At 73.8% G+C, this 55019-nt stretch carries 57 protein-coding genes, 1 tRNA gene and 1 other RNA gene (2 of these 59 running past the window's edge); 31 read left to right on the forward strand and 28 right to left on the reverse strand.

Features of this window, described 5'->3' with window-relative positions; all coding sequences use genetic code 11:
• The 3 genes in view from BCAV_RS09050 to BCAV_RS09060 are tightly spaced (at most 4 nt apart) and all read right to left on the reverse strand, a layout consistent with a single transcriptional unit that may run on beyond the window.
• Positions 1 to 519: the 5' portion of an ABC transporter permease gene (locus BCAV_RS09050; RefSeq protein WP_015882291.1), read on the reverse strand. It extends 396 nt beyond the left edge of the window; only the first 519 of its 915 coding nucleotides appear in the window; the start codon lies at positions 517 to 519; its stop codon lies beyond the left edge, outside the window.
• Positions 516 to 1514, reverse strand: a complete 999-nt coding sequence (locus BCAV_RS09055; RefSeq protein WP_015882292.1) for an ABC transporter permease — start codon at positions 1512 to 1514, stop codon at positions 516 to 518. Before BCAV_RS09055 ends, BCAV_RS09050 begins: the two co-directional genes overlap by 4 nt.
• A gap of 4 nt (positions 1515 to 1518) precedes the next feature.
• Positions 1519 to 3174 (reverse strand): ABC transporter substrate-binding protein, encoded by a 1656-nt coding sequence (locus tag BCAV_RS09060; protein WP_015882293.1) that lies wholly within the window; start codon positions 3172 to 3174, stop codon positions 1519 to 1521.
• A 374-nt stretch (positions 3175 to 3548) separates the two neighbouring features.
• Here BCAV_RS09060 and BCAV_RS09065 point away from each other — a divergent pair, with 374 nt between their 5' ends.
• The 4 genes from BCAV_RS09065 (at position 3549) to BCAV_RS09080 (ending at position 6686) form a co-directional block, all read left to right on the forward strand.
• Positions 3549 to 4613: a hypothetical protein gene (locus tag BCAV_RS09065; protein ID WP_015882294.1), complete on the forward strand. Its 1065-nt coding sequence runs from the start codon at positions 3549 to 3551 to the stop codon at positions 4611 to 4613.
• A 48-nt stretch (positions 4614 to 4661) separates the two neighbouring features.
• Positions 4662 to 5150, forward strand: a complete 489-nt coding sequence (gene def / locus BCAV_RS09070; RefSeq protein ID WP_015882295.1) for a peptide deformylase — start codon at positions 4662 to 4664, stop codon at positions 5148 to 5150.
• A 151-nt stretch (positions 5151 to 5301) separates the two neighbouring features.
• Positions 5302 to 5802 (forward strand): DUF3145 domain-containing protein, encoded by a 501-nt coding sequence (locus BCAV_RS09075; RefSeq protein WP_015882296.1) that lies wholly within the window; start codon positions 5302 to 5304, stop codon positions 5800 to 5802.
• Positions 5803 to 6023: 221 nt separating this feature from the next.
• Positions 6024 to 6686 carry a phosphotransferase gene (locus BCAV_RS09080; protein ID WP_015882297.1) on the forward strand — a complete coding sequence of 221 codons (663 nt, stop codon included), beginning with the start codon at positions 6024 to 6026 and terminating at the stop codon, positions 6684 to 6686.
• On the opposite strand, the gene BCAV_RS09085 is transcribed toward BCAV_RS09080, so the two are convergent.
• Positions 6653 to 7438 carry a VOC family protein gene (locus BCAV_RS09085; protein WP_015882298.1) on the reverse strand — a complete coding sequence of 262 codons (786 nt, stop codon included), beginning with the start codon at positions 7436 to 7438 and terminating at the stop codon, positions 6653 to 6655. The two genes, BCAV_RS09080 and BCAV_RS09085, sit on opposite strands and share 34 nt — an antisense overlap.
• 69 nt (positions 7439 to 7507) lie before the next feature.
• On the opposite strand from BCAV_RS09085, the gene BCAV_RS09090 reads away from it, so the two are divergent.
• A complete protein-coding gene (locus BCAV_RS09090) occupies positions 7508 to 8044 on the forward strand; it encodes a GNAT family N-acetyltransferase (RefSeq protein WP_015882299.1) in 537 nt (178 codons plus the stop codon).
• 3 nt (positions 8045 to 8047) lie between these two features.
• On the opposite strand, the gene BCAV_RS09095 is transcribed toward BCAV_RS09090, so the two are convergent.
• The 5 genes from BCAV_RS09095 to BCAV_RS09115 all read right to left on the reverse strand — a co-directional run bounded on the left by BCAV_RS09095 (position 8048) and on the right by BCAV_RS09115 (position 13023).
• A complete protein-coding gene (locus BCAV_RS09095) occupies positions 8048 to 9283 on the reverse strand; it encodes a beta-ketoacyl-[acyl-carrier-protein] synthase family protein (RefSeq protein ID WP_015882300.1) in 1236 nt (411 codons plus the stop codon).
• A gap of 94 nt (positions 9284 to 9377) precedes the next feature.
• Positions 9378 to 9626, reverse strand: a complete 249-nt coding sequence (locus tag BCAV_RS09100; RefSeq protein ID WP_015882301.1) for an acyl carrier protein — start codon at positions 9624 to 9626, stop codon at positions 9378 to 9380.
• Between the two features lie 77 nt (positions 9627 to 9703).
• Positions 9704 to 10735, reverse strand: coding sequence for a beta-ketoacyl-ACP synthase III (locus BCAV_RS09105; protein WP_015882302.1), 1032 nt, complete (start codon positions 10733 to 10735; stop codon positions 9704 to 9706).
• Positions 10732 to 11730: an ACP S-malonyltransferase gene (locus BCAV_RS09110; RefSeq protein WP_015882303.1), complete on the reverse strand. Its 999-nt coding sequence runs from the start codon at positions 11728 to 11730 to the stop codon at positions 10732 to 10734. Before BCAV_RS09110 ends, BCAV_RS09105 begins: the two co-directional genes overlap by 4 nt.
• A gap of 99 nt (positions 11731 to 11829) precedes the next feature.
• Complete coding sequence (locus tag BCAV_RS09115; RefSeq protein ID WP_015882304.1) at positions 11830 to 13023, reverse strand: PucR family transcriptional regulator; 1194 nt, start codon at positions 13021 to 13023, stop codon at positions 11830 to 11832.
• Positions 13024 to 13132: 109 nt separating this feature from the next.
• On the opposite strand from BCAV_RS09115, the gene BCAV_RS09120 reads away from it, so the two are divergent.
• Positions 13133 to 13810, forward strand: coding sequence for a hypothetical protein (locus BCAV_RS09120; protein ID WP_043346918.1), 678 nt, complete (start codon positions 13133 to 13135; stop codon positions 13808 to 13810).
• A 30-nt stretch (positions 13811 to 13840) separates the two neighbouring features.
• Here the strand turns inward: BCAV_RS09120 and aceE are convergent, their stop codons facing one another.
• Complete coding sequence (gene aceE / locus BCAV_RS09125; protein WP_015882306.1) at positions 13841 to 16564, reverse strand: pyruvate dehydrogenase (acetyl-transferring), homodimeric type; 2724 nt, start codon at positions 16562 to 16564, stop codon at positions 13841 to 13843.
• 299 nt (positions 16565 to 16863) lie between these two features.
• Here aceE and BCAV_RS09130 point away from each other — a divergent pair, with 299 nt between their 5' ends.
• The 5 genes from BCAV_RS09130 (at position 16864) to BCAV_RS09150 (ending at position 19769) form a co-directional block, all read left to right on the forward strand.
• Positions 16864 to 17298, forward strand: coding sequence for a DUF3052 domain-containing protein (locus tag BCAV_RS09130; protein WP_015882307.1), 435 nt, complete (start codon positions 16864 to 16866; stop codon positions 17296 to 17298).
• Positions 17299 to 17305: 7 nt separating this feature from the next.
• On the forward strand, positions 17306 to 17797 hold the full coding sequence (locus BCAV_RS09135) for a redoxin domain-containing protein (RefSeq protein ID WP_015882308.1): 492 nt from the start codon (positions 17306 to 17308) through the stop codon (positions 17795 to 17797).
• 61 nt (positions 17798 to 17858) lie between these two features.
• Positions 17859 to 18944 carry a CPBP family intramembrane glutamic endopeptidase gene (locus BCAV_RS09140; RefSeq protein WP_144016752.1) on the forward strand — a complete coding sequence of 362 codons (1086 nt, stop codon included), beginning with the start codon at positions 17859 to 17861 and terminating at the stop codon, positions 18942 to 18944.
• Positions 18941 to 19636 (forward strand): hypothetical protein, encoded by a 696-nt coding sequence (locus tag BCAV_RS09145; RefSeq protein WP_015882310.1) that lies wholly within the window; start codon positions 18941 to 18943, stop codon positions 19634 to 19636. Before BCAV_RS09140 ends, BCAV_RS09145 begins: the two co-directional genes overlap by 4 nt.
• 56 nt (positions 19637 to 19692) lie before the next feature.
• A tRNA-Val gene (locus BCAV_RS09150) sits at positions 19693 to 19769 on the forward strand.
• Between the two features lie 88 nt (positions 19770 to 19857).
• On the opposite strand, the gene BCAV_RS22945 is transcribed toward BCAV_RS09150, so the two are convergent.
• A complete protein-coding gene (locus BCAV_RS22945) occupies positions 19858 to 20343 on the reverse strand; it encodes an anthrone oxygenase family protein (RefSeq protein ID WP_043346922.1) in 486 nt (161 codons plus the stop codon).
• A gap of 238 nt (positions 20344 to 20581) precedes the next feature.
• Here BCAV_RS22945 and BCAV_RS09160 point away from each other — a divergent pair, with 238 nt between their 5' ends.
• The 3 genes from BCAV_RS09160 (at position 20582) to BCAV_RS09170 (ending at position 23150) form a co-directional block, all read left to right on the forward strand.
• Positions 20582 to 21583 (forward strand): AraC family transcriptional regulator, encoded by a 1002-nt coding sequence (locus BCAV_RS09160; RefSeq protein WP_015882312.1) that lies wholly within the window; start codon positions 20582 to 20584, stop codon positions 21581 to 21583.
• 290 nt (positions 21584 to 21873) lie between these two features.
• On the forward strand, positions 21874 to 22467 hold the full coding sequence (locus BCAV_RS09165; RefSeq protein ID WP_015882313.1) for a dihydrofolate reductase family protein: 594 nt from the start codon (positions 21874 to 21876) through the stop codon (positions 22465 to 22467).
• Between the two features lie 47 nt (positions 22468 to 22514).
• Positions 22515 to 23150 (forward strand): dihydrofolate reductase family protein, encoded by a 636-nt coding sequence (locus BCAV_RS09170; protein WP_015882314.1) that lies wholly within the window; start codon positions 22515 to 22517, stop codon positions 23148 to 23150.
• Between the two features lie 81 nt (positions 23151 to 23231).
• Here the strand turns inward: BCAV_RS09170 and BCAV_RS09175 are convergent, their stop codons facing one another.
• The 5 genes from BCAV_RS09175 to BCAV_RS09195 form a co-directional block, all read right to left on the reverse strand.
• Positions 23232 to 24260, reverse strand: a complete 1029-nt coding sequence (locus BCAV_RS09175) for a hypothetical protein (protein ID WP_015882315.1) — start codon at positions 24258 to 24260, stop codon at positions 23232 to 23234.
• A gap of 74 nt (positions 24261 to 24334) precedes the next feature.
• Entirely contained in the window at positions 24335 to 24985 is a 651-nt protein-coding gene (locus BCAV_RS09180) for a response regulator (RefSeq protein ID WP_015882316.1), read from the reverse strand.
• A complete protein-coding gene (locus BCAV_RS21595) occupies positions 24967 to 26097 on the reverse strand; it encodes a sensor histidine kinase (RefSeq protein WP_050761709.1) in 1131 nt (376 codons plus the stop codon). Before BCAV_RS21595 ends, BCAV_RS09180 begins: the two co-directional genes overlap by 19 nt.
• Positions 26098 to 26189: 92 nt before the next feature.
• Positions 26190 to 27146 carry an NAD(P)-dependent alcohol dehydrogenase gene (locus BCAV_RS09190; protein ID WP_015882318.1) on the reverse strand — a complete coding sequence of 319 codons (957 nt, stop codon included), beginning with the start codon at positions 27144 to 27146 and terminating at the stop codon, positions 26190 to 26192.
• Positions 27147 to 27172: 26 nt separating this feature from the next.
• Positions 27173 to 27637 (reverse strand): nitroreductase/quinone reductase family protein, encoded by a 465-nt coding sequence (locus tag BCAV_RS09195; protein ID WP_015882319.1) that lies wholly within the window; start codon positions 27635 to 27637, stop codon positions 27173 to 27175.
• 124 nt (positions 27638 to 27761) lie between these two features.
• Between BCAV_RS09195 and BCAV_RS09200 the strand changes: the two genes are divergently transcribed.
• Positions 27762 to 28340, forward strand: a complete 579-nt coding sequence (locus BCAV_RS09200) for a putative glycolipid-binding domain-containing protein (RefSeq protein WP_015882320.1) — start codon at positions 27762 to 27764, stop codon at positions 28338 to 28340.
• A 3-nt stretch (positions 28341 to 28343) separates the two neighbouring features.
• Positions 28344 to 28715: a VOC family protein gene (locus tag BCAV_RS09205; RefSeq protein ID WP_015882321.1), complete on the forward strand. Its 372-nt coding sequence runs from the start codon at positions 28344 to 28346 to the stop codon at positions 28713 to 28715.
• Positions 28716 to 28739: 24 nt separating this feature from the next.
• On the opposite strand, the gene BCAV_RS09210 is transcribed toward BCAV_RS09205, so the two are convergent.
• Positions 28740 to 29345 carry a class I SAM-dependent methyltransferase gene (locus BCAV_RS09210; RefSeq protein WP_015882322.1) on the reverse strand — a complete coding sequence of 202 codons (606 nt, stop codon included), beginning with the start codon at positions 29343 to 29345 and terminating at the stop codon, positions 28740 to 28742.
• A gap of 10 nt (positions 29346 to 29355) precedes the next feature.
• Positions 29356 to 30684: an acyltransferase family protein gene (locus BCAV_RS09215; protein WP_015882323.1), complete on the reverse strand. Its 1329-nt coding sequence runs from the start codon at positions 30682 to 30684 to the stop codon at positions 29356 to 29358.
• Between the two features lie 204 nt (positions 30685 to 30888).
• Between BCAV_RS09215 and BCAV_RS09220 the strand changes: the two genes are divergently transcribed.
• Genes BCAV_RS09220 through pyrE form a run of 3 tightly spaced genes read left to right on the forward strand, consistent with a single transcriptional unit; the run spans position 30889 to position 33395 of the window.
• Entirely contained in the window at positions 30889 to 32043 is a 1155-nt protein-coding gene (locus BCAV_RS09220) for a Nif3-like dinuclear metal center hexameric protein (protein ID WP_015882324.1), read from the forward strand.
• A gap of 50 nt (positions 32044 to 32093) precedes the next feature.
• Positions 32094 to 32834 carry a zinc ribbon domain-containing protein gene (locus tag BCAV_RS09225; protein ID WP_015882325.1) on the forward strand — a complete coding sequence of 247 codons (741 nt, stop codon included), beginning with the start codon at positions 32094 to 32096 and terminating at the stop codon, positions 32832 to 32834.
• A 3-nt stretch (positions 32835 to 32837) separates the two neighbouring features.
• Entirely contained in the window at positions 32838 to 33395 is a 558-nt protein-coding gene (gene pyrE, locus BCAV_RS09230; protein WP_015882326.1) for an orotate phosphoribosyltransferase, read from the forward strand.
• Positions 33396 to 33401: 6 nt separating this feature from the next.
• Here pyrE and BCAV_RS09235 read toward each other — a convergent pair whose 3' ends face one another.
• Together BCAV_RS09235 and BCAV_RS09240 are read right to left on the reverse strand one after the other, a co-directional pair.
• Positions 33402 to 34028 carry a hypothetical protein gene (locus tag BCAV_RS09235; protein ID WP_015882327.1) on the reverse strand — a complete coding sequence of 209 codons (627 nt, stop codon included), beginning with the start codon at positions 34026 to 34028 and terminating at the stop codon, positions 33402 to 33404.
• Positions 34025 to 34438: a hypothetical protein gene (locus BCAV_RS09240; protein ID WP_015882328.1), complete on the reverse strand. Its 414-nt coding sequence runs from the start codon at positions 34436 to 34438 to the stop codon at positions 34025 to 34027. The genes BCAV_RS09235 and BCAV_RS09240 overlap by 4 nt, the downstream gene beginning before the upstream one ends.
• A gap of 131 nt (positions 34439 to 34569) precedes the next feature.
• On the opposite strand from BCAV_RS09240, the gene BCAV_RS09245 reads away from it, so the two are divergent.
• Positions 34570 to 35367 (forward strand): helix-turn-helix domain-containing protein, encoded by a 798-nt coding sequence (locus BCAV_RS09245; RefSeq protein WP_015882329.1) that lies wholly within the window; start codon positions 34570 to 34572, stop codon positions 35365 to 35367.
• Here the strand turns inward: BCAV_RS09245 and BCAV_RS09250 are convergent.
• Positions 35364 to 36164: a YaaA family protein gene (locus tag BCAV_RS09250; RefSeq protein ID WP_015882330.1), complete on the reverse strand. Its 801-nt coding sequence runs from the start codon at positions 36162 to 36164 to the stop codon at positions 35364 to 35366. The two genes, BCAV_RS09245 and BCAV_RS09250, sit on opposite strands and share 4 nt — an antisense overlap.
• A gap of 32 nt (positions 36165 to 36196) precedes the next feature.
• Between BCAV_RS09250 and BCAV_RS09255 the strand changes: the two genes are divergently transcribed.
• Positions 36197 to 37159, forward strand: a complete 963-nt coding sequence (locus BCAV_RS09255; protein WP_015882331.1) for an arginase family protein — start codon at positions 36197 to 36199, stop codon at positions 37157 to 37159.
• 126 nt (positions 37160 to 37285) lie between these two features.
• On the opposite strand, the gene BCAV_RS09260 is transcribed toward BCAV_RS09255, so the two are convergent.
• On the reverse strand, positions 37286 to 38110 hold the full coding sequence (locus tag BCAV_RS09260; RefSeq protein WP_015882332.1) for an IclR family transcriptional regulator: 825 nt from the start codon (positions 38108 to 38110) through the stop codon (positions 37286 to 37288).
• 173 nt (positions 38111 to 38283) lie between these two features.
• Between BCAV_RS09260 and hutH the strand changes: the two genes are divergently transcribed.
• Genes hutH through hutI form a run of 3 tightly spaced genes read left to right on the forward strand, consistent with a single transcriptional unit; the run spans position 38284 to position 42759 of the window.
• The gene (gene hutH, locus BCAV_RS09265; RefSeq protein ID WP_015882333.1) at positions 38284 to 39864 is read left to right on the forward strand and encodes a histidine ammonia-lyase; all 1581 of its coding nucleotides are present in this window, start codon (positions 38284 to 38286) and stop codon (positions 39862 to 39864) included.
• Positions 39865 to 39877: 13 nt separating this feature from the next.
• Positions 39878 to 41551: a urocanate hydratase gene (gene hutU / locus BCAV_RS09270; RefSeq protein ID WP_015882334.1), complete on the forward strand. Its 1674-nt coding sequence runs from the start codon at positions 39878 to 39880 to the stop codon at positions 41549 to 41551.
• Entirely contained in the window at positions 41551 to 42759 is a 1209-nt protein-coding gene (hutI, locus tag BCAV_RS09275; protein WP_015882335.1) for an imidazolonepropionase, read from the forward strand. The genes hutU and hutI overlap by 1 nt, the downstream gene beginning before the upstream one ends.
• Before the next feature lie 124 nt (positions 42760 to 42883).
• Here hutI and BCAV_RS09280 read toward each other — a convergent pair whose 3' ends face one another.
• The gene (locus BCAV_RS09280) at positions 42884 to 43357 is read right to left on the reverse strand and encodes an SgcJ/EcaC family oxidoreductase (RefSeq protein WP_015882336.1); all 474 of its coding nucleotides are present in this window, start codon (positions 43355 to 43357) and stop codon (positions 42884 to 42886) included.
• A 79-nt stretch (positions 43358 to 43436) separates the two neighbouring features.
• Here BCAV_RS09280 and BCAV_RS09285 point away from each other — a divergent pair, with 79 nt between their 5' ends.
• A complete protein-coding gene (locus BCAV_RS09285) occupies positions 43437 to 43883 on the forward strand; it encodes a MarR family winged helix-turn-helix transcriptional regulator (RefSeq protein WP_015882337.1) in 447 nt (148 codons plus the stop codon).
• 7 nt (positions 43884 to 43890) lie between these two features.
• On the opposite strand, the gene BCAV_RS09290 is transcribed toward BCAV_RS09285, so the two are convergent.
• The gene (locus BCAV_RS09290; protein ID WP_083770000.1) at positions 43891 to 44469 is read right to left on the reverse strand and encodes a TOPRIM nucleotidyl transferase/hydrolase domain-containing protein; all 579 of its coding nucleotides are present in this window, start codon (positions 44467 to 44469) and stop codon (positions 43891 to 43893) included.
• A gap of 39 nt (positions 44470 to 44508) precedes the next feature.
• Here BCAV_RS09290 and rnpB point away from each other — a divergent pair.
• Positions 44509 to 44884, forward strand: an RNA gene (rnpB, locus tag BCAV_RS21950) — RNase P RNA component class A.
• A gap of 18 nt (positions 44885 to 44902) precedes the next feature.
• Entirely contained in the window at positions 44903 to 45619 is a 717-nt protein-coding gene (locus BCAV_RS09295) for a DNA alkylation repair protein (protein WP_015882339.1), read from the forward strand.
• A 17-nt stretch (positions 45620 to 45636) separates the two neighbouring features.
• On the opposite strand, the gene BCAV_RS09300 is transcribed toward BCAV_RS09295, so the two are convergent.
• A complete protein-coding gene (locus BCAV_RS09300; protein WP_015882340.1) occupies positions 45637 to 46443 on the reverse strand; it encodes an MBL fold metallo-hydrolase in 807 nt (268 codons plus the stop codon).
• Positions 46440 to 47207: a polyphosphate--glucose phosphotransferase gene (ppgK, locus tag BCAV_RS09305; protein WP_015882341.1), complete on the reverse strand. Its 768-nt coding sequence runs from the start codon at positions 47205 to 47207 to the stop codon at positions 46440 to 46442. Before ppgK ends, BCAV_RS09300 begins: the two co-directional genes overlap by 4 nt.
• Positions 47208 to 47260: 53 nt before the next feature.
• On the opposite strand from ppgK, the gene BCAV_RS09310 reads away from it, so the two are divergent.
• Positions 47261 to 47491 (forward strand): hypothetical protein, encoded by a 231-nt coding sequence (locus BCAV_RS09310; RefSeq protein ID WP_015882342.1) that lies wholly within the window; start codon positions 47261 to 47263, stop codon positions 47489 to 47491.
• Here BCAV_RS09310 and panB read toward each other — a convergent pair.
• Positions 47479 to 48312 carry a 3-methyl-2-oxobutanoate hydroxymethyltransferase gene (gene panB / locus BCAV_RS09315; RefSeq protein WP_015882343.1) on the reverse strand — a complete coding sequence of 278 codons (834 nt, stop codon included), beginning with the start codon at positions 48310 to 48312 and terminating at the stop codon, positions 47479 to 47481. The genes BCAV_RS09310 and panB overlap by 13 nt on opposite strands.
• An 82-nt stretch (positions 48313 to 48394) precedes the next feature.
• Positions 48395 to 50038 (reverse strand): NAD+ synthase, encoded by a 1644-nt coding sequence (locus tag BCAV_RS09320; protein ID WP_015882344.1) that lies wholly within the window; start codon positions 50036 to 50038, stop codon positions 48395 to 48397.
• A 158-nt stretch (positions 50039 to 50196) separates the two neighbouring features.
• Between BCAV_RS09320 and glnA the strand changes: the two genes are divergently transcribed.
• From glnA to BCAV_RS09335, 3 genes are all read left to right on the forward strand, one after another.
• On the forward strand, positions 50197 to 51534 hold the full coding sequence (gene glnA / locus BCAV_RS09325; RefSeq protein ID WP_015882345.1) for a type I glutamate--ammonia ligase: 1338 nt from the start codon (positions 50197 to 50199) through the stop codon (positions 51532 to 51534).
• Complete coding sequence (locus tag BCAV_RS09330) at positions 51531 to 54575, forward strand: bifunctional [glutamine synthetase] adenylyltransferase/[glutamine synthetase]-adenylyl-L-tyrosine phosphorylase (RefSeq protein ID WP_015882346.1); 3045 nt, start codon at positions 51531 to 51533, stop codon at positions 54573 to 54575. The genes glnA and BCAV_RS09330 overlap by 4 nt, the downstream gene beginning before the upstream one ends.
• Before the next feature lie 92 nt (positions 54576 to 54667).
• Positions 54668 to 55019 carry the 5' portion of an AAA family ATPase gene (locus BCAV_RS09335; RefSeq protein WP_083770001.1) on the forward strand. 2450 nt of this gene lie beyond the right edge of the window, so 352 of the gene's 2802 nt are visible here — the first part of the coding sequence; the start codon lies at positions 54668 to 54670; its stop codon lies off the right edge, out of view.

Genomic DNA, 55019 nt, shown 5'->3' on the forward strand with positions numbered 1-55019 from the left:
GATCGCGAGCACGGTGTTGCGCAGGCCACCGCCGAACAAGGAGATCACGACGAGCGCCAGCAGCAGCTCCGGGAAGGCGAGCCCGACGTCGGTGAGGCGCATCAGCGCCTGGTCGACCCGTCGGTTGCCGAGGCCCGCGAAGATGCCGATCGCGATCCCGCCGGCGAGACCGATCGCCACCGCGCCGAGTCCCAGGAAGAACGCGTGACGTGCGCCGTGCACGACGCGGCTGTACAGGTCGCGGCCGTTCTCGTCGGTCCCGAACCAGTGCGCCGCCGCCGGCGGCTGGAGCGCCCCCGTCGTGTCGATGGCGAGCGGGTCCTGGGTCGCGAGCCACTCGGGCCGCAGTGCCGCCAGGGCGATCACCGCGAGGACGGCGACGGCGACCCAGAAGCCGATCGGGTGCCGCGCGGCCGTGCGCAGCCGACGGCGCGGCGCGGCGCCCGGAGTCGTGTCCGGATGCGGGGCGGCCGGTAGGACGTCGGCGACGGCGGGCGGCGGGCTGACGGAGACGCTCATGTCGCTCCTCTGAGGCGCGGGTCGATCAGCGGGTAGGCGAGGTCGACGACGAAGTTGACGACGACGTAGGCGAGGGCTGACAGCAGGACCAGACCGAGCACCATCGGCATGTCCTTGGAGTTGACGGCGGTCAGCAGCATGCGTCCGACGCCCTGCCGGCCGAAGAGCGACTCGGCGATGACGGCGCCGCCGAGCAGGCCGCCCACCACGAACCCGGACATGGTGGCGAGCGGCAGCAGGGCGTGCCGGAGCGCGTGGCCGAGGCGCACCCCGGTCTCGCCGAGCCCACGGGCGCGGGCGCTGGTGATGAACGGCTCGTCCAGCGCCTGCTCGAGCGCCTCGCGCAGCACCTGGGTGAGCACCGCCGCGGAGCCGATCGCGATCGTGACGGCCGGCAGGACGAGCGAGGGCCACCCCTCGCTCCCGATGGACGGCAACCAGCCGAGGCCGAAGGAGAAGATCGTGAGCAGCACGATCCCGATCCAGAACCCTGGGGCGGCGATGAGGAACAGCTCCGCCGCCGACGACGTGCCGCGGACCCAGCGTCCCCGCTTCGCCGTCACGAGCGCCGCGACGACGGCGATCGTGACGGCGAGCGCCGCGGCCGTCAGCCCCAGCGTGACCGTCGCCCCGAGCTGCTCCCCGATCGCGTCGGCCACCGGCCGCCGAAGGCGGTACGACTCGCCGAGGTCACCCTGGAGCAGGCGCACGAGGTATGCGCCGTACTGCTCGTACCACGGCCGGTCGAGGCCGTGCTCGAGCCGGACCTGCGCGAGCACCTCGGGAGACGGGCTCGCCTCCGGGCCGCCCACGATCGCGTACGCGGTGTCACCGGGCACGAGGCGCAGCGTGAGGAAGCCGAGCGTGGCGGCGCTCCAGAGGACGCCGACCCCGAGAACGGCCCGGAGGGCCGCGTACCGCAGGAACGCCCCGAAAGCCCGGCCACTCGCACGAGGCCCGGCCGGGGCCTCGCCGCTCGTCAGTCGCGTCGACACGGCCTCAGGACTCCTTCCATGTGTCGTAGAACCACAGCGCCCCGTAGGCGTAGTCGAAGCCGATGCCGTGGACCGACGACGAGGAGGACACGAGGCTCGGGCGGGTGTAGAGCGGCAGCGACGGCGCCAGCTCGACCAGCCGAGCCTGCGCCTCGGAGTAGAGCTCCTGACGGGTGGCGTCGTCCGTTGCTTCGCGGGCGCGCTGCGTGAGGTCGTCGATCTGCTCGTCGCGCAGACGCGTCGAGTTGTTGCCGCGGCGCTCGGGCGTGGTGATGTTGTGGGAGTTGTACTGGATGTACAGGACGTCGGCGGTGTTCGTCGTCCAGATCCCGGCGCTGAGGTCGAAGTCACCGGCGCTGGAGCGTTCCGACTGCTCCTGCTCGGACACGGTCTGGATCACCACCTCCACACCGACCTCCTTGAGGTGGGCCTGGGCCAGCTCGAGGATCTGCTGCGTCTGCGCGATCGTGCCGGCCGTGGGGTAGAACAGGGAGAGCCGCTCGCCGTCGCGCGTGCGGTACCCCTCGGCGTCGCGTTCGGTCCAGCCCGCCTCGTCGAGCAGCTCGTTCGCCCGCTCGACGTCGTAGGTGATCGACGCGTCGGAGTTCGGCGCGAAGTCCGGCGTCGGCGACGTGAGGTACCCGTCGGCGAGCTGCCACTGGCCGAAGGAGACGGTGTCGACGATCGACTGCCGGTCGACGGCGGCCACCACGGCCTGTCGCACCCGGACGTCGTCGAGCGGCGCACGCGAGGTGTTGAACCAGATCGAGAACGGGTGGCCCGGCCTGTCGACCCGGGCGAAGTCCAGGTCCGCGCTGGCCTCGACCGCCTCGACGTTCTGCGGCGGCGTCCAGTCGATGACGTCGACGTCCCCGGCGGCGAGCGCGTTGTACCGCACGCCCTCCTCCGGGATGAAGAGGATCTCGAGCTCGTCGACGTAGGCGGGTCCCTCGTGCTGCGCCGCAGCCTCCGGCGCCCAGTCGTAGTCCGGGTTCTGGCGGTAGGAGATGCTCTCGCCCTGCGTCCAGTGGTCGAAGATGAACGGGCCGGTGCCCACCGGGTGCTCCCGGATGCCGGCGGGGTCCTCGGCGATCTGCTGCGGCGACACGATCGACAGGTAGCTCTGCGACAGCACGTTGATGAACGCGGAGTACGGGGTCGAGAGCGTCACCTCCAGGGTGAGCTCGTCCACGACGCGGGCGCTGGAGTAAGGAGCGATGTACGCGGCGGCGAGCGGCGACTGCGTCTCCGGGTCGAGGATGTGCTCGAAGTTCGCGAGCAGTGCCTCCGCGTCCCAGGCGGCGCCGTCGTGGAAGGTCACGCCCTCCCGGAGGGCGAACGTGTAGACGAGACCGTCGTCAGAGACCTCCCACGAGTCGGCGAGCCAGGGGTGGAACGTCCCGTCCTCGGCCTGCCAGAACAGCGACTCGAGGACCGGGCGCAGCAGGACGGTGGTGTTGGTGGCCGAAAGTCCGTGCGGGTCGAGGTTGTCCGGCTCGTCGCCGTTGAGCGCGACGGTGAGGCGTCCCCCGGGCTCGGGTTCGGCTTCCGTCCCGGACTGCTCGCCACCCCCGGGGTCGCCGCCTGCGCAGGCGGCGAGCAGGAGGGCCGAGAGGAGGATCGTGGCGTGACGGGCGACGCGGGAGCGCGAGGAGACCACGAGGGCCGCCTTTCATGGGTTCGGTCAGGCGTGAGGTGAGAGAGGAGGCGCGGATCGTGCCGCGCGGCTGCGAGGCCGTCGTCGGCCCCAGCGCAGACGGGGGAGAGGCGTCGTCAGCGCGGACAGCAGGTGCGGGCGTCGGCGTGAGTGCTCCCGCTGAGTGGGGCCCCGCACTGAGACGTCTGCATGGCGGGGACGGTAGTGACGCACCCGTGACCGCGGCATGCCCCGTTCCAGGAGTCCGGATCTTGAGACGAGTTGATCGCCTGCTGGCGCGAGCGACGGGCGGGTCGAGAGACGACGGGCGCCGGAGGGCCTGAGCCTCGGGATCTGGGAGGATGGCGGCGTTCCGTCGACCCTCCCAGGGGGCTCCCATGGCTTACCGCTTCAACTCGCCGCCCGGTTGGCCGGTCCCGCCCGAGGGCTGGGTGCCCCCGGAGGGCTGGACGCCGGACCCCTCCTGGCCGCCGGCGCCCGACGGCTGGCAGTACTGGGTCGAGATTCCCGCTGCCGCGCCGCCGCCGTCCTACGGGTCGCAGGACGACCCCACGCAGGCGTTCGGCGTGGGTGGGGTGAGCGCCTCCACGGACCCCTACGGGCAGCCCACTCAGGCGTACGCCCCGGTGCCGCCTCCGCAGTCCTACGCACCGGCACCGGCGCCGTACTCCTACGACGCCTCCGCGGCGCCGGGCGGCCAGGCTCCCGGCGGCCCGTACGCTGCGGCGCCCTACGGCGGGCCGGGCGGCCCCGGCGGCCCCGGTGGCGGTTCCAGGACCGGCCTGTGGATCGGACTGGGCGTCGGCGTGCTCGTGGTGATCCTCGTCGTCGCGTCGGTGCTGCTCCTCAACCGGGGGAACGGCACCCCTGAGGCGGACCCGACGACCCCGCTCACGCAGCCCACGGACACGCCCTCGAGCGCCGAGCCGACCGACGCACCCACCACCGACGAGCCCACCGATCCGTCGACGACGGCGGCGGCCCCGTCCGGTGACGCCCCCGCGGGGAGCCGCGAGGTGCAGGTCGGGGAGCAGATCGAGGTCGTGAACCCGAGCGGCACCACGGACGCGCTCGTCACGCTGACCGAGGTCTCATGGGATCGCACCTGCGAGACCGATCTCGGCTCGGGCGACACCTTCGTCTGGCTCCACTTCGACGTCGCGGTGGCCGACGACTACGACGACAGCATCGTCGGCTTCATGCTCAACCCCCTCGAGTTCTCCGCGTTCGACGGCGCGGGCACCGAGGACTCCTCGGCCGGCATCAACGGGCTCTTCTGCGGCGACGCCGACCCGTTGCCCTCGGAGATGTCACCGGGCGACCAAGCCTCGGGTTGGCTCGCTCTCTCGGTGCCCGACGACGTGCAGTGGATCGTCTACGAGTCGATCACGATGTCGTTCACCGACGAGCTCTCGTTCGCCTGGGCCATCAGCGCTCCCTGACCTTCCGCGGCGGCCGGAGGAGCCCGGTCGCCGTGGAAGGATGACGCCATGGCGTTCCGAGACATCCGCGTCGTGGGCGATCCGGTCCTGCGCACACCGTGCGAGGAGATCACGGTGATCGACGACCGAGTCCGCACCCTCGTCGACGATCTCGTCGAGACGGTCGACCACGAGGGCCGTGCAGGGCTGGCCGCGAACCAGATCGGCGTCAGCCTGCGTGCGTTCTCCTGGAACATCGACGACGAGGTGGGCTACGTGCTCAACCCGCGCATCGTCGAGCTGAGCGAGGACACCTATCAGGACGGCGACGAGGGGTGCCTGTCCGTCCCCGGTCTGTGGTTCCCCACCAATCGCGCGTGGTACGCGAAGGTCGTCGGCACGGATCTCGACGGCGCGGAGGTCGTCGTCGAGGGGACCGAGCTCATGGCCCGGTGCCTCCAGCACGAGGTCGACCACCTGGACGGGATGCTCTACATCGACCGCCTCGAGCGGTCGGTCCGCAAGAAGGCCATGCGCGCGATCCGCGACCAGCTCTGACGAACCCGGATCGAGACACGGGGCGCCCAAGGGTGCGCCGGCGGCCGTTCGTCGGGCATGATGGCCCCAACGCCGTTGCTGCATGTCCCAGCCTGGAACCGCGTCGAGAACGTTGGGGAAGACGTAACTCGACGAGGTCAGGAGGGTCGACATGACGGGTGCCACAACCCGCGGCGTCCTTTTCGTGCACTCTGCGCCCCGTGCGCTCTGCCCCCACGTGGAGTGGGCGGCGGGGTCCGTGCTGGGGAAGCAGGTCGCGCTCGACTGGACGGCGCAGCCCGCCGCTGCCGGGCTGTTCCGTGCCGAGCTCTCGTGGGCCGCGGCCGTCGGTGCCGGTGCACGCCTCACCTCCGCGCTCCGCGGCTGGAACCATCTCCGCTACGAGGTCACGGAGGAGGCGACGGGCACCAGCGACGGCGCCCGGTGGTCGCACACCCCCGAGCTCGGCATCTTCCACGCTCAGACGGACCGCCACGGCAACGTCGTCGTCCCCGAGGACCGGGTCCGCTCGGCGCTCACGCAGGCCGACGACCCGGCGCGTCTGCGCGCAGCGCTCGACCTTGCGCTCGGCCAGGCCTGGGACGACGAGCTCGAACCGTTCCGCTACGCCGGGGCGGGCGCCCCGGTGCGATGGCTGCACCGCGTGGGGTGACCGCCACCGCCCGGGGGAGTCGAGCGCTCGCGTGGGCCGTGAGGGCGTGGCCAGACGTCGACTGGCACGGTGCTCGCGCGACGCACGGCGCGTTCCACGACGTCGTCGTGGCGCCTGGCCGCGTCGCGGCACGGATCGGTCGCGGGCAGGGACACCGGGCTCGCGTGCTCCGCGAAGCTGCCGCGGCGACGGCGGTCGCTCGTCTCCACCTTCCCTGGGCAGTGCCTGACGTGCTCGAGGGCCCGGTCGAGGACGACGGCGCGAGCGGCGTCCTGACCGCGTACGTGCCCGGGACGATCCGGGCGGACGCCGCCTGGGATGACGTCCGAGAGGGGTACGCCACCCTGCTCGAAGGGCTCGGACGGGCGGCGACCGATGATCACGAGCTCGGGCGTCCGCGCTCGTGGTGCGGCGGTGCCCAGTGGCCGGACGTCGTGCAATACCGACTCGTGCCGTTGCTGCCGTCCGACGTCGGCCGCAGGGCCGCCCGACTCGTCCACGACGTTCTCGGTGCGGAGGCGGAGGCGTCGCCCGTCCTCGTGCACGGTGACCTCGGGCCCCACAACGTGACCTGGGCGGTCGACGCCGGCGGGGCGCTGACGCCGGTCGGTCTGCTCGACGTCGATCACGCGGCGCACGGTGATCCGGCGATCGACGTCGCGCCCCTGGTCGGCGCGTTCGGAGCCGCGGCCGTGGCCGACCTCGTGACGGCCGAGACTCTCGCGCGCGCGATGCGCCATCGCGCCACCCTCAGTCTCCAGGTCGCGGCGGCCGCCGAGCTGATCGACGACGTCAGCCTCCGGGACCATGCCCTCGCCAACGTCGTCAGCCGCGCGCGTGCGGGCACCCTCTACGACCCGGGTGGGTCAGCCCCGTCCGACTGATCGGCGGCTCCGCTGTAGAGGCAGAGGCAGAACGGGTGCCCGGCCGGGTCCGCGAACGTCCGGAACGTCGCGGCGTCGCCGGGGAGCCGCACCGCTCCCAGCCCGAGGGCCGCGGCCTCGGCTGCGTCCAGGCTTGCCACCGTGAGGTCGAGGTGGAGCTGTTGCGGGAACGCCGGGTCGGGCCACCGGGGAGCCCGGTAGCCCTCGACCTGCTGGAACAGCACCGGCGTCGCCCCGTCGTTGCCGACCATGCCCATGCCGTCCGCGTCGTACGTGACCGGCTCGCCGAGCAGCGCGGCCCAGAACGTCACGAGCTCGTGCGGGTCCGGGCAGTCCACGGTGACGCCCATGATCGTCACGGCGTCGGCGTCCTCCGCTCGGCACAGGTCGAACGGGTGGCCGGCGGGATCCGCGAGCGTGGTCCACGCCTCGTTCTCGCGGAGCACGCGCGCGCCCAGCCCCACGGCCCTCGCCGTCGCCTCCGCGACGTCGGGGACGCGCAGGTCGAGATGGAGCTGCTGCGGGCGCTCCTGCCCGGGCCACTCCGGCGTGACGAGTCCGGGCGCCGGTTGGAACGCGAGGTTCCACCCGTCCGGCGTCCGGACGACGACGACGTCGTCACTCCCGCCGGCCGGTGACGCGCCGGTCAACGCCGTCCAGAACGCCGTGGCACGTGTGACGTCCGGGACGTCCATGACGACGCTGTCCAGGACGCCGACACCTCCCGGCGCCTCCCTCGTGGTCTCGGTCACAGCTCCTCCTGGTGTCGCCCAGCGTGGCCCCGACTGCCGACACGGCCGGTCCGGACGTAGGGTGCCGGGGTGCCCGAGCTGATCCTGCCGCACGTGCGCCTGTACGGCTCCTTCGTCGAGGCGATGACGGAGTTCGCGGCCGAGGGTCGCGGCGGCGCCGATGACGACTCGACGATCGGGCACGAGCTGCGCACACCGCCCTGGGGGACCCACGCCGGCTTCGTCGAGTACGTCGAGTCGCTGCTCGCCGCGAGCGACGAGGCGACGCCCCGGCCGGACGGGTACGTGCCGGACACGACGCTCTGGTGGGTCGACGGCGACGTCTACCTCGGGCGCATCGCGGTCCGCCACCGGCTCACACCCGCTCTGCGCGTGCGCGGCGGTCACATCGGGTACGACGTGCGACCCTCGCGACGACGCGCGGGGCACGCGACGGCCATGCTCGCAGCCGTGCTGCCGATCGCGAACGATCTCGGCATCGACCCGGCCCTGCTCACGTGCGACGAGGGCAACGTGGCGTCTCGCACGGTCATCGAGCGCGCGGGTGGTCGCCTGATCGACACCGGGGCCGGTGTGCGGCGGTACTGGGTGCCGACGGCCCGCTGAGGCTCAGGCGCTCGTGGCGACCAGCGCGACGTTGTGCCCGCCGAAGCCGAACGCGTTGTTGATCGCGGCGAGGTCACCCGTCGCGCGCAGCTCCCGCGCCGACGTGGCGACGTCGATCTCGATGCCGTCGTCGAGCCGGTCGACGTTGATCGTGGGGGGAGCCGTGCGGTTCTGCACGGCGAGGATCGTGAAGATCGTCTCCAGCGCGCCGGCGCCGCCGAGCAGGTGGCCCGTCATCGACTTCGTCCCGGACACGACGACGCCGTCCCCGAGCGTGCGGTGGATCGCAGCCGCCTCGACGCCGTCGCCGGCCGGGGTCGACGTCGCGTGCGCGTTGACGTGGGCGATGTCGGCCGGCGAGAGCCCGGCGTCCTGGAGCGCCAGGCGCATCGCGCGCTCCTGACCGGCACCCGACGGGTCCGGCGGCGCGATGTCGTACGCGTCCGACGTCATGCCGACGCCGGCGAGCCGGGCGTAGACCCGTGCGCCGCGGGCGCGGGCGTGCTCCTCGCTCTCGAGGACGACGAGGCCGGCCCCTTCGCCGAGCACGAAACCGTCCCGATCCGCGTCATAGGGTCGCGACGCCGCGGCTGGGTCGTCGTTCCGCGTCGACAGGGCCTGCATCTTCGCGAACGCCGCCATCGGCAGCGCGTGGATGGCCGCCTCCGTGCCGCCGGCGACGACGACGTCGGCGCGGCCCGTGCGGATCATCTCGACGCCGTAACCGATCGCCTCGGCACCCGAGGCGCACGCCGACACCGGCGTGTGCGAGCCCGCCTTGGCGCCGAGCTCGATGGAGACGTACGCGGCGGGGGAGTTGGGCATGAGCATCGGGACGGTCAGGGGCAGCACGCGCCGGGCGCCGCGCTCCTTCACCGTGTCCCAGGCGGACAGCAGGGTCCAGACGCCGCCGATCCCGGACGCGACGACGGCGCCGAGCCGTTCGCCGTCGACCTCGGGTGTGCCGGCGTCAGCCCACGCCTCGCGCGCCGCGATCATCGCGAACTGGGCGCTCGGGTCCATGCGGCGCTGCTGCGGCACCGGCAGGACGTCCGCGGCCGGAACCGCCAGCGGCGCGCCGAACGTGACCGGCAGCTCGTACTGGGTGACCCAGTCGTACGGCAGGGTCCGGGCGCCCGACGTGCCGGCCAGGGCAGCCCGCCACGTGGACGGGACGTCTCCGCCGAGAGGCGTGGTCGCGCCGACGCCGGTCACGACGACTGTGGGTGGGGTGCTCATGGTCGGCGTTCCTCCTGCTCTCGCTGGGCGGGTCCGTCGTCGCCGGGCACGCCGTGGCGTGCCCGGCGACCGAGGCATCGGTCCGTGCGGACCGTCAGGCCTGCGCGCCGGCGATGTAGGTGACGGCGTCGCCGACGGTGACGAGGTTCTTGACCTCGTCGTCCGGGATCGTGACGCTGAACTTGTCCTCGGCCTGCGTGACGATCGTCATCATCGACAGCGAGTCGATGTCGAGGTCGTCGGTGAACGACTTGTCGAGCTGAACGGAGTCGGTCGGCAGGCCGGTCTCCTCGTTGACGATCTCGGCCAGGCCGGCCAGGATCTCCTGCTCGCTGCTTGCCATGTTCTCTCCTCGGGTGATGTGCGGTGATGCGTAGGACAGTCTGGGGGACGACGCCGCCCAGGCCGAAACCGGCGCGCTCAGGGCAGGACGACGACCTGTGCCGCGTAGACGAGCCCGGCGCCGAACCCGATCTGCAGGGCGACGTCGCCGCTCTTCGCGGCGCCCTCGCGCAGCAGGCGCTCCGTGGCGAGCGGGACGGACGCCGCCGACGTGTTGCCGGTCTCGGCGATGTCGCGACCGACGGCGACCTCGGGGCCCAGCTTGAGCAGCTTCACCAGCTGGTCCGTGATCCGCATGTTCGCCTGGTGCGGGATGAAGACGTCGATGTCGCCCATCTCGAGCCCGGCCGCGGCGACGGCGCGGCGGGCGACGTCCGGCATCTGCGAGATGACCCACTTGAAGACCGTCGGTCCCTCCTGCCGCAGGGTCGGCCAGCTGACGCCCTCGAGCCCGGCGGGGACGCCCTCGCCGGCCGCGCGCCGGAACGCGAGCCACGGCTCCGTCTGGAAGATGACGCGCGACTGGGCGCCGTCCGACCCCCACACCGTCGGGCCGATGCCCGGGACGTCGGACGGGCCGACGACGGCGGCGCCCGCGCCGTCGCCGAGGAGGAACGAGATCGTGCGGTCGGTCGGGTCGATGAAGTCGGACATCTTCTCGACGCCGACCACGAGCACGTGGCGGGCGACGCCGGAACGCACCATCGCGTCGGCCTGGGCGATCCCGTAGCAGTACCCGGCGCACGCGGCGGAGATGTCGTACGCGGCCGCGGGGGTGGCGCCGAGGCGGTCGGTGAGCACCGCCGCGATGGACGGCGTCTGCTCGAAGTACGTCACCGTGGACACGAGCACGGCGTCGACCTGCGACGCGTCGATCCCCGCGGCGTCGAGCGCAGCGCGTGCCGCGCCCTCGGCGAGGTCGGCGAGCGTCGTCGTCGGCTTGGCGCGCCGCCGCGAGACGATGCCGGTCCGCTGTCGGATCCACTCGTCGGAGGAGTTGATCGGCCCGACGATCTCGTCGTTCGGGACGACGTCCTCTCCGCGGAGGCCGCCCACGCCGAGGATGCGGGACGCCGTCGTGGGCGCGGTCTGACGCAGCGTGGCGGTCATGAGTCTCCAGGTGTGACGTTCGATTCGGGCGTGGGCACAGCCCCCGTGCCCGTCGCGATGCCGTGCTCGGCGAGCATCGCACGCGCGGCGTCGAGATCCGCCGGCGACTTCAACGCGATGCCGGGCACGCCAGGCAGCGTACGCCGCGCGAGGGACGTCAGGACGCCGCCCGGGGCGAGCTCGACCACTGCCGTGGCGCCCAGGCCGCCGAGCGTCTCCTGACACAGGTCCCAGCGCACGGGCGACGCGACCTGCCCGGCGAGCCGGGCGAGCGCGTCGGCGCCGGACGTGACGACGGCGCCGTCGGCGTTGGACAGCAGCGGCACCACCGGGTCCGCCGGGTCGAGCGACGCCGCCACGCCGGCGACGGTCTGGGCGGCCTGTGCCATGAACGACGTGTGGAACGCGCCGGCGACCTGGAGCGGGACGACGCGCGCCTTCGCCGGGGGATCGGCACGCAGCGCCTCGAGCGCCTCGAGCGACCCGGCCGCGACCACCTGACCGGCGCCGTTGACGTTCGCCGCCACGAGGTCGAGCTGCTCGAGCCGGGCCGCCACGTCGGCCGGGTCGCCGCCCAGCACCGCGTTCATCCCGGTCGGCACGCGTGCCGCGTCCGCGGCCATCGCGCGGCCGCGCTCGCCGACCAGGGCGAGTCCGGCCCGGTCGGGCAGCACGCCGGCGAGCACCGCCGCCGCGAACTCGCCGACGGAGTGCCCGGCGAGGGCGACGCCGTCGGCCGCGGCGAGCGGCCGTCCGAGGAGCGCCCGGGCGGCGAGCAGCGACGTGGCGACGATCAGCGGCTGGGCGATGGCCGTGTCGCGGATCGTGTCCGCGTCCGACGTCGTCCCGTGCGTGCGGAGGTCGACGCCGGCGGCGTCGGAGTACTCGTCGATGTCGAACGCGTCGGCGCCGCCGTCCGCGTCGAACAGCTCGAGCCACGGGGCGAGCATGCCGGGCGTCTGGGCGCCCTGGCCGGGGCAGAGGAGAGCGAGCACCGTCCTAGCCTGCCGATCCCGCGGACGGGCACGGGCTGACGGCGCCGACGAACTGACTCCCGCGGGGTTGTAGGTCTTCTACAACGCGAGGTCGCCGGCTCATGCGCCGAGACGCCCGACGGCGATCGCCACCTGGAGCACGTAGCCCTCGCGCGGATCCGTCGCGTCCCACCCCGTGACCGCGGCGATCCGGCGCAGCCGGTACCGCACCGTGTTCGGGTGGACGAACAGCCCCCGCGCCGTCGCCTCGAGCGACCGGCCGGCCTCGAGGTAGGCGGACAGGGTCTCCAGCAGCGGGCCGCCGACGCCGAGCAGGGGGCCGTAGACGTCGCTGAGGACGGTGCGGCGCGCGTCCGGGTCGCCGGCGAGGACGCGCTCCGGGAGCAGGTCCTCCGCGAGCACCGGCCGGGGAGCCGACGGCCACGCGCGGACGGCCGCGAGACCGGCGAGCGCGACGCGTGCGGAGCGGTGCGCCTCGGAGACGTCGCCGACCTCCGGGCCGATGACGACCGGGCCGGGCCCGAGCCGCGCGGCGAGCGACTCCGCGCCGACCCGCAGGTCGCCCTCGCCGCCGAGGACGACGATGATGCGCATCCCCTGGATGCCGACGAGCGCGTCGTGAGCGGCGCGGCGGGCGGCGCGCCGAAGGTCCGCGGCGAAGGACGTGTCGAGCGGCTCCTCGGCCGTGCCGACCATGACGATCGTTGCGCCGCGGCCGCTCCACCCCAGCGCCGCGACCCGCGACGCGAGCGAGTCGTCGCCCTCGCCGCGCAGCAGCGAGTCGACCACGAGGGCCTCGAGCCGCGCGTCCCACGCGCCGCGTGCCTCCGCCGCCCGCGCGTACACCTCGGCCGCCGAGAAGGCGACCTCCCTCGAGTACCGCAGGACGGCGTCGCGCAGCTCACGGTCCTGACCCGGGGTGGCCAGCTCCTCCGTGTGCTCCTCGACGACCTCGACGACGATCCGCACGAGCTGCAGGGTGTGCTGCAGCGAGATCGAGCGCGTCAGCTCCGGCGGGGCCGCCCGGAAGATCTCGGCCGCGTTGAACGTCGTCGGCTCCGGACGCTCGTACCAGGAGATGAACGCGGCGATCCCGGACTGCGCGACCATCCCGATCCAGGACCGGTCCTCGGCCGCGAGCGAGCGGTACCACGCGAGCTCCTCGTCCAGGCGGCGCAGCGCGGCACCGGTGAGCATGTCCGTGCCCTGCCGGAGGCGTCGGATCATCTCCGGCGCGTGCGGCGGGTGCGCGCCGGCGGCCACGTCGACGCTCTCGGCTCGGGCGCGGGTCATGGCGCGAGCATAGGCGCACGACGCCCCGTCACTTGTGGCGAGGCGACAAATCCACGCCGGCACCCGGTCGCGCCCGGTCCCGGTCCGAGGGACCGGCTAGTGTCGTCGAATGGCCCTGCTCGATCGGATCCGCCGTCTTCTGCGACGCTCCCGACCGGCGTCGCGGGTCGGCACTCGTCGCCCGACCCAGGCACCGCGTCCCCGGGACGCCGCCCGCGAGGACGTGCTGCGCGCGCAGCTGCAGGACAACCCGAACGACATCGAGGCGTTCCGGGCGCTCGCCGACCTCGTGCGGCGTCGGGCCATCGAGGCGCCGCACGCCGACCCGCTCACCGCGGAGGCCGAGCCCGCCGACCGGCAGGCCGGTGCCGACGTCGCCGTCTGGGCCCTCGCCGAGGAGCTCGCCGGGAACCCGCGCGGGTGGTACCCGCTCATCGAGCTCGCGCGGCTCTCGCTCGTCGACGACCACGAGGGTGCGATGCGCCGCCTCGGTGCGGCCGTCGAGCGCGAGACGTCCGGGCGGGCGCTCGCCGACGGGATCCTCGTGCTGCGCGAGGCGGGGATGGCTCAGGACGGGCTCGGGTTCGGCGTCGGGCACTGGGACCCGGCCAGCCAGATCCCCGAGGCGGGCCGTCAGGTGGTCCTCGCAGCCCTCGACGCGCAGCGCCCCGCCGACGCGCGCCGGCACCTGGCGGAGCTCGCGGCCGCCGCTGGAGACGACGCCGAGACGGGCGCCGTCGTCGACGAGCTCACGGCGCTGGTGGCACGCGCCGAGACGTCCGCCTGACCCGCCGACCCGAGGGCCGGCGGGTGCGTCTCAGGCGTCGCCGCCGGCGGTCCCGGTGGTGCCGGCCGTGACGTCGAGCAGGCGGTACGCCTCGACGGCGCGCGCCGGTGCCTCCGCGTCGATCTCTCCACGCCGGGCGAGCTGCGCGAGCGCGGCGACGACGAGCGAGTGCGAGTCGATGAGGAAGTGCCGGCGGACGGCGGGCCGGGTGTCGGAGAACCCGAACCCGTCGGCGCCGAGCACCGCGTAGTCACCCGGCACCCAGGCCCGGATCTGGTCGGCCACGAGGTGGTTGTAGTCGCTCGTCGCGACGTACGGGCCGCCCGCGTCGCGCAGCTTCGCCGTCACGTACGGCTCGCGGCGCGGCTGCGACGGGGCCACGAGCGCGTCCCGGTCGGCGGCGACGGCGTCGCGGCGCAGCTCGTTCCAGCTCGTCACGCTCCAGACGCCGGCGCGCACCCCCCACTCCTCGGCGAGGATCGTGCGCGCCTCGAGCGCCCACGGGACGGCGACGCCGGACGCGAGCAGCTGCACCCGCGGCCCGTCGCCGTCGGGCTCCGCGAGGCGGTAGATCCCGTGCAGGATGCCCTCGACGTCGACGCCCTCCGGCTCGACCGGCTGCAGCATCGGCTCGTTGTAGACGGTGAGGTAGTAGATGACGTTCGGGTCGCGCTCGTCGTCCGGTCCGTACATCCGCTCGAGGCCGTCGCGCACGATGTGCCGGATCTCGTACCCGTACGCCGGGTCGTAGTGGATGACGGCGGGGTTCGTCTGCGCGAGCAGCGGCGAGTGCCCGTCGGCGTGCTGCAGACCCTCGCCCGTCAGCGTGGTGCGGCCGGCGGTGGCGCCGATGAGGAACCCGCGCGTCATCTGGTCGCCGGCGGCCCAGAACTGGTCGCCCGTGCGCTGGAACCCGAACATCGAGTAGTAGATGTAGAACGGGACGAGCACCTCGCCGTGCGTCGCGTACGACGTCCCGACCGCCTGGAACGCGGCGGCGGAGCCGGCCTCGTTGATGCCGGTGTGCATGATCTGCCCGGCCTCGGACTCCTTGTAGCTCAGCATGAGCTCGCGGTCCACGGCGAGGTAGTGCTGGCCCTGCGTGTTGAAGATCTTCGCGCTCGGGAAGATCGAGTCGAGACCGAACGTGCGCGCCTCGTCCGGGATGATCGGGACGATCCGCTTGCCGAGCTCCTTGTCCTTCACGAGGTCCTTGAAGAGCCGGACGAACGCCATCGTGGTGGCGACCTCCTGGTTCCCCGAGCCCTTCGCGAGCAGCGCGTACGCCGCGTCGCCCGGCAGCTGCACCTTCTCGTGCGCCGTGCGTCGCTCGGGGAGGAAACCGCCCAGCACCGTGCGCCGCTCGAGCATGTACTGGATCTCCGGGGCGTCGAAGCCCGGGTGGTAGTACGGCGGCAGGTAGGGGTCGGCCTCGAGCGCGGCGTCGTCGAGCGGGATGCGCAGCGTGTCGCGCAGGAGCTTGAGGTCGGCGACCTTGAGCTTCTTCATCTGGTGCGTCGCGTTGCGGCCGGCGAAGCCCGGGCCGAGCCCGTACCCCTTGACCGTGTGCGCGAGGATCACGGTCGGCGCGCCCTCGTGCTGCGTCGCTGCCTGGTAGGCGGCGTACAGCTTCCGGTAGTCGTGGCCACCGCGCTTCATCGCCCAGATCTCGTCGTCGCTCATCTCGGCGACGAGCTCCTTCGTGCGCGGGTCGCGCCCGAAGAAGTGCTCACGGATGAACGCACCCGACTCGGCGCGGTACGTCTGGTAGTCGCCGTCCGGCGTCGAGCTCATGAGGCGGACCAGCGCGCCGTCGTCGTCCTTCGCGAGCAGGTCGTCCCACTCACGGCCCCAGACGACCTTGATGACGTTCCAGCCCGCGCCGCGGAACTGCGCCTCGAGCTCCTGGATGATGTTGCCGTTGCCCCGGACCGGCCCGTCGAGCCGCTGCAGGTTGCAGTTCACGACGAACGTGAGGTTGTCCAGGTGCTGCTGAGCCGCGAGCTGCAGCATGCCCCGCGACTCCGGCTCGTCCATCTCGCCGTCGCCGAGGAACGCCCAGACGCGCTGCTCGCTGGTGTCCTTGATCCCGCGCAGCTGGAGGTAACGGTTCGTCCACGCCTGGTAGATCGCCGACGCCGGGCCGAGGCCCATCGACACCGTCGGGAACTCCCAGAAGTCCGGCATGAGCCGCGGGTGCGGGTAGGACGGCATACCGCCGCCCGGGTGCGAGAGCTCCTGGCGGAAGCCGTCGAGCTGCTCGGCGGTCAGGCGGCCCTCGAGGAACGCGCGGGCGTACATGCCCGGCGAGGCGTGCCCCTGGAAGTAGATCTGGTCGCCGCCGCCGGGGTGGTCCTTGCCGCGGAAGAAGTGGTTGAGGCCGACCTCGTACAGCGTCGCCACCGACGCGTAGGAGGAGATGTGACCGCCGACGGCGATGCCGGGCCGCTGCGCCCGGGTCACCATCACCGCGGAGTTCCACCGCAGGTAGTTGCGGTACCGGCGCTCGACCGCCTCGTCGCCGGGGAACGACGGCTCGTCGTCGGCGTCGATCGTGTTGATGTACGGCGTCGTCAGCGTGCCGGGAACCTGGAGCCCGCGCTCCGCTGCCCGGTCGATGAGCGTGGCGAGCACCTGCTCGGCCCGCTCGTCACCGCGCGCGGCCAGGAGGCCGTCGAGCGACTCGACCCACTCTGCGGTCTCCTCGGCGTCGTCGCCTCCGGCGTGGCGCGCCTCGATGCTGGTTGAGGACACGAGCTCCCTCTCTGCTGTGGGCGTCGATCGTGACGACGTCCGCTGCGATCGTTTCCCCTGGTGCGCCTGGTGTGAGGTCCGGGCACGTCAGGAGGCGCGTGGGCGGACAGTGGTGCAGTCCGAGCCCCTCGCGGCTGACTCACAGCCTACGCACGCGGGCGCCGGACGCGTACCACGACCACCGACCGGACGCCCGGCCCGGTCCAGATGAGCCACCGCTTGCGAGAACCCGTCCCCGTACGGTGGGCTTTCGGTAGTGTCCACGCACACCTCGGCAACGAAAGATGAGAGGACTCACGGTGGCAGCGAGCACGGACCCCGGCGCCACGCGCGGCGCGCCGGACCGCTTCGGATTCACCTCGGGGCAGGTGATCCAGGAGTTCGGGTACGACGACGACGTCGACCTCGGCCTGCGCGACGCGCTTGCCGCGGTCACCGGCACCGACCTCGTGGACGAGGACTACGACGACGTCACCGACTCCGCGATCGTGTGGTGGCGGGAGGAAGACGGCGATGTCGCGGATCTCGCCGACCTGCTCATCACGGCGATGAGCGCCCTGGACGACGGCGGCCTCGTGTGGGTGCTCGTGCCCAAGGCCGGCCGGCCGGGGCACGTGACGCCCGCTGACATCGCCGACGCCGCACAGACGGCAGGGCTGCAGCCCACGACGTCCATCGCCGCCGCGCCGGAGTGGCTCGGGGTCCGCCTCGCAGCTCGCGGCCGGGGTCGCTGAGCCGCCGGTGCCGCGTCAGCCGGACCTGCCCGACCTGCCGGATCTCCCCGCGCTCGGGACGACGGCGCCGCCGTTCCGCGTGACGGACGTCACGGGTGCGCCGATCACGGGCGCGGACCTGCTCGGTCGCCCGGCCCTGCTCGTGTTCTTCCCGTTCGCGTTCTCCGGCGTGTGCACCTCCGAGCTGACGGAGCTGAGCGCGGCCCTGCCGCAGCTGGCCCCGACGCGCGTCCTGGGCATCTCCTGCGACCCGACCTTCAGCCAGGCGGCCTGGGCGCGCGAGGCGGGCGTCGCCGTCGAGCTCGCGTCCGACTTCTGGCCCCACGGAGCGACGGCGACGGCGTTCGGGGCGTTCGACGAGTCGCACGGCTGGGCGCATCGGGTGAGCGTCCTGCTGGACGGCGACGGCGTGGTGCGGTGGCGCACCGCGAGCCCGCCGGGCCGACCGCGCGACGCGGCGGAGGCGGTCGCCGCCGTCGACGGTCTGCGGGCCCCATGAGGCCTCGTCCTCCGCGTCACCTCGACGCCGCCGCGTCCCCCGCTCCGGTTAGCCTGACGCGGTGAGCCTTCCCACGACGGTCGATCCCGGCCCGATCGCACCGATGCCGGGGCCGGTCTGGCCGCCCGGGTCGGTCCTCCCGGGGCTCGGGCCGGTGACGCCGCGCCGGCTGCCGGGCTCGGGACCGGCGCCGGAGCCGGCCGCGGCGACGCCGTTCGCACGGCTCCCGCGCACGCTGGACTGGGCGTGGTGGCGGCCGCTCATCGCGCTCGTCATCGGCGGTGTGCTCGCGCTGGGCGCGTCGATGGTCGTGTTCGTCGCCGGCGTGACGATCGCCGTCCTGGTGGGCGACGCGGACAGCTCCCTGATCGGCCTCGAGCGCTACATCAACAGCCTTCTCGTGCTCGACGCGTCGGACCCGCTCGCCCTCGGCATCTCGCTCGCGTCGATCGCGGTCTGGATCCCCGCGGTCTACCTCGCGCTGCTGTGCGCGGGGATGCGCCCGCTGGGTCACGTGACCTCGGTGGCGTACCGGATGCGGTGGGGATGGCTCGGAGCGTGCTTCGGCCCGGCCGGGATCGCGATGGGCGCGTCGGTGCTCGTGACGTTCGGGCTCTTCCCGTTCCTGCCCGGCGGGGCGTACGAACCGGACTGGACGCCGCTCGGCGAGCTCGCTGCCGCCCTCCTCGTCGTGCTGCTGCTCGTCCCGTTCCAGGCGGCCGCCGAGGAGTACGTGTTCCGCGGCATGCTGCCTCAGGCGCTGGCGTCGTGGCTGCCGTGGCGGACGAAGGCGTGGCGCTGGGTGCCGTTCCTCGTACCTACCGCCGCGTTCACGTTCTCGCACGGCTACGGGCTGTGGGGGCTGCTCGACGTCACGGTGTTCGCGCTCGCCGCGATGTGGCTCACGTGGCGCACCGGCGGGATCGAGGCGGCCATCGCGCTCCACGTCCTCAACAACGTCGTCGCGTTCGGCGTGCTCGGGTCCGGCGTGCTGGGCTCGACGGAGAACGCGGCAGAGGGCGGCAGCCCGATCGCGCTCGCCCTGACGGCGGCGACGTCGCTGCTGTACGTCTGGCTCGTCGAGCGCATCCGGCGCCGTCGCGGCCTGGCGGTCACGTCCCCCTGGCCGGAGGTGGTCACCCGATGAGGCGTTGGTTCGCGGAGGCATACACGGGCGTGCGGTCGGCGGTCGCCGGCCCGGTGGCGGGCTTCCTCCTGCTCCTGGTGCTCGCGGACGCGATGCTGATCCTGCTGCACCTGTCGCTGAAGACCATCGGCGAGCCCGCGGGGTTCTGGTTCGACCTCGGGGTGGACCGCGGCTACGCCGAGTTCTTCCAGTACCTCAAGGTCGCGTGGTCGGCCGTGCTGTCGGTGCTGCTGTGGACGAAGGTCAAGTCGGTCGTCTTCCTCGTCTGGGCGCTCGTCTTCACGGTGTACGTCACCGACGACTGGTTCCAGCTGCACGAGCGTGCCGGGGCCGAGCTCGCCGCTCGCTTCCCGGACGTACCCGCCGCGTGGCACGTCGGGGAGCTGCTCCTGACCGGCGCGGTCGGCCTGGTGCTCGTGGTGCTCGTGTGGTGGACCTACCGCCGGGCCGCACCCGAGGGCCGGGGAGTCTCGCGCACGCTCGCCGTCCTCATGTCCGCCCTCGTCGCCGTCGGGATCCTGCTCGACGCCGTCCACCACATCCTGCTCCCGGGAGCGGCGTTCGACGTGCCGCTCACGACGCTGGAGGACGGCGGAGAGCTGCTCCTCATGAGCGTCGTCGTCGCCTACCTGCTGGCGACGACGTTCGTTCGCCTCCCCGGTCGTCAGGACAGCGCCGTCGCGGTCGCGTGAGGTGACGACCTCGCCCGGTCGGGGCGTGCACGATTGCTACCCTGGGGCCGCTGCCGGGGCCCATAGCTCAGTTGGTCAGAGCGTCGCGCTTACACCGCGGATGTCGGGGGTTCGAGTCCCTCTGGGCCCACCATCTGGGCGAGATTCCTGGCGAGTCCGCCCTGCCTCGGGACTCGGGGTCCGGCCTGACGGGCTGCCGGGTGGCTCTCGGCCAAGACCGGCTACGGGCGGTGCTGGCGTCCGTGGAGGAGGAGCGCCCGGGCGAGGGCGGCGACCGCCGCGATACCGAACAGCGTGCGCACGGTGTTCCAGGTGACCCATGGTGCCTCGAACGTGTCGCGGACGCCGGCGAGGTCAGCGATCTGATCGGGGTGGCCGGCGCCGCTGATCTCCTCGTTGAGCGGGATGTGGACAGCGCCGGTGATGGCGAGGACCACGCCGTAGAGCAGGAGCGCGGCGACGACCCAGCGTACGGCGGGTCCCGGTGCGACCGCGGCCTGGAGCACGGTGGCGAGGATCGTCAGGACGAGCGCCGCGGTGAAGCTCAGGGGGAACCACAGGTTCTCGTTGAACCGTTGCGTGATCACCACGAAGGTGTGGTCGTCGACGCCGGCCAGGTTGGGCATGACTGTCGCCGCGAACGTGAAGCTCAGCCCGGTGACAAGGGCCATCACCACCGTGGTGGCGACGAGCACGAGACGTGTCACGCTGTGACCCGCAGGGCTTCCGCGGGCCACTCGACCAGGGTGGGGCGGGCGCGTCGAGTGCTGGGCGTCGCAGCAGGTCATCGGTCCGCCATGGCGGAAACGCCTCTCGTCGTGATGAGTGTGTCGACTTCCACCCTGATCGAGGATCGCCGGCTGAACAATGCCGGCGTCGCGCCGATTCGTGCTCGTGCGTCCAGCGACCGTGGACGGGCTGTCCGAGCGGAGTGAGGATGGGGTCATGCGAAGTGGTGATCCCTGGGCCAGCAGTGATCCGCTCGGTGAGGCCCTGCACTTCTTGCGCATGTCGGGAAGCTTCTACTGCCGATCCGAGCTCACCCCGCCGTGGGGGTTGGACCTGCCGCCCGAGCCGGGGTCGATGTGGTTCCACGTCGTGAATGCGGGACGATGCTGGCTTGACGTCGACGGCGACGAGCCTCGGCAGCTTCAGCCCGGCGACTTCGCCCTCGTGCCCCACGGCGAAGGGCACCGGCTGTACAGCGAACCCGGGACCCCGACGCCACGATTCGACGAGCTGGAGTATGACTGCGGTACCGAGCGGTACGCGATCCTGCGGCACGACGGTGGAGGAGGGGGGACGCCGACGAGCCTGGTGTGTGGCACCGTCCGGTTCGGGCACCCCGCGGCCCGCAGCCTGATGGCGCTCTTGCCCGACGCCGTCATCATCGACGGCGCATCGCGCTCACCCTCGCCTGAGGCCGAGTGGATGCACAGCACGCTCCGGCTGATCGCCGCCGAAGGCCGGCAGTTGCGGCCCGGTGGCGAGGCCGTGATCACCCGGCTGTCCGACATCCTGGTGATTCAGGCCATCCGCGCGTGGATCGCGGACCATCCCGCCGGACACGTCGGATGGTTGCGAGCGCTGCAGGATCCGCGGATCGGCAGGGCCATGTCGTTGGTCCACCGTGACCCTGCCAAGCCCTGGTCGGTGGCAGCCCTGGCACGGGAGACCGCGATGTCCCGGTCGGCCTTCGCTGCCCGCTTCACCGAGCTGGTCGGCGAGCCCGTGATGCACTACGTCACTCGCTGGCGGATGCAGGTGGCACTCGACCGGCTACAACAGGGCGACAGCTCAGTCGGGGAGCTCGCAGCCCATCTGGGATATGAGTCGGAAGCAGCGTTCAAGCGCGCGTTCAAACGCACGGTCGGCATCACTCCTGGCTCCGTCCGTCGGACACCGCCCGAGGAGCTGCTCACGTCTGCCGCCGACGCCGGGGCCTGACGACCACATGCACCGCCACTCCGGGCCTCCGGCAGCTCCTCGGCCGCATCGACGCTCCGTCGCGGCTCAATCACCCTTGTCGAGCCCGTGCGCGTCAGGACGAACGAGCACGTCTGTGCGACATCCGAGCATTGTGACGGCAGCTCGGGCGCCACAGGCTGTGGGGATGGTTGCGACGTGGACCCGTCATGAGAGCTGCTCCGCCGAGTCGTCGTCGCTGCTCAGCTCGATGTCCGTGGGCGGCAACGGGCTCGGCCGAGCGATGGAACCCGCATGCGAAGGAACGCACCATGGGTAAGACAGTCCTGGACATGTCCATCTCCGTCGACGGCTTCGTCGCCGGCCCGAACGAGACGATCGACAACGGTCTCGGCGACGGCGGCCAGCGACTGCACGACTGGGGACTGCCCCGAGACGCGGATGGCAGGTACATCGAGGGCAGAGGTGGCGAGATCGACGCCGCGATGATGGCGGCGTACGAGTCCGCCGGTGCCTCCGTCTGCGGTCGCGGCACCGTTGATCCGGCCGGCGGCTGGGGCGGTGATGCCTACGACGGGCCGCCCGTGTTCATCTACGCGCGCCGACCGCCTCGGTCGGATGAGCTGCGCTGGTCCAAGTTCACCTACGTCGACACCGTCGAGGACGCGGTCGGCAGGGCACGGGAGAAGGCCGGAGACGCCGACGTGGTCGTGCAGGGCGCGGGAACCGGCCAGGCGGCGATCGCGGCCGGTCTGATCGACGAGATCCAGCTCCATGTCATGCCGCTCCTCCTGCGTGACGGCCGCCGCCTCTTCGACCTGCCCGGCGGCGTACCCACGGAGCTGGACCTCATCGACGTGCGTCAGGGCGTCGCCCTCCACCTGCGCTACGAGGTCCGGCGCTGAGCACGACAGTCCGGGACAACAGCGTCCATCCCTGCTGAGGAGCGTCCATGTCACTCGCCCGCGTCCACGCCTTCGCGATCTCCCTCGACGGATTCGGTACCGGTGCAGGTCAGAGCAAGGACCTTCACTTCGGTCACGCCGGTGATCGACTGCACCAGTGGCGGTTCGCCACACAGTCGTGGCAGCAGACCAGTGGGAGCCGTGGCATCGACAACCTCTTCGCCCTTGAAGCCGGGGCGGAGATCGGTGCCGAGATCATGGGTGCCGGCAAGTGGGGTCATCCCGGCTGGGAGGACGATCCGGACTGGAAGGGCGCGTGGGGCGCGAACCCGCCGTTCCACACCCCCGTCTTCGTCCTCACCCATCATCCGCGCCCATCGATCGAGATGGAGGGCGGCACCACGTTCCACTTCCTCGACGCCTCACCTGCCGAGGCGCTCGAGCAGGCACGCAAGGCCGCCGATGGCGACGACGTACGGATCGGCGGCGGGCCCACCGTGATCCGCGACTTCCTGGCTGCCGGGCTCGTCGACTACATGAGTGTGGCGATCGTCCCCATCCTCCTGGGCAGGGGGGTACGGCTCTGGGACGGGCTCGAAGGCCTGGAGAAGACCTACGACATCGAGTCCGTCGCGTCGCCGAGCGGCATCGTGCATGTCACCTTCACCCGCACCGCGACCTGAACGCTCCTGGCCGGCCGAGATTGCCGGACGCTCGGCCGCCGCGACCAGCGCGACCTCGCCGAGCACCTCGTCCGGCGCGACTCACCTCTGCACGCTGCCGGGAACCGCCAGCCCTGTGGGCGCACGGTGGCGGCGTCGGTCGTCGTCGCCGAGCATCCGGCGGCGGTGGTAGCTCAGGGCGGCGAGGGCGAGGGCCACGCCCCACACCGGCCACAGCAGGTGGGGGAGCGAGACCAGCGGCGTCAGCATGATCTCCCGCCACGCGTCCGACCCCGCGGCGACTGCGCCGACCACGATCGCGCGCGACGCAGCGAGGATGAGCGCCGCCACGGCGAGCGCGGGGATCACCGCGAGGTCGGGCGGCACGCGGCGGCCGGCGAGCCCAGGCACCCAGCGCGGGAATCGCTCGCCCCAGGGCCGGATCAGACCCCAGGTCAGGACGGCGCCGACCACCGACGCGAGCGCCAGGCCCAGGCCCGCCACCCGGGTCTCCTCGTCGAACCCGCGAAAGCCGGGCGCCTCGACGAACATCAGCACGCGTGTCGCTGCGTAAGCCAGCGGCGCCTCCATGGCGACGAGCGTCCAGCGGCGCGTACGACGCGTGGCGGCGGCGAGCTCGGCGGCCGGATCGGCCGACTCGACCCGATCGCGCTCCGTTCGGCGCCGCAGCTCGAGGAGGAGCGACACGGCCGCGGCGGCGAGCAGCAGCTGGAGCCCGAGTCCCGGGGACAGCAGGTCGTCGAGGCCTTCCGTGTACCCGGTGAAGAGGCGCGCGACGAGTGCCGGAAGGTAGCCGAGCAGCATCAGGAGGGCGTGGTCGAGAGTCAGCAGCGCCGCGGCGGCGGCGCCCACCACGAGCGCGCGTTCGCGGGTACCGAGTGGTGCGCCGGGCTGACGCAGGAGGGCCAGCCCGGCGGCGGCGAGGCCAGCGGCCACCGCCAGGGACCAGCCGCCGGCGACGGCGTCGCCGAACGGCAGGAGCGAGGCGCCGAAGGAGTCCGCCGGATCGGCGAGGGGGTGTGGGGCAGCCTCGGCGAAGCCACGGGCTGCGGCCCAGTACAGGGCGATCGGCGCGAGGATGAGCGGGAGCGAGCGGCGTATCGAGATCATGCCGACGATCGTCCGTCGCTCCCGCCGACGCCGACCTCCCCCCGTCGTACCGACACCCTCCGACGAAAGGTGGATCAGAAGATCCCGTTCCGATAGGCCCACACGACCACGTGCAACCGGTCCCGCACACCCACCTTCCGGGTCAGCGAGCTTACGTGGGTCTTCACGGTGGACTCGGCGACGAACAGCTCGCGGGCGATCTCGGCGTTCGAGAAGCCGCGCGCGAGCAGGGCCAGGACGTCCCGCTCCCGCGGGGACAGGTCGGCGGCCACGGCCGCGGCGTCGGGGGCGGCCCGCGCGATCCTGTCGATCAGCGCCCTGGTCGCCCGCGGGGAGACGACCGAGCGACCTGAGTGGACCTCCCGGATCGCCCCGGCGACGTCGGCGCCGGGCGTGTCCTTCGTGAGGAACCCGGAGGCACCGGCCGCCACGGAACGGAACAGGTACTCGTCGAGGTCGAACGTGGTCAGCATCAGCACGCGTGTGTCCGGGCGGTGCCGGCGGATCTCGGCGCACGCCTCGATGCCGTCCATGCGCGCCATCCGGATGTCGAGCAGCGCCACGTCCACCGACACCGCGAGCGCCTCCCGCACGGCGTCCTCGCCGGACGGGACGGAGCCGACCAGGCGCATGTCGGGCTGGACGTCGATCACCGTGCCGAGCGCCGACCGCATCAGCTCCTGGTCGTCGGCGACGAGCACGCGGATCACGTCGTCGGCAGCCATGCGCTGACCCGCGTCCCGGAGGCGTCGCTCGCGATGTCCACGCGACCGCCGAGGCTCCTGGCGCGCTCGCGGATGCCGAGGATCCCGAAGCCCGCATCCGCGGGCTCGCGACCGGTGAGGCCGGGGCCGTCGTCGTGCACCGAGACGCTGACGCCGCGGGCGTCGACCCGCACGTCCACCCGGCAGCGCGGAGGCCGCGTGCCGTGCTTCACGGCGTTCGTGAGCGACTCCTGGACGATGCGGTAGACCGCCCGGGCTATCTCGGGGTCCACCCGGTCGACGTCGCCGTCGACCACCAGCTCGATCCCCGCCGTCGCGCTCCGCGACGACGCGACGAGCGTGTCGAGGTCGTGCAGCGACCGGACCGGCGCCCCCGGCGGAGCGCCGTCCCGCAGCACGCGGACCACCCGCTGCATCTCCGCCATCGCCTCCCGGCCGGTCGTCACGGCGTTGCTCACCATCGTGCGTGAGCGCTGCGGGTCGGCCTCCATGACGAGCAGCGCCGCGTCGGCCTGCGCCACGACCACCGTCAACGAGTGCGCGACGACGTCGTGCACCTCCCGCGCCATGAGCTCGCGTTCCCGGGCGACGGCTTCGTGGAGGCGATGCTCCTGGAGCTGGCGGCGTTCCCAGTCGCGGGCGCCGAGCACGCAGCTCCCCGCCAGCACGAGCGCCGTGAACGGCACGAGCACCCAGAACGTGCCCCAGTCGAGAGGATCGGGGACGTCCAGCACCGTGCGCGCGACGATGAGGCCGAGACCGACGAGCGACACGGCGAGCGGCAGCCGCCACCGGCCCGTCCCCGCCACGACCGCGTGCACCACGAGCAGATGGATCAGGCTCACCGGCAGGAACACCATGGACAGCCCCTCCGGCAGGCGAGGCAGCGCGAGCAGGACGAGCAGGGCCGCGCAGCTTGCCCAGAAGCTGGGCCACGGGTGGGCGCGGCGGGCGAGCAACGTGGCCACGAGCACGGCGCCGCAGACGCCTCCCACCACGGACGCCCACCCGCCTGCCGACCACAGCAGCCCGATCGAGCTCGGCACGGTCAGGAGCAGCACGACGGCCGCGGCGACCACGTCCGCCGCGCGCGTCAGTCGCCAACGCCCCATCGCAGCATCTTGCCCCTCGGGCACGGCGGCGCACCTCCACCGAAGGTCGGAGTCCCGGCGCGGCCCTGGGGCGATCCGCTCGGGCGTGGCGTTCACGCCACCTGGATCACGACCTTGCCGAGCGCGCGACCCTCGCCGACCCGGGACAGGGCGGCAGGGACGTCGTCGAGCCCGTAGACGCGGTCGATGTGGATGTCGATCTCGCCGGTCGTGCACAGCTCGGCGAGCGGGGTGAAGTGCGCCGGCCCGAGGCGGACGGCCAGCACGCCGATCCGGCGGCCCGTCAGGCGACCGACGACGGTGCCGGCCGTCAGGAGTCGCAGCAGGGTGCGCACGGGTCCGCCGACGCAGCGGTACCGGCCACCGGGCGCCAGTGCGCGCCGGTACGCGAACACGGATCGGTGGGCGACGAGGTCGAGGATGACGTCGAACCGCCCATGCCCGCGGGTGAAGTCGTCGCGTCGGTAGTCGACCACCTCGTCCGCCCCGACGGTGCGCATGAAGTCGAGCTTGCCGGCGTTGTCGACGGCCGTGACGTGGGCTCCCGCTCGCTTCGCGAGCTGGATGGCGAACGACCCGGAACCGCCGCCCCCGCCGTTGATCAGGACCCGCCGTCCCGGGGCGGCGCCGGCCGTGCCCTGCAGGGCGATGGCCGCGGCCTGGGGGAGCGTCGACGCCTGCGCGAACGTCAGCTCGTGCGGCTTGGGCGCGAGGACGGACTGGGGCGCGAGGGCGTACTCGGCGAAGCCGCCCATGCGTGCGAGGTTGTCGCCGTACACGTCGTCGCCGACGCGGAACCGGGTGACGTCCGGTCCCACGGCGGTCACGCGTCCCGCGATGTCGGACCCGAGGACCCGTCGGGCCGGCCGGCGCAGACCACCGATCCGCGCGTACATGGGCGACCCGCGCAGACCTTCCCAGTCGGAGAGATTGAGCGAGGTCGCGACCACCTGGACGAGCACGTCGGTCCCGGTGGGCGACGGCGTCTCGACGTCGGCGAGGCGCAGCACGTCGGGCGTCCCGTAGGTGTCGTACACGACGGCTCTCACGTGCGGTCGGTCCTCGCCTGCGCCAGTCATCCGGTCCGCGGTTCGAGCACGACGACGGCCGTGGTCCCGGGTCGTCGTGCGGCGAACGCGTCGAGCTCGGTGTCGATCTCCCGCCATCGCGCCCACAGGCGTTCCCGCTCGTCACCCTCGGCGGCCCGGCCCGTGACGAGGCGGGGACCGCCGACCAGGTCGACCCGCGTCTTCGGCCCGGCCTGGAGGTTCAGCCACCAGGCCGGCTCGCCCTCTCCCCACCCGTTCATCGCCAGCGTCACGAGGTTCGGTCCGTCCTCGACATAGCCCAGCATCACGCTGTGCTCGCGGCCGGAGCGGCGTCCGACGGTGTGCAGCCACATGATGCCCCACGCGCCAGGTCGCGGCCGTCGCAGCCCGAGGCGGCCGCCCGTCCACCGGTACAACGCGCGGTGGACGGTCCACGCGGTCCGGATGAACCACCTCGGTGGCAACCGGGCCTGGTTCTTCGTGCGGGCCATTCGCGTCCTCCCTCGTGCGGGCCCCTTCGGCACATCGAAGCAGGTGCGGGGCCGGAGGGACACCCCCGGATGCGTGCGCCTGTGCCGGTAGCCGCCGGCGTCGGCCGTCGGTAGCCTTCCGCGGATGGGGACCGATGCCGCGCGCCGTGCCGGGAGCGTCGTGCGGCGGCGCTGGCACAGCTCCCTGTTCGGGACCGACGAGACCGTCACCCTCGCCGCGCGGTCGGACGGATGGCAGCTCGCCGGCGTCGTCACGGGACCCGACGACCTGACGCTCGACTACGTCGTCGACGTCGACGCGCAGTGGGCGACGCGCGAGGCTCGCGTCGACGTGACCACGCGCACCGGTTCCACGCGCCTGCTCCTGACGCGCGACGCCGCCGGCTGGTGGGTCGACGGCGTGCGGGACGCGCGGTTCGACGGCTGCGTCGACGTCGATCTCGGGTTCAGCCCGTCCACCAACACGCTGCCGGTGCGACGGCTCGGGCTCGACGTCGGCGACGCCGTCGAGATCAGGGCGCTGTGGCTGCGCTACCCGGAGCTCCGTGTCGAGCTCTCGGTCCAGGAGTACACGCGCCTGGCCCCGCGGCGTTGGCGGTACCGCTCGGACGGCTTCGAGGCGGAGCTCACCGTCGACGGCGACGGCGTCGTCGTCACGTACGGCGACGACCTGTGGTTCACGATCGACGAGAGTGAGGACTGACGCATGCACCGCAGCAGGCTGACGGCGATCGGGGTCGACACCCCGGCCGAGCACCACGCCGCGACGACGGCGTTCTGGGCGGGCGCGCTCGGCGGGACGGCGAGATCGGACGACGAGGGCACCTACACCGGCGTGAGCGCGTCGGGAGTGCCCTCGGTCTTCGTGCAGAAGCTCGGCGAGGGTGCGGCGCGGATCCACCTCGACATCGAGACCGACGACGTCGATGCGGAGGTCGCGCGACTGGAGGCACTGGGCGCGTCGCGGGTCGAGCAGGTGCACTCGTGGTGGGTCATGCGCGACCCGGCGGGCAACCTGTTCTGCGTCGTCCAGCCGCAGACCGACGACTTCCCGGCGGGCACCACGACGTGGGACTGAGGTCGCCGCGGGGTGCGGCGTCGCTCAGGTGGCTTCGCCCACGAACATCGCGGTGAACGAACGCGGGAGGCCCGCGTAGAAGCGCTCCAGGCTGACCTCGAACCCGGCATTCGTCAGGAGTTCCGTGATCGGTCGGTCGAGGTGGCACCCGCCGGCCAGCCGGTACTGCCACGGCGCGAGGCGGCGCTGCCAGCGCTGCACGGCGACGTCGGGCGCCATGCCGTGCTCGGCGAACCGCAGGGGGCCGCCGGGTCGCAGCACCCGGCGGACCTCGCCGAGCGCGCCGGCGACGTCGGGGATCGTGCAGAGCGTCCAGGTGGAGACGACGGCGTCCACCGCGACGTCCGGCAGCTCGAGGCGGGCCGCGTCGAGCCCGGCCCGCACGACCGGCACCGAGGACGCCGTGCGCCGCGCCTCGCTGAGGCGCCATGCGACGTCGGACGGCTCGACGGCGAGCACCCGAGTCACGGCGGGTGGGTAGAACGGCAGGTTCGTGCCGGAGCCGAACCCGAGCTCGAGCACCTCGCCGCGCAGGCCCGCGCACGTGCGGCGCCGCAGGTCGTCGAGCATGCCGGAACCGCACGTCGCGTCGACGACCCGCGGCACGACACGCTCGCTGTACCAGCCCATGGTCCCGAGGCTATGCCCCGGAGCGTTCGCCGCTCCCGGCGTCGGCCCCGGTCCGTCCGGCGGAGCCCGGCTCAGCGCGCCAGGCGCCCCGCCTGACCAGCCAGAGCCCGGCGACGAACGCGAGGGCTTCGACGACGGGCAGTCCCGCGACCGCCCCGACGGAGCCCCCGGGACCTCCGAGCCCCACCCCGGCCAGGGCGAGCACGCACGCCACGACACCGACGCCCACCGCTGATGCGGCGGGCGGGGCGACCGGCGCGGGCGTCGCCAGCCGCTCCCAGCGTGCGTTGACGGCCACGAGCACCGCGAGGATCACCGCCAGGACGGCCAGCCAGGGCACGCGAAGCGCGAACCAGGGGCCGGAACCGACCGCGGCAACGGGGAACAGCCCCGTCCCGACCAGGCCCAGCCCTGCGACGACGACCGGCACCATGTGCCAGAGGTACAGGGTGAGCGCGATCCCGTTGACGGCGACGACGCCGGTCCAGACCCGCGGACGCGTGAGCCACGGGTCGACCAGCGGCCGCAGCAGGAGCACGACGCCGGTCTGCATGACGGCGAGGGCCACCAGGGCGAGGGTCGGCGGCGCGGCGTTGCCGAGCTCAGGCGGCTCCGCGGCGCCCACCATCGTCACGGCGTACGGCCCCCACGTCGTGAGCGCGAGGAGGGCGGCAGCACCGCCTGCCGCCAGGAGGGTCGCCGGGCGACGGCTGCGCGTCAGCTCGCCGGCATGCCAGGCGATGCCGAGCTGGTGGATCGCGATCCACGCTGCGAGGTAGTTGACGACGGCTGCCTCCGGCGAACCGGTCATGACCCGCGCGACGTCGCCGCCGGCCACCACGAGGATCAGGACGAGGAGGTCGCCCGCGCCCCAGCGCCGGTGCCACGCGTGCAGCAGGGGCGCGAGAGCGACCACGGCGACGTAGATGACGAGGAACCACAGCGAGAGCGCGGCCGTCTGGATCGTCGCCCGCACGAGCACCGGGTCGGCTCGGACGGCGGTGGCGACGGCGTACGCCACGAGAAGCGTTCCGAGGAAGACGGCCGTCGGCCGCAGCAGCCGCAGCACCCTCGAGCGGGTCCACGCGGCCGCGCCACCCGGGTGGCGACGGCCGTAGGAGGTCCACGACGCCGCGTTCGCGAAGCCCCCGACCAGGAAGAAGACCGGCATCACCTGGAACGCCCACGTCAGCGGGTGGGTCCAGGCCGAGACGCTGAGGAGACTCACGCCGGCGAGGCGTCCGTCGGCAGTCGTCACTGCCGACACGATCCAGTGCCCGAGCACGACGACGAGGATCGCGCCCGCTCGGAGGAGGTCGACGTACCGGTCGCGGGACACGGGCGTCCTCGCGGCGAGATCCCGGGCTCGCGATCGCTCTCCGCGTCCGCGGCGCGAACCGCCGCCGACGGCATCGTGCGCGGGGCGGGTCACCGGTCCTCCTCGACGGCTGCACGCGGCACTGCGTCGAGACGAGTCTACGAGCCGAGGCTCCGCTCGAGAGGGGCCTCACGGGCCGTCGGCCCGCCGCGTACGCTGCGGCGTGTGCTGCTCCGCGACGTCCTGACCCCGGTGGAACGACGCTACCCGCCCGCCAGCGCTCAGCCGTGGGACGCCGTCGGCCTCGTGCTCGGCGACCCGGACCAGGAGGTCCGGCGCGTGCTGCTCGCCGTCGACCCGGTCGAGGAGGTCGCGGCCGAAGCGATCGCCCTCGGGGCCGATCTCCTCGTGGTGCACCACCCGCTGTACCTGCGCGGGGTGCACGGCTTCGCGGCGACGACGCCGAAGGGCTGGGTCGCGCACGCGCTGTCCCGGGCGGGGGTCGCCCTGTACGTGGCGCACACGAACGCCGACGACGCGCCCGGTGGGGTCAGCGAGGCGCTCGCCCGCGCCGTCGGGCTGGAGGACCTGGCGCCGCTGGTGCCGTCCCCGGCGCAGGTGCCCCTCGACGTCGTCGTCGCCTACGTCCCGCGGGAGCACACGCACGCGGTGCGGGAGGCGCTCGCCGCCGCCGGGGCGGGCGCGATCGGCGCCTACGACGGCTGCGCCTGGTCCGTCGAGGGCGAGGGGACGTTCCGGCCCGGACCCGGTGCCAACCCGACCGTCGGGACCGTGGGGGAGCTCGCCGTCGTCCGGGAGGACCGCCTCGAGATGGTGGCGCCCCGCGCCCGACGGGACGACGTCGTCGCCGCCCTGCGGGCCGCCCACCCCTACGAGGAACCCGCGTTCCACGTGCTCGAGGTGACCGCGCCGCCCCGCCAGGGCGCGGCCCGCGGCACGGGGCGCGTGGGCCGGCTGCCGGCGCCGACGCCGCTCGCCGAGTTCGCGCGACAGGTCGCGGCAGCGCTCCCGGCCACGGCACAGGGAGTGCGGGTGGCGGGCGACGGCGCGGCCCTCGTCTCGACCGTCGCCGTCTGCGGCGGGAGCGGCGACGCGTTCCTGGGCGAGGCGCGCGCGGCGGGCGTCGACGTGTACCTCACCGCCGACCTGCGACACCACCCCGCGTCGGAGTTCCGCTCCGCGGGCCAGCGCCCGTTCCTGCTCGACGCCGCCCACTGGGCCAGCGAGTGGCCGTGGCTGCCCGTGCTCGCCGAGCAGATCCGTGCCGACGCCGCTGCGGCGGGCACTACGGTGGAGATCCACGTGAGCACGACGGTGACGGACGCCTGGACGGCGCGCGTCGGCGGTGCTTCCGACTGACCCAGGGCCGTGCCACGGCCACCACGCGACACCCCGGAGGACGAGCGCACGTGACCACCGCCCCCGCCGCCGACCAGCGGCGACTGCTGGACGTCCAGGCGCTCGACACGCGCCTGGCCCAGCTGGCCCACCAGCGGCGCGCCCTGCCGGCGATCGCCGCCATCGCCGAGCTCGAGGGCCGGCTCGAGGACCTCGGCCGCGTCGAGGTCGACGTGCGGACCCGGATCTCCGACCTGCGGCTGGAGGTCGCGAAGGCGGAGACCGACGTCGAGCAGGTGCGCTCACGTGCCCAGCGCGACCAGGCGCGGCTCGATTCGGGAGCCGTGTCCGCGAAGGACGCGCAGGCGCTCACGAGCGAGCTCGAGTCGCTCGCCCGCCGGCAGAGCGACCTCGAGGACGTCGAGATCGAGGTCATGGAGCGCCTCGAAGGGGCCGAGGGCGAGCTCGCCGCGGTCGGGGAGCAATCCGAGGCGCTGCGGGCCGACGTCGCCCGCCTCGAGGCGGACCGGGACGCCGCGTTCGCGGACATCGACGCCCAGGCAGCCCAGGTCACGAGCCAGCGCGACGTCGCCTCCGACGGGATCGACGCCGGCCTCCTCGCCCTGTACGAGAAGGTCCGCGCGCAGACCGGCGGGCTCGCCGCGCTCGCCCTGCGCGGCCAGCGGACCGAGCCGCTCGCGATCGACCTCAGCCTCACCGAGCTCGCCGAGATCAAGGCCGCGGCGCCTGACGCCGTCGTCCGCTCGGAGGAGTACGGGTACCTGCTCGTCCGGCTCGCTCCGGGGGACTGAGACGTGGAGACGCAGCCGACCGAGGCGATCCGGCCCGACCCGACGCTCGCCCACGACATCGACGCGCTGTGCCGCCTGACCGGCGAGTTCACCCTCCGCTCGGGCCAGGTCGCCGCCGAGTACTTCGACAAGTACCTGTTCGAGGCCGACCCGGCGCTGCTGGCGCGGGTCGTCGAGCAGCTCCGGGGCCTCGTGCCGACCGGCACCGAGCTCCTCGGCGGGCTCGAGCTCGGCGGCATCCCGATCGCGACGATGCTGAGCGCGCGTACTCGGCTGCCGGCGGTGTTCGTCCGCAAGAAGGCGAAGGAGTACGGGACCCGCAAGCTCGCCGAGGGACCCGACGTCGCCGGGCGGCGGGTCACGCTCGTCGAGGACGTCATCACGACCGGCGGAGCGGTGCGGGATGCGGCCACCGCGTTGCGCGCGGCCGGCGCCGTCGTCGACGTCGTGATCTGCGTCATCGACCGGAGCCCGCCGGACGTGGAGCCGTTGGCCGACGCGGGTATCGAGGTCCGCTCCGTGCTCACACGTGCGGACCTCGACGCCGCCCGAGCCGGCTGACCTCGTTCAGGCGAGCACGAGGTCGTGCTCCCGGGCGTAGGAGTCCCGGCAGCCGAGCGCGCAGAACCCGACCGTCTCGCCGTCGTGGTCCAGCGTGATCGCCCGCGCGCCCGGCCGCACGAGCATGCCGCACACGGGATCGACGAGCATGCCCTCGGGCACGGGAGCTGCTGTGCCGGCCTCGCGCGCCGCTCGGTACTCCTCGGTGAGAGCCCGCAGGACGTCGTCGGCGGTGGAGGGTTTCCCGTCGAGCCCGATGCAGCCGTCGGGGACGCCGACGGCGGTGATCCACAGGTCACCGACGCCCCGCTCCCACCCGTGGCTCGCGTCGATCTGGTGGACGGCGGTCCGGATCACGGCCATGAGGTGGCGTGCGACCTCCTCGCGCCAGGCGTCGGGCACCGTCACCGTGACCAGGAGCGGGGGAGCGGCCCGCGGATCGGGCCGGCCGGTCCCGGAGTACCAGTCGACCGTCTCGCGGAACGCGAGGTGGGTCATCGCCCTCGCTCGCCGCATGGTCTCGTCCGGGGCGTGGTCCGGTGCCAGGACCAGGCCGCGGAACCGTTCGGCGAGCAGCGCCCTGTCGTCGGCGGTGAGCGCGCCGGCGGGTGACGTGATCTCGACGAGCATCATCGGCGCTCACCCGCCCCGGCGTGGTGGCCGTCAGCGTCGAACCCCTCGGGTGCGCGGTCCAGGAACGAGGTCACGGAGCGGATCTTGCCGTCCGGGGCGACGACGATCGTGTCGGTTCCCTCGGCGAACGACGTGCCGTCCTCGAGCACGATCTCCCAGGCGAGGCGGATCCGGTCGTGATGGTGGTCGGCCTCGTGGCGGGGCCGGAACGTCGCCGGGCCCACGTGCCCGACGAACTGCGTGCGGAAGTCGACGAGGGCCGGTGCGCCCGTCAGGACGCCCGGCACGGCGTGGTACTCGACGTCAGCGGTGAAGACCTCGGTGCCGAGGCGGGTCTGCACCTCGGGTGGCTCGGTGTTCCAGAACTGCACGTAGCGGGCGAGTGCGGGAGGCAGGTCGGTGGCGGTCATGGACGGCTCCTTCGTGTCGGGTGCGACGCCCTCGCGGCGTCCGCTCCGCCAGCCTGCGTCCCCCGCGCGCTGCACGTCGATGACGCCGGAGGTCATGGACGCTGTGCGCCGCCGTCCGGGACAGTGGGGCGATGACGACGACGGCGAGCGCGGCCCCGGCGGTCGGCGACCTCCTGCGCACCTGGCGGCAGCGACGCCGGCGGTCCCAGCTGGACCTGGCCGGCGCCGCGGACGTGTCGACGCGGCACCTCAGCTTCATCGAGACCGGCCGCTCGACGCCGAGCCGGGACATGATCCAGCGCTTGTGCGACGAGCTCGACGTCCCGCTGCGCGAGCGCAACGAGGTGTACCTCGCGGCAGGTTTCGCGCCGGTGCACCGCCGTCGTCCGCTCGCCGAGCTCGGGCCCGTCCTCGAGGCGGTGGACGCGGTGCTGGCGGGCCACGAACCGAACCCGGCTGTCGCCGTCGACGCCCGATGGGACATGCTCGGCGCCAACCGCGCCATGGAGCGTTTTCTCGCGGACATCCCGCCCCCGCTGGCCGAGCCGCCGGTCAACATGCTGCGCGTGACGCTCCATCCGGACGGTCTCGTGGCGCGCCTGCGGAACGGGCGGCAGTGGCGGGCGCACGCGCTCCGGCGCGTCCGGCGCCAGCTCGAGCGGACGGCGGACCCCCAGCTCGCGGCGCTGCTCGCCGAGCTCACCGCGTACCCGGTGCCGGACGGCGAGGACGCACCGGGCGGCGTGGGCGACGTCGTCGCTCCGATGCGCCTCGCGACCGACGCCGGTGACCTCTCCCTGCTGTACACGGTCACCGTGTTCGGCTCGCCCCGGGACGTCACCGTCGACGAGGTGGCGATCGAGACGTTCTTCCCGGCCGACGCCGCCACGCGCGCGGCGCTGACCGCGCTCGCCGCCTCCGACGGCTAGAGGTCCCCGAGCACGAGCGTCAGCGTCGCTGCCCGGCCCCGCGAGCTCGGTGCCGCGAGCTCGACGTCGACGACGCCGTGCGAGCCGACGAGCGAGCGTGCGGCCCGCAGGACCGCCGCCGCGTCGCGCGGCTCCGCGCGGCGGCCCCCACGCCGCGTGAGCAGGTGGCGGGCGAGCACCCCGCGCGTGTGCTTCGCGTGGTGGGAGACGACGACGCGCCCTCCGGCACGGAGCTGCTCGACCCGCACGGCGAGCCAGTCCGCGTCGGCGGGTGGACGCCACGCCGCGACGTACGGTCCGGAACGGCAGTCGACGACGACGTCGCCGGACGCCCGATCGGCCAGCGCCGCGGCGAGCGGGTCGCGCCAGTGCGCCGCGAGCGGTCCGAGCCCGGGAAGCGTCTGCATGGCGAGCCGGTAGGCGGGCACGCGATCGGCCGGCGTGAGGGCGCCGAAGAGCGCCGAGATGACGACGACGGAGGTGGCAGCGCGCTCCGCCGCCGGGCCGCGCAGCCGCCCCAGCCCCGCCGCGGCGTACAGCACACCGCTGTAGACGCGGGACGCCGGAGCTGCCGGTGCCGTGCGGAGCCGGGTGTTGCGCTCGACCTCGTCGGCCAGGGACGCCCCGACCTCGAGGAGCTCGAGCGCGTCCCGGTGGGCGCTGACTCGTCCGAGGGCGTCGAGCACGGCCGCCCGCGGCTCGGTCAGCCCGGGGAACGTGAGGGTGTCGAGGTCCAACGGCGGGGCGCCCCGTGGAGCGGAGGTCTTGCCCTCCGAGGGCGGCAGGACGAGGAGCACCCGAGCACTCTAGGCGCGCTAGCGTCGCTGCCATGCCGTCGTCAGCAGCGCCGTCCGGGCAGCCGCCAGCAGCGCACCCGCCGTCGCCGTCGCTCCCGTCCGACCCGCTGTGGCCGCGGGCCGGCGACTGGCCCGCCCTCGGAGCCGACGCCGTCGACCTCGCCCTGCTCGGCATCGGCACGCACCGCACGTCGCTGTCCCCGACGGGCGCGCACGCGACACCGGCCGCGGTCAGGGCGGCGCTGCGCCGCTACAGCCCCTACGTCTACGGTCACGACGACGACGGACCGGGCGGCGGCCTCGGCGCCGTGCGGTGCGCCGACGCCGGCGACGTGACGGAGCCCGATGACCACGAGGCCCGTGCGACGGCGGCGGCGGCCCGGGCGGCGGCGCTGGCGAGGGTGACGATGGTGCTCGGCGGTGACAACGCCGCCACGGTCCCCGCCGCGCTCGGTGCGTGGGGGAGCGGGATCGCGTCGGCCGGCCTCGTCACGCTCGACGCGCACCACGACCTGCGTGATGGCGTCAGCAACGGCTCGCCCGTGCGGCGCCTGATCGAGGCGGGCCTCGACCCGCGTCGCGTCGTGCAGGTAGGGATCGCCGACTTCGCGAACTCCGAGCGCTACGCGGCGCGGGCGCGGGAGCTCGGGATCACCGTCATCCACCGCGACGAGCTGCACGTCCGGCCGATGGCGGACCTCATGGCCGAGGCGCTGGAGATCGCCGGAGCCGGGGGCGGCGTCGTGCACGTGGACCTCGACGTCGACGTGTGCGACAGGTCCGTGGCCCCCGGGTGCCCGGCTAGCGTGCCCGGCGGGATCGCCGCTCACGAGCTGCGCTCCGCGGCCCGGGCGGCGGGGACGCACCCGGCGGTGCGCTCGGTCGACGTGACGGAGGTCGACGCCACGGCCGACGTTCCCGACGGGCGCACGGTGCGGCTCGCGGCCCTGTGCGTGCTCGAGGTGGCGGCGGGCCTCGCCCGGCGGGCGGCCTGACGCCTCCGGTGCGGCGAGCCAGACCCCAGCGTGCGAGTCAGACCCTCCCGACGGTCTGACTCGAACCCTCGGGTCTGACTCGGTCCCGCGACGTCGTGGGCGGGACCGGCGGCGCGGCACGGCGCCTCAGCCCCTGTCGGGCGGGACGTGGCCGCCGATGCGCCGGCGCAGCTCCGCGGCGGCCGCCGCGACCCGCGGAGCGAGCATCTCGGCCCGGATGCCGGGGTCGCCGTCCCCGCCGTCGGGGCCAGGGTGCGGAGCGCCGGGAAGCTCGGTCGGGTACGTCACGGCGATCCCCGCCACGGGGCGCCCCGTGTGGTCGTGCACGGCGGCCGCCACGGACGCGAACCCGGCCGTGACCTCGCCGTCCTCCCGGGCGACGCCGGCCGAGCGCACCCGGGAGAGCAGGTCCCGCAGCGCTGACGGCGTGCCCGGGCCGAGGCCGGTGCGGTCGACGAACGCCGTGGCGTCGGGGAAGAGTGCGCGCACCTGCGCGCGGGGAAGGCCGGCGAGCAGCGCCCGCCCGCTCGCCGTGAGGTGCGCGGGCAGCCGGACGCCGACGTCGGTCACCAGCGGTGGGCGTCCGCGCGCGCGTTCCTCGACGACGTACAGCACCTCGCGCCCGTGCAGGACGGCCAGATGCGCGCTCTCGCCCACGGCGTCCACGAGGCGCGTGAGCACGGGACGTGCGAGGCGAGCGAGCGGCTCCTGCCGCGCATACGCGGAGCCGAGCTCGAGCGCCGCCACGCCGAGGCCGTACCTCTGCTCCTCGGGCAGGTGCACGACGAAGCCCTCCCGCTCGAGGACCGAGAGGAGGTGATACGTCGTCGACCGCGGGAGCCCGACGTCGCGCGACAGGGCGGCAGCGTGCACCGGTGCCGGCTGGCCGGCGAGGTACCGCAGGACGGCGAGGGTCTGCGCCGCGGCCGGCACCGTGCTGCTCGCACCCATGGTGACTCCTCTCCGTGATCGGCTGGCCCGCCGGACTGGGTGCGGTGGGTGGCCACGACGGCCACCAGACGCACCCAGTCCCCATCCCGGGCGTGAGCGGGGTCTGGTATCCCAGACACCAGGGTAGGGTGCGCACCTTTCGGCCGCGCCCGGCCCGGGGTGGACTACGGGACATGAGCTCCGCAGTCTCCGCCGTCCCGCCCGAACCGGCGGACGTCGTCGTCCATCTCGGAACGGGGCCGGTGAGCGCCGCCGACGTCGTCGCCGTCGCCCGGCACGGTGCTCGCGTCGAGCTCGCCCCCGAGGCGGAGGCCGCGATCCGCGACGGGCGCGCCGTGGTCGACACGCTGGCCGCCGACGACGCCCCGCACTACGGCGTCTCCACCGGTTTCGGAGCCCTCGCCACCACGCACATCCCGCCCGGGCGCCGCGCCCAGCTGCAGGCGAGCCTCATCCGGTCCCACGCCGCGGGCGCCGGACCCGAGGTGGAGCGTGAGGTCGTGCGCGCGCTCATGCTGCTGCGCGCGTCGACCCTCGCGACGGGACGCACCGGCGTGCGCCTCGAGACCGCCCAGGCGTACGCCGCGCTCCTGAGCAGCGGGCTCACGCCCGTCGTGCACGAGCACGGCTCGCTCGGGTGCTCGGGCGACCTCGCCCCCCTGGCGCACGTGGCGCTCGCGCTCCTCGGCGAGGCAACGGTCCGCACGCCCGACGGCGTCGCCCGGCCGGCGGCCGAGGCGCTCGACGCGGCGGGGCTGGCCCCGGTGGTGCTTGCCGAGAAAGAGGGTCTGGCCCTCATCAACGGCACGGACGGCATGCTGGGGATGCTCGTGCTCGCGAACCACGACCTGCGGGAGCTGCTCCGGGTCGCCGACGTCGCCGCCGCGATGAGCGTCGAGGCGCTCCTCGGGACGGACGCCGCGTTCGCCGCCGACCTCGTGGCGATGCGCCCGCATCCCGGTCAGGCCGACTCCGCGGGGAACCTCCGCGCGCTGCTCGCCGGCTCGGCGATCATGGCGAGCCACCGCGGCCCGGAGTGCACGCGCGTGCAGGACGCCTACTCGCTGCGCTGCGCACCCCAGGTGCACGGTGCGGCGCGCGACACCCTCGCGCACGCCGCCGCCGTCGCCGAACGCGAGCTGGCGGCGGCCATCGACAACCCGGTCGTGACGCCGGACGGGCGCGTGGAGTCGAACGGGAACTTCCACGGCGCACCCGTCGGCTACGCGCTGGACTTCCTCGCCATCGCCGTCGCCGACGTCGCGAGCATGAGCGAGCGGCGCACCGACCGCTTCCTCGACCGCTCCCGCAGCCAGGGCCTGCCGCCGTTCCTCGCGCACGAGGTCGGCGTCGACTCGGGGCTGATGATCGCGCAGTACACGGCGGCCGGGATCGTCTCCGAGCTCAAGCGGCTGGCCGTGCCCGCCAGCGTGGACTCGATCCCGAGCTCCGCCATGCAGGAGGACCACGTCTCGATGGGGTGGTCGGCCGCGCGCAAGCTGCGGCTCGCCGTCGCCGGCCTGCGCCGCGTCCTCGCGATCGAGCTGCTCACGGCGGCCCGGGCGATCGACCTGCGCGCGCCGCTCACGCCGTCGCCGGCCACCGGCGCCGTCCGCGACGCGGTGCGCTCCGCGGGTGTCGCGGGTCCCGGCCCCGACGAGCACCTCAGCCCACAGATCGAGGCCGTCGCGGCCGCCGTCGCGACGGGCACGCTGCGTACCGCAGCGGAGTCCGTGGCCGGGCCGCTGCGCTGAAGGAGGAACGACGATGGACGGAGCACGCGAGGTGAGGTCCCCGCGCGGGAGCACGCTCACCGCCCGCAGCTGGCAGACCGAGGCACCGCTGCGGATGCTGATGAACAACCTCGACCCGGACGTGGCCGAGCGCCCGGACGACCTCGTGGTCTACGGCGGCACGGGCCGCGCCGCCCGCGACTGGGCGAGCTACGACGGGATCGTCCGCACGCTCACGACGCTGGGTGACGACGAGACGCTGCTCGTGCAGTCCGGTCGGCCCGTCGGCGTGCTGCGGACGCACGAGTGGGCGCCGCGCGTGCTCATCGCGAACTCGAACCTCGTGCCCGACTGGGCCACGTGGCCCGAGTTCCGCCGGCTCGAGCACCTCGGGCTCACGATGTACGGCCAGATGACGGCCGGGTCGTGGATCTACATCGGCACCCAGGGGATCCTGCAGGGCACATACGAGACGTTCGCCGCCGTCGCCGAGAAGGTGGGGCGGCCCGACGACGACGGCGTCGCATCCCTGGCCGGGACGCTCACCCTGACGGCGGGGTGCGGCGGCATGGGCGGCGCGCAGCCGCTCGCGGTGACGCTCAACGGCGGGGTGTGCCTCGTGGTGGACGTCGACCCGGAGCGCCTCCGCCGCCGCGTCGCGACCCGCTACCTCGACGAGGTGGCCGACGGCCTGGACGACGCCGTCGCCCGCTGCGAGGCGGCGAAGCTGGAGCGGCGCGCCCTGTCGGTGGGGCTCGTCGGCAACGCGGCGACCGTGTACCCCGAGCTGCTGCGCCGCGGCGTCGAGATCGACGTCGTCACCGACCAGACGTCGGCGCACGACCCGCTGTCCTACCTGCCCGAGGGCGTCGAGCTCGGGGAGTGGCACGAGGCCGCCGAGGCCAAGCCCGAGGAGTTCACGGACCGGGCGCGCGAGTCGATGGCGCGGCAGGTCGCGGCCATGGTCGGGTTCCTCGACGCGGGCGCCGAGGTGTTCGACTACGGCAACTCGATCCGCGACGAGGCCCGGCAGGGCGGGTACGACCGCGCCTTCGCCTTCCCCGGCTTCGTCCCCGCGTACATCCGCCCGCTCTTTAGCGAGGGCAAGGGCCCGTTCCGCTGGGCCGCGCTCTCCGGCGACCCGGCCGACATCGCCGCCACCGACCGCGCCGTCCTCGACCTCTTCCCGGACGACGCGAAGCTGCACCGGTGGATCCGCGCCGCCGGCGAACGCGTCGCGTACCAGGGCCTTCCCGCGCGGATCTGCTGGCTCGGGTACGGAGAGCGGCACCTGGCCGGCCTGCGGTTCAACGAGATGGTCGCGAGCGGCGAGCTCTCGGCCCCGATCGTCATCGGCCGCGACCACCTCGACGCCGGCTCGGTCGCCTCGCCGTACCGCGAGACGGAGGCCATGGCCGACGGCTCCGACGCCATCGCCGACTGGCCGCTCCTCAACGCGCTCGTCAACACGGCGTCCGGGGCCACGTGGGTCTCGATCCACCACGGCGGCGGCGTCGGGATCGGGCGCTCGATCCACGCGGGGCAGGTCAGCGTCGCGGACGGCACCGAGCTGGCCGCCGCCAAGCTCGAACGCGTCCTCACGAACGACCCCGGGATGGGCGTCATCCGGCACGTCGACGCCGGGTACGCGCGCGCTGACGAGGTCGCCGCGGAGCGGGGCGTGCGGGTCCCGATGCGGGAGTCCTGATGGCGACGTCGACCCTCGTCACCGGCATCGCGGAGCTCGTGACCAACGACCCCGCGCTCGGTGAGGGCCCGCTCGGGATCCTGCACGAGGCGGCGATCGTCGCCGTCGCTGAGCCCGGGGCCGACGACGGCGCGGCGCCGCTGGGTGGCCGGGTCGCCTGGGTGGGTCCCGCCTCGGGCGCCCCCGCGGCGGACCGCGCGATCGACGTCGCGGGCCGCGCCGTCGTGCCCGGGTTCGTCGACTCGCACACGCACCTCGTGTTCGCGGGCGACCGCTCCGCGGAGTTCGCGGCCCGGATGGCGGGGGAGCGCTACGACGGCGGCGGGATCGCCTCGACGGTCGGCGCGACACGGGCGGCGTCCGACGACGAGCTCCGGGCGCGCCTCGCCGGCTTCGTCGCCGAGGCCCGCGCCCAGGGCACCACGACGCTCGAGGTCAAGAGCGGCTACGCGCTCGACGTCGACGGCGAGGCGCGGCTGCTGCGCCTCGCGCGCGAGGTCACCGACGAGACGACGTTCCTCGGTGCGCACGTGGTGCCTGCGGAGTACGTGGGGCGCACCGACGAGTACGTGGCGCTGGTCACGGGCGACATGCTCGCTGCGTGTGCCCCGCACGCCCGGTGGATCGACGTGTTCTGCGAGCCGGCGTCACCGCATGCGTTCGACGGCGACGCCGCCCGCGAGGTCCTGCTCGCGGGCCGGGGCGCGGGGCTCGGCCTGCGGGTGCACGCCGGTCAGCTCGCCCCGGGGCCTGGCGTCGGCCTGGCGGTGGAGCTCGGCGCCGCGAGCGTCGACCACGGGACGTACCTGACGCCGTCGGACGTGGCGGCCCTGGCGTCGTCCGAGACCGTCCTGACGCTGCTGCCCGGCGTGGAGTTCTCGACCCGGTCGCCCTATCCCGACGCTCGCGCGCTGCTCGACGCGGGCGTGGCGGTCGCCCTCGCGTCGGACTGCAACCCCGGCACGTCCTTCACCTCGTCGATGCCGCTCGTCGTCGCTCTGGCCGTCCGTGAGATGGGGATGACGCCGGCGGAGGCACTGTGGGCGGCGACGGCGGGCGGGGCGCGGGCGCTGCGGCGCGACGACGTCGGGCACCTCGGCGTCGGGGCGCGGGCCGATCTGGCCGTGCTGGAGGCGCCGTCGTACGTCCACCTGGCCTACCGCCCCGGCGTGCCGCTCGCGACGGCGCTCGACCTCCCGGGGGCCTGAGCCCATCGCTCGCTCACCGGCGCGCCGGGTGCGGGGCGAGCGTCCGAGTGCGGTGCGTACCGGTCCGCACTCGGACCTTCGCCCCGCACTGGACGGCGGCGGCCGGCGGCGGCCGCAACGACGCCTACCCCTCGGTCCCCGGGGTCCCGTGCATCTGCGGCGTGAACCGCAGGCCGATGCGCTCCAGGAGCCGCTTGCGCTGCGTGTTCTGGAACGAGGCGATCCGCCAGCCGTCCGGGGTGCGGACCAGCGTGTAGGTCTGGACCTTGGGGAGGCGCCGCGGTCGGGACTTCGCGACGTCCCCGTGGGTGAGGACGACGGCGACGTCGGCCGCGGGGAACGTGAGCGCCACGACGTCCGAGTACATCCGTGTCCCCTTCAGGAAGGACGTGAACAGCGGGGCGTGGCCGCGGGCGATCTCGGCGCCCCCGAGATAGGTGGTGCCCATGAACGTCACGTACGGCGCGTCCGGGGTGAACAGTGCGCTGTACGCCTCGGCATCGCCGGCGTCCCACGCCGCGGCCGCGCGATCGAGGACGTCCCGGACCGCGGTCTCGTCGTGGGTGCGGACCTGTGCGGCGTGGTCGGTGCGTGCCATCGGGCTGCTCCTTCGGCTAGAGTCTGTGTACCGACGCAATGATTGCACGACTGCACATATATCGCAACGCGGAGACCAGATGACACGGGACCAGGACGACACCTCGGCGCTCTACCGCACGTACCTCGCCGCCGTCGTCGCCTATCACCAGGCCGCCGGCGCGCGGCTGGGACTCGGGGCGACGGACTACCAGGCGCACAACCTCCTCGCGCTCGAGGGCGCGATGACGACAGGGGAGCTCGCCCGGCTGCTCGGGCTGTCGCCGAGCGCGACGACGCGTGTGGTCGACCGCCTGGTCGAGCGGGGCCTGGCCGAGCGCGAGGTTGACGCGGAGGACCGTCGCAGGAGCGTGGTGGTCCCGACCTCCGCCCGCCCGGCCGGCCTCGACGACCAGCTCGCTCAGGTGCGGGAGCTCGTGGCGCCGGCGTTCGCGGGGCTCGACGCCCGCGGCCAGGAGGTGCTGCGGGACTACTTCGCGCGAGCGACGGACGGATTCCGGGAGGCCACGCGGCGGCTCGCCGTCTGACGCGGGTTCAGACGCGCGCGAGGACGGCGTCGAGAGGGCGCGGCACGCGGTCCATCTCGAGCGCGTCGACGAGCAGCGGGGCGTAGCGGATCTTCCGCCCGCCGCGCGTCCCGACGAACCGGCGCAGCTGCGCCTCCTCCGGGCGCCCGACCTGCGCCGGCTGCTGCTGGAGCGAGCGGAGCGCCGAGAGCTCGCCGGACGTCTCCACGACGCGCTCGAACGACTCGACGCCGAGGGCCCGGATGAGCTCGCCCTCGAGGTCCGGGTCGCAGGCGAAGAAGCCGAGCGCTTCGAGGCCCGCGGGGTCGAGGGCGGTGCCCAGCCCGGCGCGCTCGAGCTGGCGGCTGACCGCGCGGGTCTCGCCGACGTCGTACAGGCCCGCGACCGAGGTTCCACGGTGCTCCGCGGCGAGCGAGGCGAGGTGGCGGCCGATGTTCGTGACGCCGCCCATCGCGACGATCGCGACGCCGTCGGCCGCGAGGTCGCGTCCGCGCCGCTCGGCGAGGCGCTCGAGGGCGAGCCGGTCGCTCGGACCCTCGACGAGCACGACGGCGCGCCGCCGGTCCGTTCGCGACGTCGCTCCCACGCCCGCCATCCTCTCGCTCCCGGTAGGCTGGTGCGCGGATGAGCCGGCCAGGCGGCCGCGTTGCGGGAAACCGCACCGAGGAACGTCCGGGCTCCACAGGGCAGGGTGGTGGGTAACGCCCACCCGGGGTGACCCGCGGGACAGTGCCACAGAGAACAGACCGCCCGCGCGGCCTTCGGGTCGAGCGGGCAAGGGTGAAACGGTGGTGTAAGAGACCACCAGCGTGCCGGGTGACCGGTGCGGCTAGGTAAACCCCACCCGGAGCAAGGCCAGACAGGGAGCGGGCTGCCCGCCCAACGCTCCCGGGTAGGCCGCTGGAGGCGTGCGGTGACGCACGTCGTAGATGGATGGTCGCCACCCGGCGCCGGGCAACCGGCACCGGGGACAGAACCCGGCGTATCGGCCGGCTCATCCCTCGCCGTACGGTGGGCGCGTGGACACCGTCGACGCCCTCACCGCCGCGGCGTTCACCGCACGGGTGCGGGGCGTCGCCACAGCGGAGCAGCTCGCGGCGTACGACAGGTACTTCCCGCCCGCGGAACGCGGGGACGACGTCTTCGTCGGGGCTCGGATGGGGCACGTGTTCGCGCTCGCCAAGGAGTTCGGCGCGATGCCGTTGGACGAGGTCGAGCGCCTGCTCGAGAGCGACGTGCACGAGGACCGCGTCGGTGCCGTGAGCATCCTCGACGTCCGTGCCCGTGCGAAGGGCGCCACCGTCGAGCAGCGTCGCGCCCTGTACGACCTGTACCTGCGGCGGCACGACCGCATCAACACCTGGGACCTGGTCGACCGTGCCGCCATCCACGTCGTCGGCGCCTACGCCGCCGAGCACGATCGAGGCGCGTTCGCGCGCCTGGCGGCGTCCCCGGACCGGTGGGAGCGACGGACGGCGCTGATCGCGAGCTTCGCGCTCGTGCGGCGCGGGGAGACGGACGACGCTCTCGCCGTCGCGGCCGCCTGCGTCGACGACCCGGAGGACACCGTGAACAAGGCCGTCGGGTGGCTGCTGCGCTCCATCGGCGGCGCCGAGCTGGTCGCGTTCCTCGAGGCGCACGCTGCCGACATGCCGCGCGCGGCCCTGCGGGCCGCCGTCGAGAAGCTCGAGCCCGACGTCAGGCGCCGGTACCTGCGGGCCGCTCGCGAAGGCTGACGACGCAGGCGCTGGTGCTACGCCCTCGCCAGACCGAGCGCGGCGACCTGTGCGTCGTGCTGGCCGCGCACCCACTCGTCGGCGAGGCGCGGGTCGTCCGGGACGACGCCGGCGGAGAGGGTCTCGAGATAGGCGCGGTCCTGCTGCACGACGGCGAGGGCGGCGGCCTGGTCGAGGACGTCGCCGTGGCCGGGCACGACGACGTCGACGTCGCCCCGCTCGAGAGGCGCCGCCAGCACCTCGAGCCCCGCGCGGTAGGTCCCCACCGGGTCGGCGGCGTCCGTGTCGAGCAGCGGTACCTCACGGCGCGAGACCATGTCCCCGGCGAGGAGGACACGCTGGTCCACCAGGAGCAGCGCGGCGTGCCCCGGTGCGTGGGCGTCGTGCGTGAGGACCCGCGCCACGGGACCGGCCCACGGGACGTCCGTGACGCCGTCGGGCATCGCCACCAGGCCATCGAGGACGGATCGCGGGATGCCGAGCCGCTCCACCGTCGAGTCGGGGAGCACGCGCTCCGGGTGCTCCCGGGCCATGCGCACGGTGGTCGCGCTCGCCCACCGCGGCGCCGCGCCCAGCGCCTGGGACCACAGCACGTGATCGAAGTGCACGTGCGTGGCGAAGCCGGCGACCACCCGCCAGCCGCGCGCGTCGACGACGGCCGCGAGCGCGTCGATCTCCGCGAGCGTCAGCGCCGGATCGACGACGAGCGCCGCGCCGTCGGCCGAGACGACGACCGTCGTGTTGGTCGCCCAGAACTCGACCTGGCCCACCCAGACCCCTGGGGCGACCTGCGCGAGCTGTCGGACGTCATCGGTCGCGCTCACTCGCTCGCCTTGGCCGCGAGAGCCGCGGCTCCGACGATCCCGGCACGGTTGCGCAGCTTCGCCGGAACGATCGGCGTGTGGAGCTTGAGGAACGGGAGGAACTTCTCGTGGTCCTTGCTCACCCCGCCGCCGACCACGAACAGGTCCGGCGAGAACAGGAACTCGACGACGTCGAAGTACCGCTGCAGGCGCGGGATCCACTCCTCGTAGCTCCACCCCTCGCGGTCCTTCACGCCGCTCGAGGCCTGCGTCTCGGCGTCGTGACCGTCGATCTCGAGGTGCCCGAGCTCGGAGTTCGGCACGAGGACGCCGTCGTAGATCATCGCGCTCCCGATGCCCGTGCCGAGCGTGAGCACGATGACGAGTCCGTCCTTGCCCTTCGCCGCGCCGTACACGACCTCCGCGTACCCGGCGGCGTCGGCGTCGTTGACGACGACGGCGCGGTGTCCGGTGGCCTTCTTCACGACCTTCGCGATGTCCGTCCCGATCCACCCCGGGTCGACGTTCGCGGCGGAGAACGCCACGCCGCGCCGGATGATCGCCGGGAACGTCACGCCCACAGCGGCGTCGTCCGGGAGGTCGAACCGCGCGACGAGATCCGTGAAGACGGACGCGACGGCGTCCGGCGTGGACGGCTCCGGGGTGGCGATGCGCACACGGTCGGCGGCGAAGTCCCCGCGTTCCAGGTCGACCGGAGCCCCCTTGATGCCGGACCCGCCGACGTCGATCCCGAACGCGACCTTCGACTTCGTCTTCTTGCTCATCGGCACCTCGACCTCGGCGGGTGGGACGATGGGAGTCTACGAAAGGGGCGACGATGGCGCGCAACGAGCAGGCCACGGGGCACGGCGACACCAGCGGGTTCTACTTCAACCTCGCCACGGGCGAGGTGGAGCACGGGATGGTGAGCAGCTGGCGGCACCGGATGGGGCCGTACGCCACACGCCAGGACGCGGAGAACGCGCTGGTGATCGCCCGCGCGCGCAGCGAGGACTGGGACGACGACGACCGCGCCTGGCGCGAAGGCGGGGGCACTCACTCCCAGTAGGCGTGCTCGGCCGCCGGGAAGGTCCCGGTCCGGACCTCGTCCGCGAAGTCCCGCGCCGCCTGCTCCAGCGCGGCGCCGACCTGCCCGAACTGCTTCGCGAACCGCGGTGACCAGCCGCCCATGCCGGCCATGTCGGTCCACACGAGCACCTGCCCGTCGCACGTCGGACCCGCTCCGATCCCGATCGTGGGGATCGCCAGGATCTCCGTCACCCGTGCGGCCACGGGGGCGGGGACCATCTCGAGGACGACGGCGACGGCGCCCGCCTCCTGGAGCGCGACGGCGTCGGCCGACAGCTGCTCGGCGGCCTCCGCCGTCCGCCCCTGGACGCGCTTGCCACCGAGGATGTTCTCGGACTGCGGCGTGAAGCCGAGGTGGCCCACCACCGGGATCCCGGCTCCGGTGAGGAGCGCGACGTGCGGCGCGACGCGTTCGCCGCCCTCGAACTTCACCGCGTGCGCGCCGCCCTCCTTCAGCATCCGGACCGAGCTCGCCAGCGCCTGCTCGGGCGACGCCTCGTAGGAGCCGAACGGCAGGTCGGCCACGACCATGGCTCGTCTCACCGTTCGGCTGACCGCACGGACCGCGGGGATGAGCTCGTCCATCGTCACCGGGATCGTGTTCGGGTGGGCGAGCATGTTGTCGCCGATGGAGTCGCCGACGAGGAGCATGTCGACGCCCGCGGCGTCGAAGATCCGCGCGGTGACGGCGTCGTACGCCGTCAGCATCGTCAGGCGCTCGCCGCGCTCCTTCGCGGCACGCAGGTGCTGGACGCGCACGCGCGTCGGCTTGGGGGCGGGCTCCGGTGCGGGGCCGGTCATGGGTGCTCCTTCAGGTCGCTCATCGGTCGCGATCCTCCTGCGCTCGCTGGCGCTCGCTGGCGCTCGCTGTCGGAGTCCTCGCTCATTCTTCACGCCAGCGGGAGGTCACGGGCAGCCGGCGGTCACGGCCGAACGCCAGCGACGTCACCTTCGGCCCGAGGGGGTACTGGCGCCGCTTCCACTCCGCGCGGTCCACGAGACGCAGGACGAGGTCGACGACGTCGGGCGCGAACCCGGACGCCTCCAGCTCGTCGCGACCCAGCGCGCGCTCGACGTAGGCGTCCAGGACGTCGTCGAGCAGCTCGTAGTCCGGCAGGGAGTCGCTGTCCTTCTGACCGGGCCGCAGCTCGGCCGACGGCGGCTTCGTGATCGAGCTCTCCGGGATGGGCGGCGTCTCGCCGGCCGCCCGGGCTCGCGCGTTGCGGTACCGGGCCAGCTCCCAGACGCGCGTCTTCAGCACGTCCTTGAGGGGGGCGAAGCCGCCGATGCTCCCGGCGTCGTAGATCGTGGAGTAGCCGACGGCGAGCTCCGACTTGTTGCCCGGGGCGATGACGAGGTGCCCCTCGGCGTTCGAGATCGCCATGAGGACGACGCCGCGCACCCGGGCCTGCAGGTTCTCCGCGGGAACGCCGTCGAGCCGCAGCTCGCCCTGGAACGCGTCGACGAACGGCTCGATCGGCTGTTCGCGGTACGTGAGGCCGGTCCGCTCCGCGAGCTCGCGGGCGTCGGCGAGCGAGTGCTCGGAGGAGTAGGCGCTCGGCATCGCGACGCCGAGCACGTGGTCCGCGCCGACGGCGTCGCACGCGACGGTGGCCGTCAGCGCCGAGTCGATCCCGCCCGAGATGCCGAGGACGACGTCGGTGAACCCGTTCTTGCGGGCGTAGTCGCGGAGCCCGAGGACGACGGCGTCGTACATCTGGGCCGTGTCGTCGTCGACGCGGGCCACGTGACCCGGCTGCTCGGGCGGGTCGCCGGCGCCTGGCAGGTCGAGCAGCAGGAGGTCCTCGTCGAACGTGGGGGACCGGGCGACGACCGTGCCGTCGACGTCGAGCACGAACGAGCCGCCGTCGAACACCAGGTCGTCCTGCCCGCCGATGAGGTTCACGTACGCGACGGGTGCGCTCAGCTCCGCCGCGCGCTCAGCGGCGAGACGGCTGCGCAGGTAGCCCTTGCCGCGTTCGTACGGCGAGCCGTTGATGACGAGCAGGAGATCGACGCCCGGGCTCGCCAGCTGCGCCACGGTGCCGCCGTCGCGCCAGATGTCCTCGCAGATCGCGAGCCCCACCCGATGGCCGGCGACGTCGACGACCACGGGGTCGGAGCCCGACGCGAAGATGCGGTACTCGTCGAAGACGCCGTAGTTCGGCAGGTGGTGCTTCGTGTACCGGGCGACGACGCGGCCGTCGCGCAGCACCGCCGCCGTGTTCGTGGGCCGGCCGTCAGCGGCTTCGGAGAGCGACCCGACGACCACGTGCACGTCGCCGGCGCCCTCGTCCACGAGCGCTGCGGCGAGGCGGCGTTCCTGGGCCGCGACGGCTCGTCGGAACGACCCGCGCAGCGCGAGGTCCTCGATCGGGTAGCCGGTCAGCACCATCTCGGGGAAGGCCACGAGATCCGCGCCGGCGGCCTGCGCGGCGAGCGCGAGCCGGAGCACCGTCTGCGCGTTGCCCTCGAGGTCCCCGACCGCCGAGTTCACCTGGGCGAGGGCGAGTCGCAACGTGCTCACCGAACCAGCCTAGTGCGGGCCGGCGCGACGCACGGCGAGGGGCGCCCGTGGGCGCCGCGGCACGCCATGATAGGAACGCACGCGGGACGGGTCCGCTGGCGGCGTCATTTGCGCAGCGACCCGGCACCCGCGAAGCGGCGAGCGACGGCGGGAGTGGCATGGACAGGCAGCAGGAGTACGTCCTCAGGGCGATCGAGGAGCGGGACATCCGCTTCATCCGCCTGTGGTTCACCGACGTGCTGGGCATCCTCAAGTCGGTGGCGGTGGCCCCGGCCGAGCTCGAGAGCGCCTTCGCGGAGGGGATCGGGTTCGACGGGTCGGCGATCGAGGGCCTGGCACGCGTCTACGAGGCGGACATGCTCGCGAAGCCGGACCCGTCGACGTTCCAGGTGCTGCCTTGGCGCGGCGACCAACGGGGCACGGCCCGCATCTTCTGCGACATCCTCACGCCCGACGGCGAGCCCGCGGCGGCCGACCCGCGCAACGTCCTCAAGCGCGCGTTGTCGGAGGCCGCCGACGCGGGGTTCACGTTCTACACGCACCCCGAGGTCGAGTTCTACCTGTTCCACACCCCCGAGTCCGAGACCGGGCCGCTCGTCCCGATCGACACGGCGGGGTACTTCGACCACGTGGCGCGGGGGACCGGGCACGACTTCCGGCGCGCGACGATCACGCTGCTCGAGTCCATGGGCATCTCCGTCGAGTACTCCCACCACGAGGCCGGCCCGGGCCAGAACGAGATCGACCTGCGCTACGCGGACGCCCTGTCGACCGCCGACAACATCATGACGTTCCGGACCGTGGTGAAGGAGGTGGCCCTCGAGCAGGGGATCATGGCGACGTTCATGCCGAAGCCGCTCGCCGGCCACCCCGGCTCGGGCATGCACACCCACCTCTCGCTCTTCGAGGGTGACACGAACGCGTTCCACGAGCCGGGCGCCCAGTACGAGCTGTCGCCGGTGGCGCGGGCGTTCATCGCCGGCCTGCTGCGGCACAGCGCCGAGATCACGGCGGTGACCAACCAGTACGTGAACTCCTACAAGCGGCTCTGGGGCGGCGGCGAGGCGCCCAGCTACGTGTGCTGGGGACACAACAACCGGTCGGCGCTCATCCGCGTGCCGATGTACAAGCCGGGCAAGGGGCAGTCGGCGCGCGTGGAGTATCGCGGCATCGACTCCTCGACGAACCCGTACCTGGCGTTCGCCGTGCTCCTGGCGGCGGGTCTCAAGGGGGTCCGCGAGGGGTACGAGCTGCCGGACGAGGCGGAGGACAACGTCTGGGACCTCTCCGACGCCGAGCGCCGCGCCCTCGGCATCGCCCCGCTGCCCGGCAACCTCGAGCAGGCGATCACAGTCATGGAGTCGTCCGAGCTGGTGGCGGAGACGCTCGGTGAGTCGGTCTTCGAGTACTTCCTGCGCAACAAGCGCCAGGAGTGGGCGGAGTACCGGGCCCAGGTCACGCCGTACGAGGTCTCCCGCTTCCTCCGCGCCCTGTGAGCCGACGCAGCTCGCGCACGGGACGGCTCGTCCGTCTCGGGTTCGTCCACGCCGAACGTGCCGCGGAGCTGCTCGCCGAGCCGTGGGTGGCGGCGGTGCTGGACGCCGAGGCCGACGCCGACGGCGATGCGGGGCTCGTGGCGGGGCTGGGCGACGTCGACGATCCCGACCTCGCGCTCCTCACGCTCGTCAGGCTCCACGCCGCGGCGGACGACGAGGGTCGGACGGCGCTGGGCGGCGTGCTCGCCCGCGACGGCGAGGGACGCCGTCGGCTCCTCGCGGTCCTCGGGGGCTCGGCGGCGCTCGGAGACTCCCTCGTCGCGCACCCGGCGGACGTCGACGTCGTGATCGAGGACGCGGGGGCGGGCATCCTCGCCGAGCCCCCCGAGCAGCTGCGCGCGACCATGCTCCGGGCCGTCGGCGCCGACCCGGACGCCGCACGACCGGTCGCGCGGGGCGGCCCCGACGAGCTCCGGCGCTGCTACCGGCGTCAGCTGAGCCGCGTCGCCGCGTCGGACCTCACCCGGCCCGATCCGCTCTCCGTGCTCCCGGGAGTCGCCGCGACGCTCGCGGACCTGGCCTCCGCCGCGCTCGAGGCGGCTCTGGCCGTCGCGCGCGCTGCCGTGGGCGACGACGCGCAGCACGTGCGCCTCGCCGTCATCGGCATGGGCAAGACCGGCGGGCGCGAGCTCAACTACGTGTCCGACGTCGACGTCGTCTACGTGGCCGAGCCGGACGGCCTGCCCGAGGACGAGGCGCTCGCCGTCGCCACGCGCCTGGCCGCCGGGCTCGCCCGCGCCTGCTCGGCTCCGGGCGGGGAGCCGGCGCTCTGGGAGGTCGACGCCGCGCTGCGCCCCGAGGGCAAGCAGGGCCCGCTCGTGCGCACGCTGGCGAGCCACGTCGCCTACTACGAGCGCTGGGCGAAGACGTGGGAGTTCCAGGCGCTGCTCAAGGCACGGCCGGTCGCCGGGGACCGGGAGCTCGGCGCCGCGTACACCGAGGCGCTCGCGCCGATGGTGTGGAGCGCCGTCAACCGGGAGAACTTCGTCGAGGACGCGCAGGCGATGCGGCGGCGGGTCGAGGCGCACGTCCCCCCGAACGAGGTCGACCGGCAGATCAAGCTCGGACCCGGGGGGCTGCGCGACGTCGAGTTCACCGTCCAGCTCCTCCAGCTCGTGCACGGCCGGCTCGCGCCGGAGATCCGGTCCCGGAACACGCTGGCCGCCCTGGCCTCGCTCGCGGCCCAGGGGTTCGTCGGGCGCGAGGACGCCGCCCGCCTGGCCGTCTGCTACCGCTTCCTTCGCCTGCTGGAGCACCGCGTCCAGCTGTACCGGATGCGGCGCACCCACCTGATCCCGACGTCGGACGCCGACCTGCGGCGGCTGGCGCGCGCCGTCGGGACGCTGCCGGACGACGGCGACGACGGCGACCCCGTGGCCGAGCTGCTCGTGCGGTGGCGCCACACGCGGCGCGACGTGCGACGCCTGCACGAGGAGCTCTTCTACCGCCCCCTGCTCCCGGCGACAGCGCGCCTGTCCGCGGAGGACGCGTCGCTCGCCCCCGACGCCGCCCGGGCGCGCCTCGCCGCGATCGGGTACCGCGACCCGGACGGCGCGGTGCGGCACATCGCGGCGCTCACGGAGGGCGTCACCCGCCGCGCGGCGATCCAGCGACACCTGCTGCCGGTGATGATCGGCTGGTTCGCCGACGGTCCCGATCCCGACGGCGGGCTGCTCGCGTTCCGGGCGCTGTCCGACGAGCTCGGTGCCTCGCACTGGTACCTCAAGCTCCTGCGGGACTCCGGCGTCGCCGCGCGGCGGCTGGCGGCCGTGCTCTCCTCGAGCCGGTACCTGGCCGACGCCCTGCGCCGCTCGCCCGAGTCCGTCGCGTGGCTCGGCGAGGACGCCGACCTGCGACCGCGCGACGCGCCGGCGCTCGAGAGCGAGATGGACGCGATCCTGCGGCGGCGGTCCGAACCCGTCGGCGCGGCGACGGCGATCCGGTACCTGCGCCGTCGCGAGCTGGTGCGCACCGGGGTCGACGACGTCCTCGAGCACCTGGCGGGCGACCGACGGCCGATCTCGACGGTCGCCGACGCGGCGCTGCGCGGGGCGCTGCGCTTCGCCCGGGCGGAGGCGGTGCGTGCCGCGGGGGTCGACGACGCACCGACCCGGCTCCTCGTCGTCGCCATGGGCCGGCTCGGCGGCCACGAGCTCGGCTATGCCAGCGACGCGGACGTGATGTTCGTGCACGACCCGCTCCCCGGCGCCGACGCGGAGCGCGCGCAGGCGTTCGCGCTCGACGTCGCCCACCGGGTCGGCGCACTCCTCGGCCAGATCGGGCCGGAGCCGCCGCTGGAGGTCGACGCCGGCCTGCGCCCGGAAGGGCGGAACGGTCCGTTGACCCGGTCGCTGGACGCGTACGGGGAGTACTACGAGCGGTGGGCGGGCGTCTGGGAGCGGCAGGCGCTGCTCCGGGCGCGGCCGGTCGCCGGCGACGACGACCTGGCGGAGGGGTTCGTCCGGCTCGTGGACCCGGTGCGCTACGACGAGGCCGGTGTCGACACCACCCAGCTGCGCGAGCTGCGCCGGATCAAGGCGCGCGTCGAGGCGGAACGGCTGCCGCGCGGTGTGCCGGCGAACCGGCATCTCAAGCTGGGACGTGGCGGGCTGGCCGACGTCGAGTGGACGGCGCAGCTCCTGCAGCTGCGGCACGCCGGCACGCATCCGGGGCTGCGGACCCCGCGGACGCTCGACGCCCTGGACGCCGCGCTGGAGGCCGACCTGCTCACCGCGGGTGACCACGAACGCCTCCGGGACGCGTGGCGCCTCGCGTCCCGGCTGCGCGACGCGATCGTCCTCGCGACGGGCCGCACGCGCAGCGCGAAGGTGGACGTGCTCCCGCACGAGCGTCAGGAGCTGAGCGCCGTCGCCCGCCTGCTCGGCTACCCGCCCGGCTCGGGTGCGGCGCTCGAGGAGGACTACCTGCGCTCGGCCCGGCGCGCCCGCGGCGTCGTCGAACGCCTCTTCTACGGCGACTGAACGCCGTCACCCCGCACGGATCCTCGTCCCGGAGCCGTGCGGATCGCTAGCATGGAACGTCTGGTCGCCGGAGGGGTCGGGAGCGTGAGCGCGTGAGCCTCGTCCGTCGCGAGCGAGAGGTTGCCGTGCTCACCCGAGCAGCCGCGGAGGCGGCGGCAGGGAGGGCGCGCGTGGAGCTCGTGCGGGGCGAGTCGGGGATGGGCAAGACCGCCTTGCTGCGGGCCGTCACCGAGGCGCTGGACCCGACCTGGACGGTGGCGTGGACCAGCGGGAACCGAGCCGAGACCCAGCTCCCGTACGGCGTGTTCAACCAGTTCACCGCCCAGCTGCCGCCCCACATGCGGTCCGACAAGGTCCCGCCCGGCCTCACGGAGCGGGTGGACCCGCTGTACGTCGGCTCGACGATCGTCGCGGCGCTCGGAGTCGTCACCACGCCGCTGTGCT

The organism is Beutenbergia cavernae DSM 12333 (genome assembly GCF_000023105.1).
GTDB lineage: Bacteria > Actinomycetota > Actinomycetes > Actinomycetales > Beutenbergiaceae > Beutenbergia > Beutenbergia cavernae.

Excerpts from the sequence above, each read along its gene's own strand:
- ppgK (WP_015882341.1), bottom strand. The coding sequence starts at position 47,207 with ATGAGCAAGAAGACGAAGTCGAAGGTCGCGTTCGGGATCGACGTCGGC.
- BCAV_RS09105 (WP_015882302.1), bottom strand. The coding sequence starts at position 10,735 with ATGACCGCCACGCTGCGTCAGACCGCGCCCACGACGGCGTCCCGCATC.
- BCAV_RS09100 (WP_015882301.1), bottom strand. The coding sequence starts at position 9,626 with ATGGCAAGCAGCGAGCAGGAGATCCTGGCCGGCCTGGCCGAGATCGTC.
- hutU (WP_015882334.1), top strand. The coding sequence starts at position 39,878 with ATGGACGGAGCACGCGAGGTGAGGTCCCCGCGCGGGAGCACGCTCACC.
- BCAV_RS09095 (WP_015882300.1), bottom strand. The coding sequence starts at position 9,283 with ATGAGCACCCCACCCACAGTCGTCGTGACCGGCGTCGGCGCGACCACG.
- BCAV_RS09260 (WP_015882332.1), bottom strand. The coding sequence starts at position 38,110 with ATGGGTGCGAGCAGCACGGTGCCGGCCGCGGCGCAGACCCTCGCCGTC.
- BCAV_RS09285 (WP_015882337.1), top strand. The coding sequence starts at position 43,437 with ATGACACGGGACCAGGACGACACCTCGGCGCTCTACCGCACGTACCTC.
- BCAV_RS09210 (WP_015882322.1), bottom strand. The coding sequence starts at position 29,345 with ATGGGCTGGTACAGCGAGCGTGTCGTGCCGCGGGTCGTCGACGCGACG.
- BCAV_RS09160 (WP_015882312.1), top strand. The coding sequence starts at position 20,582 with ATGCGAAGTGGTGATCCCTGGGCCAGCAGTGATCCGCTCGGTGAGGCC.
- BCAV_RS09280 (WP_015882336.1), bottom strand. The coding sequence starts at position 43,357 with ATGGCACGCACCGACCACGCCGCACAGGTCCGCACCCACGACGAGACC.
- BCAV_RS09120 (WP_043346918.1), top strand. The coding sequence starts at position 13,133 with ATGGCCCTGCTCGATCGGATCCGCCGTCTTCTGCGACGCTCCCGACCG.
- BCAV_RS09235 (WP_015882327.1), bottom strand. The coding sequence starts at position 34,028 with ATGATGCTCGTCGAGATCACGTCACCCGCCGGCGCGCTCACCGCCGAC.
- BCAV_RS09170 (WP_015882314.1), top strand. The coding sequence starts at position 22,515 with ATGTCACTCGCCCGCGTCCACGCCTTCGCGATCTCCCTCGACGGATTC.
- BCAV_RS09310 (WP_015882342.1), top strand. The coding sequence starts at position 47,261 with ATGGCGCGCAACGAGCAGGCCACGGGGCACGGCGACACCAGCGGGTTC.
- BCAV_RS09240 (WP_015882328.1), bottom strand. The coding sequence starts at position 34,438 with ATGACCGCCACCGACCTGCCTCCCGCACTCGCCCGCTACGTGCAGTTC.
- BCAV_RS09195 (WP_015882319.1), bottom strand. The coding sequence starts at position 27,637 with ATGGCCCGCACGAAGAACCAGGCCCGGTTGCCACCGAGGTGGTTCATC.
- BCAV_RS09065 (WP_015882294.1), top strand. The coding sequence starts at position 3,549 with ATGGCTTACCGCTTCAACTCGCCGCCCGGTTGGCCGGTCCCGCCCGAG.
- BCAV_RS09200 (WP_015882320.1), top strand. The coding sequence starts at position 27,762 with ATGGGGACCGATGCCGCGCGCCGTGCCGGGAGCGTCGTGCGGCGGCGC.
- hutH (WP_015882333.1), top strand. The coding sequence starts at position 38,284 with ATGAGCTCCGCAGTCTCCGCCGTCCCGCCCGAACCGGCGGACGTCGTC.
- BCAV_RS09245 (WP_015882329.1), top strand. The coding sequence starts at position 34,570 with ATGACGACGACGGCGAGCGCGGCCCCGGCGGTCGGCGACCTCCTGCGC.
- BCAV_RS09075 (WP_015882296.1), top strand. The coding sequence starts at position 5,302 with ATGACGGGTGCCACAACCCGCGGCGTCCTTTTCGTGCACTCTGCGCCC.
- BCAV_RS09165 (WP_015882313.1), top strand. The coding sequence starts at position 21,874 with ATGGGTAAGACAGTCCTGGACATGTCCATCTCCGTCGACGGCTTCGTC.
- BCAV_RS09145 (WP_015882310.1), top strand. The coding sequence starts at position 18,941 with ATGAGGCGTTGGTTCGCGGAGGCATACACGGGCGTGCGGTCGGCGGTC.
- BCAV_RS09205 (WP_015882321.1), top strand. The coding sequence starts at position 28,344 with ATGCACCGCAGCAGGCTGACGGCGATCGGGGTCGACACCCCGGCCGAG.
- BCAV_RS09180 (WP_015882316.1), bottom strand. The coding sequence starts at position 24,985 with ATGGCTGCCGACGACGTGATCCGCGTGCTCGTCGCCGACGACCAGGAG.
- hutI (WP_015882335.1), top strand. The coding sequence starts at position 41,551 with ATGGCGACGTCGACCCTCGTCACCGGCATCGCGGAGCTCGTGACCAAC.
- glnA (WP_015882345.1), top strand. The coding sequence starts at position 50,197 with ATGGACAGGCAGCAGGAGTACGTCCTCAGGGCGATCGAGGAGCGGGAC.
- BCAV_RS09115 (WP_015882304.1), bottom strand. The coding sequence starts at position 13,023 with ATGACCCGCGCCCGAGCCGAGAGCGTCGACGTGGCCGCCGGCGCGCAC.
- panB (WP_015882343.1), bottom strand. The coding sequence starts at position 48,312 with ATGACCGGCCCCGCACCGGAGCCCGCCCCCAAGCCGACGCGCGTGCGC.
- BCAV_RS09255 (WP_015882331.1), top strand. The coding sequence starts at position 36,197 with ATGCCGTCGTCAGCAGCGCCGTCCGGGCAGCCGCCAGCAGCGCACCCG.
- BCAV_RS21595 (WP_050761709.1), bottom strand. The coding sequence starts at position 26,097 with ATGGGGCGTTGGCGACTGACGCGCGCGGCGGACGTGGTCGCCGCGGCC.
- def (WP_015882295.1), top strand. The coding sequence starts at position 4,662 with ATGGCGTTCCGAGACATCCGCGTCGTGGGCGATCCGGTCCTGCGCACA.
- BCAV_RS09175 (WP_015882315.1), bottom strand. The coding sequence starts at position 24,260 with ATGATCTCGATACGCCGCTCGCTCCCGCTCATCCTCGCGCCGATCGCC.